The organism is Rhizobium sp. Nf11,1 (assembly GCF_050587665.1).
Taxonomy (GTDB): domain Bacteria; phylum Pseudomonadota; class Alphaproteobacteria; order Rhizobiales; family Rhizobiaceae; genus Rhizobium.
In genome coordinates this window covers 1-56254 of record NZ_JBOBHU010000002.1, presented here as the reverse complement: position 1 = coordinate 56254, position 56254 = coordinate 1, and the positions used below count along the sequence as shown (strand labels likewise).

The 56254-nt window shown below is 61.4% G+C and carries 47 protein-coding genes and 1 pseudogene (1 of these 48 cut by a window edge); 26 read left to right on the top strand and 22 right to left on the bottom strand.

Features of this window, described 5'->3' with window-relative positions; translation table 11 throughout:
* Nucleotides 1-775 carry the 3' portion of an ABC transporter ATP-binding protein gene (locus ACQ7C1_RS03155; RefSeq protein ID WP_085781813.1) on the top strand. Its footprint begins 23 nt before the window's first position, so 775 of the gene's 798 nt are visible here — the last part of the coding sequence; its start codon lies beyond the left edge, outside the window; its stop codon occupies nucleotides 773-775.
* Between the two features lie 46 nt (nucleotides 776-821).
* Nucleotides 822-1556 (top strand): 4'-phosphopantetheinyl transferase family protein, encoded by a 735-nt coding sequence (locus ACQ7C1_RS03150; protein ID WP_430957290.1) that lies wholly within the window; start codon nucleotides 822-824, stop codon nucleotides 1554-1556.
* On the opposite strand, the gene ACQ7C1_RS03145 is transcribed toward ACQ7C1_RS03150, so the two are convergent.
* Genes ACQ7C1_RS03145 through ACQ7C1_RS03135 form a run of 3 tightly spaced genes read right to left on the bottom strand, consistent with a single transcriptional unit; the run spans nucleotide 1514 to nucleotide 7095 of the window.
* Complete coding sequence (locus ACQ7C1_RS03145; protein WP_430957289.1) at nucleotides 1514-2872, bottom strand: lysine N(6)-hydroxylase/L-ornithine N(5)-oxygenase family protein; 1359 nt, start codon at nucleotides 2870-2872, stop codon at nucleotides 1514-1516. The genes ACQ7C1_RS03150 and ACQ7C1_RS03145 overlap by 43 nt on opposite strands.
* Entirely contained in the window at nucleotides 2869-6858 is a 3990-nt protein-coding gene (locus ACQ7C1_RS03140) for an amino acid adenylation domain-containing protein (protein WP_430957288.1), read from the bottom strand. Before ACQ7C1_RS03140 ends, ACQ7C1_RS03145 begins: the two co-directional genes overlap by 4 nt.
* 18 nt (nucleotides 6859-6876) lie before the next feature.
* Complete coding sequence (locus ACQ7C1_RS03135) at nucleotides 6877-7095, bottom strand: MbtH family protein (RefSeq protein WP_430957287.1); 219 nt, start codon at nucleotides 7093-7095, stop codon at nucleotides 6877-6879.
* A gap of 195 nt (nucleotides 7096-7290) precedes the next feature.
* Here ACQ7C1_RS03135 and ACQ7C1_RS03130 point away from each other — a divergent pair, with 195 nt between their 5' ends.
* The 3 genes from ACQ7C1_RS03130 to ACQ7C1_RS03120 are packed head-to-tail and all read left to right on the top strand — an operon-like array spanning nucleotide 7291 to nucleotide 10890.
* The gene (locus ACQ7C1_RS03130; protein WP_430957595.1) at nucleotides 7291-8280 is read left to right on the top strand and encodes a GNAT family N-acetyltransferase; all 990 of its coding nucleotides are present in this window, start codon (nucleotides 7291-7293) and stop codon (nucleotides 8278-8280) included.
* Nucleotides 8277-9695 carry an MATE family efflux transporter gene (locus ACQ7C1_RS03125; RefSeq protein WP_430957286.1) on the top strand — a complete coding sequence of 473 codons (1419 nt, stop codon included), beginning with the start codon at nucleotides 8277-8279 and terminating at the stop codon, nucleotides 9693-9695. Before ACQ7C1_RS03130 ends, ACQ7C1_RS03125 begins: the two co-directional genes overlap by 4 nt.
* Nucleotides 9696-9705: 10 nt before the next feature.
* A complete protein-coding gene (locus ACQ7C1_RS03120; protein WP_430957285.1) occupies nucleotides 9706-10890 on the top strand; it encodes a PLP-dependent transferase in 1185 nt (394 codons plus the stop codon).
* Here the strand turns inward: ACQ7C1_RS03120 and ACQ7C1_RS03115 are convergent.
* A complete protein-coding gene (locus ACQ7C1_RS03115) occupies nucleotides 10781-11437 on the bottom strand; it encodes a sigma-70 family RNA polymerase sigma factor (protein WP_430957284.1) in 657 nt (218 codons plus the stop codon). The genes ACQ7C1_RS03120 and ACQ7C1_RS03115 overlap by 110 nt on opposite strands.
* A 165-nt stretch (nucleotides 11438-11602) precedes the next feature.
* On the opposite strand from ACQ7C1_RS03115, the gene ACQ7C1_RS03110 reads away from it, so the two are divergent.
* The 3 genes from ACQ7C1_RS03110 to ACQ7C1_RS03100 are packed head-to-tail and all read left to right on the top strand — an operon-like array spanning nucleotide 11603 to nucleotide 14657.
* A complete protein-coding gene (locus tag ACQ7C1_RS03110) occupies nucleotides 11603-12094 on the top strand; it encodes a GNAT family N-acetyltransferase (RefSeq protein WP_430957283.1) in 492 nt (163 codons plus the stop codon).
* A 32-nt stretch (nucleotides 12095-12126) separates the two neighbouring features.
* Nucleotides 12127-12957 (top strand): iron-siderophore ABC transporter substrate-binding protein, encoded by an 831-nt coding sequence (locus tag ACQ7C1_RS03105; protein WP_430957282.1) that lies wholly within the window; start codon nucleotides 12127-12129, stop codon nucleotides 12955-12957.
* Nucleotides 12957-14657 carry an iron ABC transporter permease gene (locus ACQ7C1_RS03100; protein WP_430957281.1) on the top strand — a complete coding sequence of 567 codons (1701 nt, stop codon included), beginning with the start codon at nucleotides 12957-12959 and terminating at the stop codon, nucleotides 14655-14657. Before ACQ7C1_RS03105 ends, ACQ7C1_RS03100 begins: the two co-directional genes overlap by 1 nt.
* 10 nt (nucleotides 14658-14667) lie before the next feature.
* Here ACQ7C1_RS03100 and ACQ7C1_RS03095 read toward each other — a convergent pair whose 3' ends face one another.
* Nucleotides 14668-15417, bottom strand: coding sequence for an SDR family oxidoreductase (locus ACQ7C1_RS03095; protein WP_430957280.1), 750 nt, complete (start codon nucleotides 15415-15417; stop codon nucleotides 14668-14670).
* Nucleotides 15418-15513: 96 nt separating this feature from the next.
* Here ACQ7C1_RS03095 and ACQ7C1_RS03090 point away from each other — a divergent pair, with 96 nt between their 5' ends.
* Nucleotides 15514-16431, top strand: a complete 918-nt coding sequence (locus ACQ7C1_RS03090) for an AraC family transcriptional regulator (protein WP_430957279.1) — start codon at nucleotides 15514-15516, stop codon at nucleotides 16429-16431.
* 12 nt (nucleotides 16432-16443) lie between these two features.
* Here the strand turns inward: ACQ7C1_RS03090 and fhuF are convergent, their stop codons facing one another.
* Together fhuF and ACQ7C1_RS03080 are read right to left on the bottom strand one after the other, a co-directional pair.
* A complete protein-coding gene (gene fhuF, locus ACQ7C1_RS03085) occupies nucleotides 16444-17229 on the bottom strand; it encodes a siderophore-iron reductase FhuF (RefSeq protein WP_430957278.1) in 786 nt (261 codons plus the stop codon).
* Between the two features lie 4 nt (nucleotides 17230-17233).
* Nucleotides 17234-19414 (bottom strand): TonB-dependent siderophore receptor, encoded by a 2181-nt coding sequence (locus ACQ7C1_RS03080; protein WP_430957277.1) that lies wholly within the window; start codon nucleotides 19412-19414, stop codon nucleotides 17234-17236.
* A gap of 383 nt (nucleotides 19415-19797) precedes the next feature.
* On the opposite strand from ACQ7C1_RS03080, the gene ACQ7C1_RS03075 reads away from it, so the two are divergent.
* The 3 genes from ACQ7C1_RS03075 to ACQ7C1_RS03065 all read left to right on the top strand — a co-directional run bounded on the left by ACQ7C1_RS03075 (nucleotide 19798) and on the right by ACQ7C1_RS03065 (nucleotide 21486).
* Entirely contained in the window at nucleotides 19798-20472 is a 675-nt protein-coding gene (locus tag ACQ7C1_RS03075) for a L,D-transpeptidase (protein WP_430957276.1), read from the top strand.
* A 14-nt stretch (nucleotides 20473-20486) separates the two neighbouring features.
* Entirely contained in the window at nucleotides 20487-21023 is a 537-nt protein-coding gene (locus tag ACQ7C1_RS03070) for an OmpA family protein (protein ID WP_085781828.1), read from the top strand.
* Between the two features lie 319 nt (nucleotides 21024-21342).
* Nucleotides 21343-21486, top strand: coding sequence for a DUF4143 domain-containing protein (locus tag ACQ7C1_RS03065; RefSeq protein WP_430957594.1), 144 nt, complete (start codon nucleotides 21343-21345; stop codon nucleotides 21484-21486).
* 651 nt (nucleotides 21487-22137) lie between these two features.
* Here the strand turns inward: ACQ7C1_RS03065 and ACQ7C1_RS03060 are convergent.
* Complete coding sequence (locus ACQ7C1_RS03060; protein ID WP_430957275.1) at nucleotides 22138-22608, bottom strand: Hsp20 family protein; 471 nt, start codon at nucleotides 22606-22608, stop codon at nucleotides 22138-22140.
* Nucleotides 22609-22843: 235 nt separating this feature from the next.
* The gene (locus ACQ7C1_RS03055) at nucleotides 22844-25306 is read right to left on the bottom strand and encodes a glycoside hydrolase family 3 C-terminal domain-containing protein (protein WP_430957274.1); all 2463 of its coding nucleotides are present in this window, start codon (nucleotides 25304-25306) and stop codon (nucleotides 22844-22846) included.
* Between the two features lie 166 nt (nucleotides 25307-25472).
* Here ACQ7C1_RS03055 and ACQ7C1_RS03050 point away from each other — a divergent pair, with 166 nt between their 5' ends.
* Nucleotides 25473-26102, top strand: coding sequence for a TetR/AcrR family transcriptional regulator (locus tag ACQ7C1_RS03050; protein ID WP_430957273.1), 630 nt, complete (start codon nucleotides 25473-25475; stop codon nucleotides 26100-26102).
* Here the strand turns inward: ACQ7C1_RS03050 and ACQ7C1_RS03045 are convergent.
* Nucleotides 26060-26944 carry an alpha/beta hydrolase gene (locus ACQ7C1_RS03045; RefSeq protein ID WP_430957593.1) on the bottom strand — a complete coding sequence of 295 codons (885 nt, stop codon included), beginning with the start codon at nucleotides 26942-26944 and terminating at the stop codon, nucleotides 26060-26062. The genes ACQ7C1_RS03050 and ACQ7C1_RS03045 overlap by 43 nt on opposite strands.
* A gap of 133 nt (nucleotides 26945-27077) precedes the next feature.
* Here ACQ7C1_RS03045 and ACQ7C1_RS03040 point away from each other — a divergent pair, with 133 nt between their 5' ends.
* Nucleotides 27078-28001, top strand: a complete 924-nt coding sequence (locus tag ACQ7C1_RS03040; RefSeq protein WP_430957272.1) for a LysR family transcriptional regulator — start codon at nucleotides 27078-27080, stop codon at nucleotides 27999-28001.
* Nucleotides 28002-28067: 66 nt separating this feature from the next.
* Here the strand turns inward: ACQ7C1_RS03040 and ACQ7C1_RS03035 are convergent, their stop codons facing one another.
* The 4 genes from ACQ7C1_RS03035 to ACQ7C1_RS03020 form a co-directional block, all read right to left on the bottom strand.
* Entirely contained in the window at nucleotides 28068-28952 is an 885-nt protein-coding gene (locus ACQ7C1_RS03035; protein WP_430957592.1) for a DUF6030 family protein, read from the bottom strand.
* Between the two features lie 113 nt (nucleotides 28953-29065).
* Complete coding sequence (locus ACQ7C1_RS03030) at nucleotides 29066-29245, bottom strand: hypothetical protein (protein WP_430957271.1); 180 nt, start codon at nucleotides 29243-29245, stop codon at nucleotides 29066-29068.
* Complete coding sequence (locus ACQ7C1_RS03025) at nucleotides 29235-29957, bottom strand: response regulator (protein WP_430957270.1); 723 nt, start codon at nucleotides 29955-29957, stop codon at nucleotides 29235-29237. The genes ACQ7C1_RS03030 and ACQ7C1_RS03025 overlap by 11 nt, the downstream gene beginning before the upstream one ends.
* Before the next feature lie 13 nt (nucleotides 29958-29970).
* Complete coding sequence (locus ACQ7C1_RS03020) at nucleotides 29971-31209, bottom strand: ATP-binding protein (protein WP_430957591.1); 1239 nt, start codon at nucleotides 31207-31209, stop codon at nucleotides 29971-29973.
* A gap of 279 nt (nucleotides 31210-31488) precedes the next feature.
* On the opposite strand from ACQ7C1_RS03020, the gene ACQ7C1_RS03015 reads away from it, so the two are divergent.
* The 5 genes from ACQ7C1_RS03015 to ACQ7C1_RS02995 all read left to right on the top strand — a co-directional run bounded on the left by ACQ7C1_RS03015 (nucleotide 31489) and on the right by ACQ7C1_RS02995 (nucleotide 36852).
* Nucleotides 31489-32505 carry an ABC transporter substrate-binding protein gene (locus ACQ7C1_RS03015; RefSeq protein ID WP_085781836.1) on the top strand — a complete coding sequence of 339 codons (1017 nt, stop codon included), beginning with the start codon at nucleotides 31489-31491 and terminating at the stop codon, nucleotides 32503-32505.
* A 72-nt stretch (nucleotides 32506-32577) separates the two neighbouring features.
* Nucleotides 32578-34029, top strand: coding sequence for a sugar ABC transporter ATP-binding protein (locus ACQ7C1_RS03010; protein WP_430957269.1), 1452 nt, complete (start codon nucleotides 32578-32580; stop codon nucleotides 34027-34029).
* Nucleotides 34026-34976, top strand: a complete 951-nt coding sequence (locus tag ACQ7C1_RS03005) for an ABC transporter permease (protein WP_183698474.1) — start codon at nucleotides 34026-34028, stop codon at nucleotides 34974-34976. Before ACQ7C1_RS03010 ends, ACQ7C1_RS03005 begins: the two co-directional genes overlap by 4 nt.
* Nucleotides 34973-35923: an ABC transporter permease gene (locus tag ACQ7C1_RS03000; protein ID WP_430957268.1), complete on the top strand. Its 951-nt coding sequence runs from the start codon at nucleotides 34973-34975 to the stop codon at nucleotides 35921-35923. The genes ACQ7C1_RS03005 and ACQ7C1_RS03000 overlap by 4 nt, the downstream gene beginning before the upstream one ends.
* Before the next feature lie 14 nt (nucleotides 35924-35937).
* Entirely contained in the window at nucleotides 35938-36852 is a 915-nt protein-coding gene (locus ACQ7C1_RS02995; protein WP_430957267.1) for an SMP-30/gluconolactonase/LRE family protein, read from the top strand.
* A gap of 188 nt (nucleotides 36853-37040) precedes the next feature.
* Here the strand turns inward: ACQ7C1_RS02995 and ACQ7C1_RS02990 are convergent, their stop codons facing one another.
* The 5 genes from ACQ7C1_RS02990 to ACQ7C1_RS02970 all read right to left on the bottom strand — a co-directional run bounded on the left by ACQ7C1_RS02990 (nucleotide 37041) and on the right by ACQ7C1_RS02970 (nucleotide 43560).
* Nucleotides 37041-37256 carry a HAMP domain-containing protein gene (locus tag ACQ7C1_RS02990; RefSeq protein WP_183698477.1) on the bottom strand — a complete coding sequence of 72 codons (216 nt, stop codon included), beginning with the start codon at nucleotides 37254-37256 and terminating at the stop codon, nucleotides 37041-37043.
* Between the two features lie 144 nt (nucleotides 37257-37400).
* Entirely contained in the window at nucleotides 37401-37811 is a 411-nt protein-coding gene (locus tag ACQ7C1_RS02985) for a hypothetical protein (protein WP_430957266.1), read from the bottom strand.
* 169 nt (nucleotides 37812-37980) lie between these two features.
* On the bottom strand, nucleotides 37981-38703 hold the full coding sequence (locus tag ACQ7C1_RS02980) for an antitoxin Xre/MbcA/ParS toxin-binding domain-containing protein (protein WP_430957264.1): 723 nt from the start codon (nucleotides 38701-38703) through the stop codon (nucleotides 37981-37983).
* 93 nt (nucleotides 38704-38796) lie between these two features.
* Nucleotides 38797-41823: an alpha-mannosidase gene (locus ACQ7C1_RS02975; RefSeq protein WP_430957263.1), complete on the bottom strand. Its 3027-nt coding sequence runs from the start codon at nucleotides 41821-41823 to the stop codon at nucleotides 38797-38799.
* 723 nt (nucleotides 41824-42546) lie between these two features.
* Nucleotides 42547-43560: a DMT family transporter gene (locus ACQ7C1_RS02970; RefSeq protein WP_430957262.1), complete on the bottom strand. Its 1014-nt coding sequence runs from the start codon at nucleotides 43558-43560 to the stop codon at nucleotides 42547-42549.
* Nucleotides 43561-43625: 65 nt separating this feature from the next.
* Here ACQ7C1_RS02970 and ACQ7C1_RS02965 point away from each other — a divergent pair, with 65 nt between their 5' ends.
* The 4 genes and pseudogenes from ACQ7C1_RS02965 (at nucleotide 43626) to ACQ7C1_RS02950 (ending at nucleotide 52093) form a co-directional block, all read left to right on the top strand.
* Nucleotides 43626-44249: a CGNR zinc finger domain-containing protein gene (locus ACQ7C1_RS02965; protein WP_430957261.1), complete on the top strand. Its 624-nt coding sequence runs from the start codon at nucleotides 43626-43628 to the stop codon at nucleotides 44247-44249.
* A 729-nt stretch (nucleotides 44250-44978) separates the two neighbouring features.
* Nucleotides 44979-50928 (top strand): annotated as a pseudogene (locus ACQ7C1_RS02960) (AAA family ATPase).
* A gap of 51 nt (nucleotides 50929-50979) precedes the next feature.
* Nucleotides 50980-51606, top strand: a complete 627-nt coding sequence (locus ACQ7C1_RS02955; protein WP_430957260.1) for a response regulator transcription factor — start codon at nucleotides 50980-50982, stop codon at nucleotides 51604-51606.
* 271 nt (nucleotides 51607-51877) lie between these two features.
* A complete protein-coding gene (locus ACQ7C1_RS02950) occupies nucleotides 51878-52093 on the top strand; it encodes a hypothetical protein (protein WP_430957259.1) in 216 nt (71 codons plus the stop codon).
* Between the two features lie 135 nt (nucleotides 52094-52228).
* Here the strand turns inward: ACQ7C1_RS02950 and ACQ7C1_RS02945 are convergent, their stop codons facing one another.
* A complete protein-coding gene (locus ACQ7C1_RS02945; protein ID WP_430957258.1) occupies nucleotides 52229-52651 on the bottom strand; it encodes an S-adenosylmethionine:tRNA ribosyltransferase-isomerase in 423 nt (140 codons plus the stop codon).
* Entirely contained in the window at nucleotides 52648-52794 is a 147-nt protein-coding gene (locus ACQ7C1_RS02940) for a hypothetical protein (protein ID WP_430957257.1), read from the bottom strand. Before ACQ7C1_RS02940 ends, ACQ7C1_RS02945 begins: the two co-directional genes overlap by 4 nt.
* 208 nt (nucleotides 52795-53002) lie before the next feature.
* Here ACQ7C1_RS02940 and ACQ7C1_RS02935 point away from each other — a divergent pair, with 208 nt between their 5' ends.
* On the top strand, nucleotides 53003-53236 hold the full coding sequence (locus ACQ7C1_RS02935) for a hypothetical protein (protein WP_246721686.1): 234 nt from the start codon (nucleotides 53003-53005) through the stop codon (nucleotides 53234-53236).
* Nucleotides 53237-53323: 87 nt separating this feature from the next.
* On the top strand, nucleotides 53324-54346 hold the full coding sequence (locus ACQ7C1_RS02930) for a PAS domain S-box protein (protein ID WP_430957256.1): 1023 nt from the start codon (nucleotides 53324-53326) through the stop codon (nucleotides 54344-54346).
* A gap of 476 nt (nucleotides 54347-54822) precedes the next feature.
* Here ACQ7C1_RS02930 and ACQ7C1_RS02925 read toward each other — a convergent pair whose 3' ends face one another.
* Nucleotides 54823-55062 carry a DUF982 domain-containing protein gene (locus ACQ7C1_RS02925; RefSeq protein WP_097601403.1) on the bottom strand — a complete coding sequence of 80 codons (240 nt, stop codon included), beginning with the start codon at nucleotides 55060-55062 and terminating at the stop codon, nucleotides 54823-54825.
* A gap of 482 nt (nucleotides 55063-55544) precedes the next feature.
* Here ACQ7C1_RS02925 and ACQ7C1_RS02920 point away from each other — a divergent pair, with 482 nt between their 5' ends.
* Nucleotides 55545-55784, top strand: a complete 240-nt coding sequence (locus ACQ7C1_RS02920; protein ID WP_011426157.1) for a DUF2934 domain-containing protein — start codon at nucleotides 55545-55547, stop codon at nucleotides 55782-55784.
* Nucleotides 55785-56254: the final 470 nt, after the last annotated feature.

Sequence of the window (56254 nt, the reverse complement as noted above, 5' to 3'; positions counted from 1 at the left end):
TCATATCGACAAGCATTTCGATCGCGGCGGCGTGCGCGCCGAAGTCCTGAAGGACATCAACCTGACGATTTCTCAGGGCGAATTCGTCTCGATCATCGGCCATTCCGGTTGCGGCAAGTCCACCCTGCTCAATCTCATTGCCGGCTTGACTCCGGTTTCGGCAGGCGCCGTGCTTCTGGAAAATCAAGAGGTCAACGAGCCGGGCCCGGAACGCGCCGTCGTTTTTCAGAACCATTCGCTCCTGCCCTGGCTGACGGTCTATGAGAACGTGAATCTCGCCGTCTCCAAGGTCTTCAGCCGAACGAAGACCAAGGCCGAGCGACATGACTGGGTGATGGCCAATCTCGACCTCGTGCAGATGGCCCATGCCAGGGACAAGCGGCCCGCGGAGATATCCGGCGGCATGAAGCAGCGCGTCGGCATTGCCCGCGCGCTTTCAATGGAGCCGAAGATCCTGCTGCTCGACGAGCCGTTCGGGGCACTCGACGCATTGACCCGCGCCCATCTTCAGGATGCGGTGATGGAGATCCATAGCCGGCTCGGCAACACGATGGTGATGATCACCCATGATGTCGATGAAGCGGTGCTGCTGTCCGACCGCATCGTGATGATGACCAACGGCCCGGCGGCCCGCATCGGCGAAGTGCTCGACGTCACGATGCCCCGTCCCCGAAATCGCATCGAGCTCGCCTCCGACCGGACATATCTCAAATGCCGCGAGGCCGTGCTCAAATTCCTTTACGAACGCCACCGCTTCATCGAAGCCGCGGAGTAAATCCCGCGAAGATTGCCAATCGGGCCGCGTTACGCATACTGGCCCGATGCAGCAATCAGACAATCAACCGGCCGCCATCGATGTCGTGCTCTGGAAATATCCGAAGAACGACAGCGGCGAGAAGCGCTGGATGCAGTGGCTTTCACCGAATGAGCGGGAGCGCGCCGCGACCTATCGCTTCGAGCGCGACCGAACCTCGTTCATCGCCGGCCGCTGTCTGCTGCGGCAAGTACTGAGCGCGCATACCGAGACGCAACCTGACAAGGTGCTGTTGCAGGCGGATGCGTACGGCAGGCTGACGGTCGAGGGTCGCAACAGGCTGCAGTTCAGCCTTTCCAATGCCGACGGGCTGGTGGCCGTCGCCGTCACTTCAGAATGCGAGCGCGTCGGGATCGACTGCGAACGCGCGGACGCCGAAATCGAAGCGGCGGCGTTGGAGAGCTATTGCAGCCTGGACGAACGGCAGTGGCTCGATCAACTGCCTGCGGGCGAACGGCCGCGTGCAGCCGTTGCCCTTTGGGCGCTCAAGGAGAGCCATCTCAAGGCACTCGGGGTAGGCTTGCGTGAAGATCCCCGCAGCGTCGCCTTTTCCTGGCAGGACGGCATCCCTGTCATGGTTCAGAGCGGCGCACCGGACCGGCAATGGCATCACCGCCTGATCGAGAGCGGCAGCCAGCACGTCGCCGCGCTGGCCGTCCACTCACAATTTCGCGCCCCCAGCATTCATGTCCTGACGTTTCAGGATGACAGCATGCCGTCCGAATGGCCGGCCCGGAGCTGATGCGACATGGCAGAAGCTGCCTCCGTCGCCCAGACCAGCTGGGCATTGTCAGGCTCGGCATCGAAATGCTGCCGGCCGAGAAGCGTGTTGACGATCTTGGCGCTACGCCACGCCATGAGGCTGAGCTGCGAGTCGGCTATGCCGTGCGAGTATCGGCCGGCGTTCTGCGCAAACAGGCGGTTGGTCCTCGGGCCTGTCCACTGCATCGTGTAGTCGTCGTTCAGGCTGGGATAGCCGTTTCTGTCGAGGCTGATCCTTTCGCTTAGCGATCCGAGCGCATCCGGCAAACGGAACCTGTAGCCGGTTGCCAGCACCACCGCATCGGCATGCAGCACCTCGATCCCGCCATCGAAATGGTTGCGGACGATGAGCCGATAGGCATTGCCGTTCCGCTCCATCTGGATCACATCGCGGTTCGGCGACAAAGATGCATTCAGCGTGCTCTGCTCAAGGTAACGCAGCGCATAGAGGCGGCGGTAGATCGAGTGGATCGTCGAAATCGACAGGCCGTCACTGGTCAGGATCGAGTTCTTCAGCGCCGCCTGCTTCTGCTCGCTGCTGAGCTTCAGATAGGCCTGCACATATTCCGGCGAGAAGACCTGGTTCGAAAACGGCGTATCGTTGATGGGCTCGAAATTATGGCGCCGGCTGATCCAGATCAGTTCCGTCATCGAGCCAGGGTCCCCAAGCAGCGCTTCCACCACCTCGCCGCCGCTCTGGCCGCCGCCGACCACGACGATGCGGGCGGCACGAAGATCCTCGAGGCGAGATTTGGCCTCGCTATTGTGGAAGCAATCCGCACCCAAGAAGGGTTTTGCCCAGTCAGGCACGAAGGGCGAAGACCCGGTGCCGATCACCAGGTTGCGCGCTTCTTCCTGGCCGTTGTCGAAGCGCAGGACGAAGCGGTCGTCGCGGTGCTCGACGTCGCGAATTTCAGTCGAAAAGCGCAAACCGTCTACGCCGTTGGCAACCCAGGCGAGATAGCGTGCAAACTCCTGCCGCGGAACGGCCTCGTAATTGGCGTTCAGGAAGGCGTAGAGCCGCTTATGGGCGACCAGATAGGAGATGAAGGACCAGCGGCTGGTCGGCAGGACCGGGGTGACGAGGTCCTTAAGGAAGGACGATTGCAGCTCGACGCCGGGCATCATCATGCCGGGATGCCAGTCGAAGGCGCCGCGCCGCTCGAAGAAGCGGCTGCGGACCTCGGGCACGGATTCCAGCAGGCAGGCAAGGCTCAGATTGGAGGGACCGATGCCGATGCCGGCAAGATCGAGCGGCTCGTTCAGGGCATCTCTGCGGGTAAAAGCGACGGTCATGCGTTATCCTTCTCTGTTTCCTTGAGACGCAGGGCAAGTCTTGAGTGGAAGGCCGGAGACCCGATCATGTGCAGGTGGTTGGTGCCGGTGATGATCTCGGCCGCGTGCGCCCGCGGCGACAGGCGGCGCCAATCGATCAGGTTGAGGCCGCGATTGAGGCTGTCGTCGGCTGCCCAGGGATAGATCGGCACGTCATGGGGAACGAGCCGATGCTTGCGGAAGATCAGAGCATTGTCGATCAGCACCCAGAACGTATGTTCGCGGCTGCTGATATCGGGTCCGTCGGTCGGCAGCGGGTCCTTCTCGTCGCCGACGAAGCGCAGGAACTGCTCGTAGGTATCGGCGTCCATCGTCGAAAGCAGCCGGTCCCATTCCGGGCGCATCGCGGTCCTTTGCAGCCAAGCGTGCACGTCCCGGTGAAGCGCATCGCGTTCGCCGGGCCGGAAGCGCGGCTTGGCGCCGATCGCGAATTCCGATCCGAGATCGCAGACATCGACCATCGCCATCATCCGGACGTCGACCTCGTTGGCGAGAGTGCGGGCAGCCTCATAGGCCAGAAGCCCGCCCCAGGACCAGCCGAGAAAGTAGCAGGGCGCACCCTTGCTGTGCTTCCTGATATAGTCGACATAGCTCTCGATGATCTCGTCAACGGGCGCGCCGACTTCCTTCTTCTCGGACAGCGAGTGGCAAATGAAGCCAGTCGCCGGCTGGTCGGCGCCGAGATAATCGACGAGTTTCACGTATTCGCGGGTGCTGACGAGAAGCCCCGGGAAGCAATAGAGCCGCGGCTTGGCCCCTGAAGCGCGCAGCACGATCACCCCGGAGAGATCTCGCTCCTCCCCCTCTTCCATCACGCCGGCAAAGGCGCGGATGGTCGGGTTGTTGAAGATATCTGCGACGGTGAGCGGGATTTTCGGCCGTCGCTGCCGCAGCTGCGTGAGGATGCGGATCGCGCCCAGCGAATTGCCGCCGATGGCGAAGAAATTGTCCTCGACGCTGATCGCTTCCAGCTTGAGAACCTGGCGCCAGACATCCAGCACCTCTTCTTCGAGCGCGGTCGCCGGCTCGATGATGGCGCGCTTGACCGGCTGGGGTGCGGGCAGCGCGAAGCGGTCGAGCTTGCTGTTCGGATTGGTCGGCATCTTTTCCAGTTCGACCACGGCCGCCGGCACCATGTAGGACGGCAGGCTGCGTTCGAGGCCGGCGCGGACCGTCCCGACGTCAAGCCTCTCGTCCTTCTTCGGCACGACATAGGCAACCAGTGCCTTTTCGCCGGCATCGTCATCGCGCAGCACGACCAGGGCTTCGCCGACGACGGGCTGCTGGAGGAGTGCTGCTTCGATCTCGCCGAGTTCGATGCGATAACCGCGCAGCTTCACCTGATGATCGACGCGGCCAACGAACTCGACGGTTCCGTCCTCGCGCCAGCGCGTCAGGTCGCCGGAGCGATAGAGCCGGCCGCCTTCCTTGGAGAATGGGTCGGGAATGAAGCGGTCGGCCGTCGTATCCGGCTTGCCAATATAGCCGCGGGCGATGCCCTCGCCGCCGATATAGAGCTCGCCGGTCACGCCGATCGGGCACAGGTTGAGGTCGGGATCGAGCACATAGACGCGCCGGAGCCCGACGGCGCGGCCGAGCGGGGCATAGACGCCCTGGAACTTGGTGCCGGCCCTCACCTTCCAGACCATCGGCGTCATGATCGTTTCCGTCGGTCCGTAGCCGTTGATCAGCCATTCCGATTTCAGCGCCCGCGACAGAAGATCGAAGGTCGATTGCGCGAGCCCCTCGCCGCCGAAGGAATAGAGCCGCATCGGCGGGGCGCCGTCGGAAATGTCGGCCCATTCCGCCAGCTGCTGCAGATAGGTTGTCGGAATGCTGGCATTGTTGGCGCCATGCTTGCGCATCGCCGTCAGCGTCTCTTCCGGGGTCCAGAGCGGCTGGTCGGGAAGGATGATGCTGCCGCCCTCCATCAGCGGGTTCATCCACCGCTCATGGCCGCCGTCCGAGCTGAAGGGCAGGAAGGGCAGCTCGCGGGACTCCGAGCTTATGCCATAGACACGCGAGGTATTCTGCAGATGGTGCGTTAGTGGACCGTGCTCGACGGCCACACCTTTCGGCAATCCCGTCGAACCCGAGGTATACATGACATAGGCGAGCTGGTCCTTGTGCGTGGGAACATGGAGCGGCGTATCCGGCTCGCCGTCGAGATCGAGCTTGTCGAGTTCGAGAACTATGGCGTCGAGCTCTTCCGGCAGGCGATGGCGCAGCCAGCTATGGGTGAGGAAGATCTTCACCCCGCCGTCGCGCAGGATGTGATGGTTTCGCACCGGCGGATGATCTGGCTCGACCGGAATATAGGCGCCCCCGGCCTTCAGCGTGGCAAGGATGCCGACGATCGCCTCCGGAGAGCGCTTGATGAAGATCGCGACCGTCACTTCGGCGCGGACACCGAGCTGCCGCAGCCGATGCCCGAGGCGGTTCGTGCTCGCCTCCAACCAGCCATGGCTCCACTCCTCGTCGCCATAAACGATTGCCGTCTTCTCAGGCGTCCGGCGCGAATGGGCCGAAATCAGCTCGTGCACCGGCCGGTCGTCATTGACGACGTCATCCTCATAGGGCGCCGACAGCCAGTCGAGCTCGTTGCTGCCGACGAGTTCGATATCTCTAATCCTGAGATTTGGCTGCGCGACGATCTGCTCGAGCACCAGACGGAAATGCTTGGCGACACGGGCGATCAGGGCGCCATCATAGAGATCCTGAGCATAGTCGATCAGCCCGTACGCGGCGCCATCTGTACGAGCCTCGATCACGAGGGAAAGCTCGCTATCGGCGCGAGCGCCCAGCGGTTCCAGGTTCGTCGCCTGCCTCGGAACCGGATAGGGTTCGCGGAATTCGAACAGCGCCTTGACCACGGCTTCCTGTGCGGCCGCTTCGTCGACGACCAACTCCTGCGTGATGCGCTCCAGCGGCAACAGCCGGCGAAGCCCCTCCTCCGTCACTGAGGAGATCGCCGCAACGACATCGTCGAGAGAGTGCCGGGAGGTCAGCGAAAGCACGAGAGGAAGCACCTGTTCGGCGCGGCCGCGGCTGGCGAAATGCTCGGTGCGGGGGCGGGCGATCAGCAGCCCGGTCAGCAAAGCATAGTTGCCGCTGTAGCGCGCCAGCAGCGCGCAGAAGGCGGCGTGAAGCACGCGCTCGATCTGGTATCTCTTGCTCTCCGCATGCCGTTCGAGCTTGGCCCAGAGGTTGGGCTCGATCGCAAACCGATGCTCAGCACGCGCCACGCCGGCAAGCCCGCCGCTGTTGAAGCGGGTGGGAAAGGTCGAGGCCGCGTAGTCGAGACCGATCGTGTCGCGCCAATAGGCAAGCGCTTGGCGCGCTTCATCCGTCTCCAGCCATTCTTCCTCCCGCGTCCCGGCCGATATTTCCGCCGGCTGCACGTCGCCGGCGGGTTCACCATCGAGAATGCGCGCCAGCGAAGCGGCAAGAACGGATTTTTCGCAGTCGTCGCAGATGATCGGATGCAGCACGATCGTCAGCAGCGACTGCCCATCGGGCAGCAGGATGATCTGGATGCGCGCCCCCGGCCCTTCCAGGAGATCGAAGCGCCTGTCGCGGAAGGCTTTTCGCGCTGCCAAGGCTTCAGCCTCGGAAAGAGCCGCTCCTTCCTTGCCGAGGATTTCGATCGGCACGGCGTTCGATGCGCCGCGATATTGCTCGATGCGGCCGCCCGCCAGCCGGCGGAAACGAGTGGAAAGCGACGGGTTCTCAGCCACGAGCGCGCGGCAGGCGCCGGCGATCGTCTCGACGCCGGTCGCGGCGCCCAAGCGCAGCCCGATGACCTGATCGGGAAAGACCGTGTAATTGCCGATCTGCTCCAGCGACCAGATGCGCTTCTGCGCGATCGTCAGCGGAAAACTCTCGAAGACGGCATCCACAGCGTCGGTCGGGCGGGCATCGGCGAAATTGGTAATCTGCTTGTTCATCTTGCCATCCAGACGTTTTCAGAGACGCGCATCGGCTGCCATGGCCGAGCGTAGGGAGAGCGGGCGAGGGTCGGTCCAGATTTCACGGATATGGGCGAGGCACTCCTGGCGCGAACCGGCAAAACCCGCAGGCTGCCAGCTCACTGGAATCCGCTTGTCCTGCGGCCAGACCGAGTAGTGATGCTCGGTGTCGATGACGACGATCCAGAGATCGTCGCGGGGCTCAAGATTGTCCATTGGAAGCTCCTGCAGAGATTGACGTCATGCGCTAATGACGGATCCCCACTGCCGGAGTTTAGAAAAATTGCTGAGAATTTTTTTCTTCGTTTACCCCTAAATCCGCCCAAGGATGGATCGTCATTCTATCAAATCGCCGCAGGAGCGGGCTTCATGCTCGCAGCATCAAAAGCCCTGCCGATCAAGGAGAACATCATGGATTTCGACGCCGCCAAGCAAAGGCGGGCTCTACAGGCGCGCAGCTATGTCAGGCTCGCCCCCAATATCGTCCATCTCCACACCGTGCACGGGAATCACGAAGTCGCCCTCGAAGTCGAAGCCGGCATCGCCTCGCTGACCTTCTACGAGGGAAATCCCGTGCAATCGGCCGAGCTTCTCATGGCCGCCGCCGAAGCGGTGACGGCGCAAGACCGCTCGATCAAATCGGTCGCCTTCGAAGGCCAGCAGGCCAGCCTTCCCCGGCACATCTCAGGCACCGATGGACGGCTCGAATCCGCGATCCTCTGGCAATGGCCCTCCCCGTGGCTGCCGCAGATGTCCTATCCGCTGCCGCCCGTGCAGGAGATGACGGCGGGCCGCTACCATCCGCGCCGGCCTGCAAAGCCGAAAGGCACGGTCTACCAGCGCTTCATCCCGTGGCTGGAACGGGACATCAGCTTCAGGGTGGCCGATCCCGAGACCGATCTTGCGGCCTTTAACCGTTGGATGAACGACGAGCAGGTCAACACGATCTGGGAGGATGCGGGCTCGATCGAGAAGCACCGGGAGATCCTGGAGGAGAGGATCGCCGATCCGCATGTCCTGCCACTGATCGGCAGTTTCGCCGACATTCCCTTCGGCTATTTCGAGGTCTACTGGGCCAAGGAAAACCGGCTCGGTCCCTACTACGATGCCGACGATTACGATCGCGGATGGCATGTCGCGATCGGCGAGCCGGATTATCGCGGCAAGAAATGGATCAGCGCGTGGCTTCCCTCGCTGATGCATTTCATCTTCCTCGACGATCCCCGCACGAAACGCATCGTCGGCGAGCCGCGCGCCAGCCACGAGCAGCAGATCCGCAATCTCGACCGCTCGGGCTTCGCCAAGATCAAGCATTTCGATTTTCCACACAAGCGGGCGCTCCTCGTCATGCTGACCCGCGAGCGCTTCTTCGGCGATCATCTCTGGGTGCCCGCATCATGAACGACATGAGCGAGATGAGCGGCAGCCTGCGGAAACGGCGGCTTGCGCCGGAAGATCTTGCCAGCCCGCAGCTTTTCCGGCTGCTGCTGCGTCTCGGCCTGCCCGCTATGTTCGGCCTGTCGATCAATGCCGCCCATCACACGATCAACATGGCCTTCGTCGGCATGATCGGCGAAGACCAGATCGCCGCGATCATGATCGTGCTGCCGATCCTGATGCTCGTCGCAGCCTTCGGCGAGGGTATCGGCGTCGGCGTGGCAACCGAGGTCGGGCGGGCGCTCGGCGCCGGCAACCGGTCGAGGGCGAGTACGCTGGCCTCGGTCAGCCTGGCCGCCGGCATCGCCTTCGGCGCGGCAAGCGCGGCCGCCATCGTTACCTTCCCATCTTTCCTGCTGTTCGGCGCCACGCCAGCCATCCAGCCGCTTGCGCAGCATTACCTCCTCATCATCGCGGTCTCGATCCCGCTGACAATGGCGCAGATCATTCTCGATTTCCTGGCGATCGCCGAGGGCAATGCCCGCTTCAGCATGTGGACGCTGGTCGCCTGCTTTGCGCTGAACATCATTCTCGACCCGATCATGATCTTCGGCTTCGGCCTCGGGCTGCAAGGCGTGGCGATGGCGACCATCCTCTCGCAGCTCGTGGCGCTCTCAATCTACGGCGCCTATCATGCGAGACGGCTCGGGACGATCCGGCTGACGTTCTGCTGGCGGCTCGGCGATGTCAGGCATCTGAGGCCGGTCCTTGCCGTGGGCGCGCCGACGACACTGACGAGCCTCGCAACCGCTGGCGCAATCGCCGCGATGCTGTCGTTCGCCGGCACCTATCGTGGCGAGGACGGCATTGCCGGAGTCGGGATCGCCCTGCGGCTGCTTTCGGTCGGCGCACTTCCCGTCATGGGCATTTCGCTGGGCGCGCAGTCCATCCTGAGCTTCGCCTGGGGCCGCGGGGATATATCACGGGTGCTCTCGGCAACCCGCATGCTAACCGCCGTCACGAGCGCGGTCGGCGGCGCCTACGGGTTGACGGCGATCATCTTCTCCGGGCACCTTGCCTCGTTCTTCACCGACAATGCATCCGTGGCATCGATCGCAGGCCAGGCGATCGTCGCAACCCATCTCCCCTTCCTGCTGTTCGGCCTCCGGCAGACCGTGCTGATTCTCTTCCAAGCACAGGGCAGGCCGAAAGCCGCCCTTGCCGTAGGCTTGGCGCAATATGGTTATCTTCTCTTTCCGTTGCTTGCTTTCCTGCCGCCCTTCTTCGGTTTTTCAGGCCTGCTCGCAGCCATGTTTCTGGCCTCGTCGCTCACCGGCCTGCTGTCATGCTTCTGCCTGGCGAGATCACTCAGCGCGCTCCGGCAGAGCTCGGCCGGTGATCTGACCGCACTCCGTCCCTATCCCAGCTTTTGCCCCTGAGAGGATCATCATGAACCTGTCCTTCAGCCCACGCGACCTTGGCGACCAAGCGGCCGACGATCTCTTCACGCCCGTCGATCCCTCGGCCTTCAACGCCGTGTCGCCGCCGATCTTCCAGACCTCGCTCTTCACCTATGACAGTTACGAGGCGATGGAGGATGTCTTCGCCGGCCGGGCGCGCAACTTCATCTATTCGCGCGGCGACAATCCGACTGTCCGTGAATTCGAGCTCTTGGTCGCCCGCCTCGAAGGCGCGGAAGATGGGCGCGCCTTTTCAAGCGGAACGGCCGCCATCACCGCGACCATTCTCAGTCTCGTGGAAGCGGGCGACCGGGTCGTCGCCGTCCGCCACCTCTATAATGATGTCTACCGCCTGCTGGTGAAGCTGCTCGGCAGGCTCGGCGTCACGGTGGATTTCGTCGATCCTTCCGACCATGACGAGGTGCGCAAGGCGCTGCCGGGCGCCAAGCTGCTCTATCTCGAAAACCCCTCCTCTTTCATCTTCGAGCTTCAGGACATCGCAGCCCTGTCGGCCATGGCGAAAGAGGCCGGTGTGACGACCATTATCGACAATTCCTGGGCGACGCCGCTCTTCCAGAAGCCGATCCAGCACGGCGTCGATATCGTCATTCATGCCGCCTCGAAATATCTCGGCGGCCACAGCGATACGGTCGCCGGCGTCGTCGTCGGCTCGAAGGAGGCGATCGCCAGGATCAACTCGACCTCCTACCCCTATGTCGGCGCCAAGCTCTCGCCCTTCGAAGCCTGGCTGCTGCTGCGCGGCATTCGCACGCTGCGTGTGCGCCTCAAGGAGCATGAGCGCAGCGGGCTTCTGCTCGCCGATCGGCTGAAGCAGCATCCCGACATCGCGCGCGTTCGCCACCCGGCCTTTCAAGACCATCCCGGCCGGGCGACGCTGTCGGGTTATGCCGGGCTCTTCGCTTTCGACCTCACGCCCGACATAGATGTCGCGCGTTTCGTCAATGCGCTGCGCGAGATCCGCCTCGGCGTCAGCTGGGGAGGGCCGGAAACGCTTGTGGTCCCCGCCAAGGTGGCGCTGCAGATTCCCGACCGGATGACCACCTTCATCCGGTTCGGCGTGAGCGAGCAGACGATACGTTTCGCCGTTGGGCTGGAAGAGCCGGAATTGCTGTGGAACGATTTGCAGCAGGCTCTGCACGCCGCGCGGCGCTAGGATCCTGCCGATGTTCGTGATCGGCACGAGGGGAGTCGGTGATCGCCGAATGGCAATGCTGCTCCGCCGCCTTGATCATGAAATTAACAAGGGTCCGTGAGACGCCGAGTTCGGCCGCGATGTCCTTCTGCGGCACGCCGTTCAGGCGGTGACGGATGAAGGCGTCGTTGGTGCGCTTCGGCAGCGCCTCGAGCGAAGCCAGCACGTCACGCAGGGTCTCTGCTGCAACGAGCTGGTCAAGCACCGTTGGGACGGGAGCCGTGATCTCCTGGATTTGATCTATCGACCTGTGGTTGTTCGTCTGATGGCGCTGGCGGCGGCTCTCATCCAGTGCGAGATTATAGACCATCCGGAAGGCATAGCCGATGGGGCAGCGAATACCGTCGACATTGACCCCATAAGCTTTGATGACTCCGTCCTGAAATATGTCCTCGGAGTATGCCCTTGATTTGACAACGCTTTCGATCGTCTTCAGGAGCTTATCCTTGTTTTCGATCATTGCGTTGACAACCGCATTCCCGTTCACATCACGATGCGATGCTCGCATTGTCCTGTACCTTTTTACGAATGGAAAATCAGGCTCTGTCTTGGTGGTCGGTTCGGCCTTGGCGCTCCTTTTTCAAAGCGGATGTGCACGATGTGATTGCAGTGTCTATTTTAAGGTGATAACAAGAGTCAAGTTTAAATCCACAGGGCTGAAGGCGAGAAAAAAATGGGACGAACAGTTGAGATCCTGACCGGCAAGGCGGAACTCTGCCGATCGATCATGAGTGCCTTGCCCGACTGGTTTTCGGAGTCCGAGGTCATCGAAGCGAGCGCCCAGGCGATCGAGAAGTTGCCGGTGTTCGGCTATATCGAAGCGGATGTCGTCACCGCGCTGATGGCCTTGAAGCCGCACCTGCCTGATGCCGTCGAAATTGCGCTGATCGCGACGCGGCCGGAATATCACGGCCAGGGCGCAGGGCGACATCTCCTCGACGCTGCCGAAGGCTTCGCCCAGAAATCGGGCGCCCGGCTGCTGACGGTCAAGACGCTTGCGCCGCGCGGCCGCGACGAACCGCAATTCGAGGCGACGCGGCGCTTCTATGACCGGACCGGCTTCGTCAAGGCCGAGGTCTTTCCAAAACTCTGGCATGAGGATCATCCGTGCCTGTTCATGGTCAAGCCGTTAACGGACACGCAGCCAGGCAGGACCGCACTTTGAGACGACGAGACTTTCTTCTTGGCGCTCTGGCAATGACCGGCTCGCCCACCCTCGCGCGCGCCGGAGATGCCAACATCGTCTCGCTCGACTATGGTCTGGCGTCGACGATGCTGGCGCTCGGCAGCGTGCCACGTGCAATCGCCTCCCTGAGGAACTGGCCGGAATGGGTGGTCGAGCCGGCGATGCCCGCAGGTGTCGTCGATATCGGCACCACCGCCGAAATCAATCTCGAAGTCCTCACCAGCCTCAGACCATCGCTCATCCTCAGCACGCCGTTCCTGGCCGCGCTGGACGAAAAACTCTCCCGCATCGCACCGGTGGAGATATTCACCGTCTACGCCGAGAACGGCGATGCGCTCGACCGCTCCTATGCGGAAACGCTGCGTCTCGGCGCCATGATCGGCCGGCAGCGGCAAGCGGAGGCATTTCTCGCCCGCGCCGATACCACCTTCGCCCGGCTGCGCGACCGGACCAATAACTTGTCGGCGGCGCCGGTCGCCGTCATCAACTTCATCGACCAGAGGCATGCGCGCATCTATGGCGGTCCCGGGCTCTACGGCGGCGCCATGCGCCGCATCGGCCTCGAAAATGCCTGGAAGGGCGAAGCGAGCTACTGGGGATTTCAGACGATCGGCCTGGAGCAACTCGCCGAACTCGACCAAGAGGCCCATCTCGTCGTCGTTTCGCCCCTGCTTCCGCCCGATGTCCTGAGCCGGCTTTCCGAAAGTCCGCTGTGGACTAGCCTTCCCTTCGTCAGGCGGCAGCGGATCTCGGTCGTTCCAGGCGTCCTGATGTTTGGGATGGTCCAGGAAGCGCTGCGCTTTTCGACCCTGATGGTCGATGTTCTGGAGACTGCCGCCTGATGAAAGCGCGAACTTCCGGCTTTGGCGCGCCAGCGCTGGCGGCGCTGCTGCTGTTTTCGGGCCTGGGCCTGGCTCTCCTCGACCTGCTCCCGTCGTTGCCCCATCTGGAGACATCAGTCGGATACGATGCGCAGCACCTTCTCCTCCTCTATTCCACGCTGCCGCGCATGGCGACGGCCCTGATCACCGGCGCCGCGCTTGCGCTGTCGGGCACGATCCTGCAACAGGTGCTGCGCAATCCGCTCGCTTCACCAACGACGCTCGGCGTCTCGGCCGGGGCCAATCTGGCGCTGGTCTCCGTCATGCTCGCCTTCCCGTCGCTGACGGGATGGGGTCGCGACGCGGTCGCACTTGCCGGAAGCGCTGCTGCCGCCTTCGCCATCTTCTCGATCAGCGCCCGGCACGGCTTCTCGCCCTTTTCCCTCATCCTGTCGGGCATGATCACCGGCCTCTGGTGCGGCGCGGCGGCGGCCATTCTCGTTCTGATGAACGATCAATATCTCTCCGGGATCTTCATCTGGGGCGCCGGGTCTCTGTCGCAGCAAAGCTGGGCGATCCCGCTGTCGCTGCTGCCCAAGGTTGCCCTCCTCGCCGGCCTCGCCTTGCTCGCCGCGAGACCGCTGGCGCTGAGCCAGCTCGGAGATGCCGGCGCAGCGAGCCTAGGTCTGCCGATCAAATGGGCGCGCGGCTTTATCATAGCGATTGCGATTGCGCTGAGCGCCCTCGTCACCAGTGCCGTCGGCGTCATCGGCTTCATCGGGCTGGTCGCCCCGCAGATCGTCCGGCTAGCCGGCGCACGCCGGGTCGTCAGCCAGTTGATCTGGTCGCCCATAGCAGGCGCCGGCCTTCTTCTTCTGACCGATGAGGCGATCAAGCTCCTCGCTCCTGGCGATTTCGTGCCGACCGGGGCCGTCACCGCATTGCTCGGCGGACCGATCCTGATTGCTCTGCTTCCACGCCTTGCAACAGCCTCACGCACGCTCCCCGGCATGACCTCACCACGGCTCGCGATCGGCAGCAAAGGGTCCTCCCTCGTCCTGCTGTTCGCCTCGGTCGTCGCATTGGCGATCGCCGCGATCTTCTTCGGCCGGGCATCAGATGGCGCGTGGACATGGCTGCCCGCCGCCTCATGGAATGAAATCCTCCCCCTCCGCCTGCCGCGGGTCGGCGCCGCCTTCGGCGCAATGCTCGATGCCGGGATCGGCGTGCTGGCGGCAAGCGGCGATCCGCGCGGCCTGGCTCTGGTCCGCTGGATGTCTGGCTCGACCTATTTCGTCGACAACCGCGTTGCGGCAAGCGCCATGCTGATAGCGCTTGCCTGTCTCATCGCGGCCTTTCTCGCAAGCCGCTGGCTTGCGCTGCTGCAGCTCGGGCCGGAGACGGCGAGCGAACTCGGCCTCAGGATCGCTTCGGCGCGCGGCGTCCTCTTCGGGCTCTCGGCGATCATGACAGCTGCCGCCACGCTTGTCGTCGGCCCCTTGAGCTTCGTCGGCCTGATGGCGCCGCAGCTTGCCCACGGGCTCGGCCTTCGCCGCCCCTCGACCCAGCTCCTCGCGGCCGCCGTCATCGGCGCAACCCTGCTCGTCATCGCCGACTGGGCCGGCCGCATGATCGCCTTCCCCTATCAGGTTCCCGCCGGTTTGATCTCGGCGCTGGTCGGGGCGCCGATGCTGCTTTTCGTTCTGCGCCGGCGGCCTTGAGACACCGCCTTCATCCCGCCAATGCTTCCGCGTCGGCCCCTGCAGGGATGCGCAATGGAGAGGAAGGATCGGTCGCAGCACGCCATACCGCCTCGACGACGTCGACGGGCTGTGTCAGGGCGGTCTCCGACTGTTGCTCCCACGATGCGAACACCTCTGCGACGACCGACGAATAGGCTTGCGGGAAGCCGCCCTGTTGTTGAATCAGTGAGCGCGCCGTATCGCCGAACCGCGTCTGCGGCGCGCGCCCCGGGAGCACGATCCTCACACGCACATTGAAAGGCTCGAGCTCGAGCGCGGCAGATTCGGTGAACGCGTTCACTGCGGCCTTGCTGGCCGCATAGACCGAGATGAGCGGGAGCGGCTTGAGCGTCACGCTTGACGTGACGTTGACAACAATGCCTTCCTGCCGCTCCCGCATCTGCGGCAGAATTGCCTGCATCATCGCGATCGTTCCAAGCGTGTTCGTCTCGAAAATCTCGCGGGCGATCTCCATCGGCGTTCCCTCAACCGCGTTGAGCCAGCCGATGCCGGCATTGTTTACCAACACATCCACAGGACCAGCGGTCTCAACGGCAGCGCGGATGCTTTCAGGGCTCGTGACATCGAGCGCGACGATCTTGAGTTGGTCCGAAGGCGGCAGAAGGTCTTGGCGCGGCGTTCGCATGGTGGCGATCACCTTCCAGCCCTGCGCGAGAAAGAACCTGGCAATTTCCAGCCCAAACCCCGACGAGCATCCTGTAACAAGAACGGTCTTCATATCTGTCTCCTATCCATTCTGACAGCAACAGAGGTAGACGGCGACTACCGTACTGCATATCATGCGCCGTCCCTGTTTCGTTATCAGGAGTATCGATTGAGCGACCCGCTGGCTGATATGGTGACGCTGCTGCAGCCAGCGGCGCGCCATTCAAAGCTCGCCAGCGGCGCAGGGACGTGGCGCGTGGAGCGCCAGGAGACAGGTCAGCCCTTCTACTGCGTCGTTCTGGAGGGTTCTTCGCGGTTGAGCGCGGAGGACGAGCATATCACGCTCCGCCAAGGCGACTTCATCCTGATCCCGGCCGCCCATGCCTTCATGATGTCGAGCCTGGACGACGGATTATCGCCCGGCATCGATCCCCTCACCGTCACGATGCTTCCTGAAGAGACCCGTCACGGCGATCCCGAAGGGACTCCGAATGCACGCCTGCTTGTCGGCCACTTCGCTTTCGGCTCGCCTGACGCGGCGTTGCTGGTTTCCCTGCTGCCGCGGATCATTCATATCCGCGGCGACAGCAGACTGTCGGCGATCGTACAGCTCGTCACGGACGAAGCCCGCACCGAGCGGCCGGGAAAGAATATGATCCTGGCGCGGCTATTGGAAGTCTTGCTTGTCGAGGCGCTGCGCTCGAATGCCGGGGAGAAAGCGCCGCTCGGAATCCTGCGGGGTCTGAGCGATACACGTCTTGCCCTGGCCATCCGTCGGCTGCACGAAAATCCGGCCAGGGAATGGACGGTGGAGCAGCTTGCCCGAGAGGCGGCCCTGTCGCGGTCGGCGTTTTTCAACCGCTTCCGCCGCACTGTGGGTCTGGCGCCAATGGAGTATCTGATATCATGGCGCATGGCGCTCGCCAAAAATCTGCTGAGGCAACGCGATATCGGAATTCAGGAGATCGCCGAGCGCGTCGGCTATGGCTCCGCAAGCGCGTTCAGCACGGCATTCACGCGCTTTGTCGGATTGCCGCCGTCACGATATGCCGAGCAGGCAAAGACCATGTCAAACGCCGCCGCATAATTCTAATCGGCCTCAATGCCGTCCGTCCGGCAGCGGGCAGGCTTCGCCGCAGCCGCCGACGCCAGGCAGGTTATAACGCAGGCAGCAGACCTTGCGGCGGGCGAATTCCAACCCGCATTGCTGGCGCGCCATGCGGATCATGCCGAACATCGGATTGCGCCCGCCGCCCGGCCACTCAGCATCATTCAGCAGCGCCAGACCGCCTTCGACGAGGGCCGGCTCATGGCGGTGAGCGATCTCTTTCAGTATCCAGGAGAGATAGGCCGCTGCATTGTTCCAGAGAAGCTTCGGCGCCACGCCAGCATTGGCGGCAATCGCCGCGATGACGGGCTCGGCGTGGCCGAGCATCAGCCGGTGAAGCGCGGCAGCCGGATCGGTGGCAATCTCGGGACTGTCGGACATCACGAATGCTTCCGGCTCGCCCGTCTCAGCATTGCAAACGAGCGACAGCCGGTCGATTTCCAACGGCAGGGCGATGCGGTTGACGAACATGTGGACACTCGGGGCGATCGTCAGCATGCTGAAATAATAGAGCGTCCACATGGAGACGATCGCGCGGCGATCGCTGCCCGGAAACTTTTGAGCATAGCGGGCGATGATCCCGTCAAAGACGTCGGGGTCGCCAAGGTCCCTGCAGGGAATGACAATGCCGGCCGGCGGCGGAGAGGCGAGCAGCTTGCCGCGGCAATAGGCGAACGGGCCGTCGCCCACCAGGCCGTCGAGATCGACGGCCTGGTGGGCGACAGGATGATCGGCGATCGAAGGGCGTGAGGCCGCCCCGTTCATCTCTGCCGCCATGGTGCTACCACCGATACTTTAGGGTGCCGGTCATGTTGCGACCCTGGCCGAGATAGCAGAAGCCCTCGTTGCAGACCGTGTCGCGCTCATCGGCGATGTTGCGGATGGCGAAGGCCGCAGTCAGGCCTTCGTATTTCTTGTCGATTGCACCGAAATCATAAGCGGCGGACGCATCGACATAGAAACCTGAAGGGTTCTTCGATGTATTGGCGGTATCGGTCCAATTTTCGCTGACATAACGGACACCCGCGCCGACTGAGAGACCATGGAAGGGATTGGTTTCCTGGAACGTATAATTGGCCCAGAGGCTGGCGACGTGCGAGGGAGTCACGGCCGGCGTATTGCCTTCGTTGGTACCCGCGGTCACTTCAGAATGGTTGTAAGTGTAAGCCGCAATCAGGTCCCATCCATCGCCCACAGCCGCGCGAGCTTCAAGTTCGATACCCTTTCCCGTCACCTCGCCGAGCGAGTCATAGGCAAGCGTCAGTGGATCGACCAGCACCGGCTTGTTCTTTTCGACGATGTGATACGCAACCGCCGACAGGAGGATATCTGTGCCTGGCGGCTGATATTTGACGCCCAGTTCGTACTGTTCACCCTCGGTCGGCTCCAGAATCTTGCCTGAAGTCGAACGGTTAGTCACGGGATCAAATGACGTCGAATAGGAGACGAAAGGCGCAAGGCCGTTGTCGAAGAGATAAAGCGCCCCGGCCTGCCACGAAAAGGCGTTTTTATTGACGTCTTCCGAGTCGCTCATCCCGAAGGAAGGATAGGTCGTGTCACGCGTCTGGTTGACCCAGGTCTGGCGGCCACCAAGATTGAAGCGCCAGTTCCCGGCTTCGATCTGGTCCAAGGCGTAGACGCCGACCTGGCGCATGTCGGCATCGGCAACGATGAAGTTATAGGCCGGCGTCGCACCCGAGACGCCATAGGTCGGATTGGCAATATCGAAATCGAATGCCGGGTTGGCTGCATCGAAGCCGTAGCCCCAGTTCGACTGGAGATTGGTGTAGTCGAGCCCGAACAGCATCGTATGCGCAAGCGAGCCTGTATCGAACCTCGCCTCGAGCTGGTTGTCGACCTGGAAGACGTTCATCTCGTCCCGGATCGAACTTGCATTGCGGTGCGCGACGGTTCCGGTCCAGCTCGAAATGCCGAGATAGCGGGCGCGAAGGTCGAGGTGCGAGTAACGCAGGTTCTGCCGGAAGGTCAGGCCATTGTCGAAATCATGCTCGAACTGATAGCCGATCTGCTGCTGCTTGACCTTCTGATAGTCGTAGTCGGGATCGCTCTGCCGGATATCGAGAATCTCGCCGCCTTGAGTCGTGACCGCGCCGACATTGGCGTCGGTCTCGTCGGACTGCGCCAGACCATATATCGTCAAGGACGTACCTTCGTCGGGCTTCCAGGTGAAGGACGGCGCGAGGAAGTAGCGGTCGTCGGCAATGTCGAAATTGGTATCGCCGCGGCGGGCGAGGCCAACGATGCGATAGAGGAAATCGTCGTTGTCTTCGCTGATCGGCCCGCCGAAATCGAACATCCCCTGCACCCGATCCTTGGTGCCGTAGGTGATGCCGACTTCGCGGATCGGCTCTTCGGTCGGAAGCTTCGAGATCTTGTTCACGAGGCCGCCCGGCGATCCCGAACCGTAAAGAACGGAAACCGGTCCCTTGATCACCTCCACGCGCTGCAGCTGATAGGGATCGGTACGGAACATGCCGTAGTTGATGTAGGGCTGGCGCAGGCTGTCACGGTAGTCGCCGACCGTCGTAATATTGAAGCCGCGGATGAAAATCTGGTCGAAACGCGGATCGAATCCGTTGGGGCCTGTCGTCACGCCGGCCGTGTAACGCACCGCCTCGATAACCGTCTGGGCGCCGCGCTGCTCGATTTCCTTCTCTGTGGTGACCGAGATCGAGCGCGGGGTCTCGACCAGCGGCGTGCTGATCTTGGTCGCGCCGGCGCTGTTCTTGGCAGTGACCGACGTCCGGTCGGTCTTGCTATCAGAGGCTGCACCTTGAATGACGATTGGCTCCAGTGTCGTCGCGGTGTCACCTGCGGAGGCACTCTGGGCAGCAGCCGGCGATGCTGCAATGCCGATCAGGACCATCGCGGTCGTCGCACAAAGGCTATCTCTATAAATTCGCGATACATTATTAGAAACATTCAAAAAAACACGCGCCATTGCTTGGTCCCTACGTCACGGATGCGGGCGGAACCTATGGAGCGAAGTGGAGCCTGTCAACATAACATGATTAATTTAGTCACCTTTTATTCTATGATCTGCCTATCACGGCCATTCGCGAACAGGTTGCACCCAGCATCGACACTGGAAGGCTGGCACGGAACGCCTGCGATGCAGGCTCCCGCCGCGCCTCCTGTCCTTTGCGGATCCGTACGCAGTCGGCATAACATTCTCCCGCCCGGAGTAACGACCGAAGCAATACAGCATCAGGCGACCCTAGATTCTCTATCGATCTTGATAGGGAGAGGAGTTTTCTATTGAGGCAAATAAAAAATCTGGTTTACTGCCACTTCGCTTGTTGGCTTTCAGGGGGGATTTAGCCGATGGTGTGGACACGCAGGAGTATTATGCTCGGTGGATTGGCGTTGCTTGGGACCGGCGCCGTCAGCAAACCGGCAGCCGCCGCGGCAGCTTCTTATTTCGACGGCACAGCCGTCGATAACGGCGTGACATTCCGCAGCACCAATTTCGCGAAAATCGACAAGCGCTGGCATCGCCAGGTCGTCAAGTATTTTAGCAGTGAGCCGATCGGTACCGTTGTCGTCGATACAAGGCACCATTTTCTCTACCTGATCATGGAGAACAAGACCGCCATACGCTATGGCGTCGGGGTCGGTCGCGAAGGTTTCAAATGGTTTGGCCGCGCCACCATCGACGCCAAATCGCTCTGGCCGCGCTGGACGCCGCCGCCGGAGATGCGCAAGCGCCATCCCGAACTGCCGGAATTCGTCTCGGGTGGCTCACCGAAGAACCCGCTCGGCCCTCGCGCCATGTATCTGCATCGCGACGGCGTCGACACCGGCTATCGGTTCCACGGCACGCTGGAGCCATGGAGCATCGGCAGGGACGCCTCCAGCGGCTGTATCCGCATGTTCAACGAAGACGCCATCGATCTTTACCAGCGCTGCCCCATTGGCACGGCCGTACAGGTTCTGCCGCATATTGCCGACCAGGCTGAGGGCGCCACTCAGGTTAGCGAAACAACTCCGGTCGAATGAGGAATATCACCCCTATGTCTGCTATGATCGGATACACCAAGCGCCTTGCCGGCGCAGCCATGCTCTTGGCGCTCGCCGCCTGCTCCACCACCGAGGTCGCCTCCCTGGAAGAACCGGCCGCGGTGCCGATGACCGGCCAGACCAACGACCCCGCCCCCGGTTTCGAGAACGTTGCGGCTGGTAGCGAGGAGGATTTCATTCTCAATGTCGGCCGACGGATCTACTTCAAGCAGGACTCCGCCGCGCTCGATACCGTCGCCATGGCAACCTTGGACAACCAGGCCGCCTGGCTCAACAGGAACCCAACGTGGCTGCTCAAGCTGCAGGGATTTGCCGACGATTCCGGCTCCGCCTCCAATATGCAGACGCTGTCGCAGAAGCGCGCCGATGCGGCGATGGCCTATCTCGCCTCGAAGGGCGTAGACCCCAAGCGCATGTGGGCCAAGGGCTACGGAAACGACCGCGAAGTCCGCGACTGCACGGAGCGCTCCTGCAAGGTGCAGAACCGGCGCGTCGTCACCAATCTGCGCACCCAGCCGGATGCGGTTTGATCGCAGATGAACTTTCCGGGACGGGCCGAACAAAGGTTGCTTAGTACATGTATAGCACGCCCCGTCGGGATGGTGATGAGGCCGCGATGGACGGGCCGCCGATCACGAAGCGTCTAGTTCGAGGCATCGAGGACGAAATCTGCATGGGCGGTCCAGCTTGCCATCCTGCCGCCAGACCTTGCCACGCCATGGACCTGGAAGTTCTCATTGAACACCGGCGTATTTCGATCTTCATCCGCGCCGGAACGCCTGTAATTTGACGGTCGTGCGGTTAGACTAGCCGTGGAATAGATTAAAATTAGCCGGGCCTAGACTTTAAATTTGCCGAGAACTGGCGTCTTGGTCAGACCGGCGCTTTTCCTTCTCCCACTACCGGACGAGAGACCAAGATGAAGTCGATGTCATCGTCGAGGATCGGCGCGGCCGGGTTGTTGGGATTGAAGTAAAGCGTCGGCAACGGTGAAGGCTGACGATTTTCGCGGGCTGCGCCAGTTACAAAAGGCGGTCGGCGAGCGTTTCGTGCGAGGGCTCGTCTTACACGACCACGACCGAGTGACCCCATTCGGAGAAAAGCTACAAGCCGCCCCGCTATCACTTCTATGGACAATGTGAGCTGCGATCGAAAAGCGCCGGGCGGGTCAGGGGCTGGGCCATTCGTGCCAGTTTGAAGAATGTCGCTCGTCCCAGTTCGATCCGTGATCGCCAGGAGCACCAACACGTCAAGCCCTCACATCGCTAGCGCAACGGCGGCAAAGATGACCGTTTGAAAAGTCATGACATGACCAATTGAAAGCAATGAGGTCGTCACAAATCACTGCAGAGACGGACCGTAAGGAGCGGGCGCGAAACGCAACGATCTCGTCGCGGGTGAGAGTTCGAGGAAGAGCAAACTCGGTCCGCATCATTTGTGCACAAGGGCCGGCCACATGGCGCCGGCCCCAGTCGACGCGGAAACCCTGTTCAGGATCGCGCTTCAGAAACGGCGTGCGTGCTGCCGAGCTTGCCCAGCGACCTCGAAAACACAGGTTTTGTCGAATTTTTCGCGCTACTTCCGCGACGTTTCCTGATCTCCACGATAAACGGCTTAATTCGGGACTTCATGGAGAGGCTCTCCTTAAGCCACCTGACGCTCGGCTTCGATCTGAAGAGGCGCCTGCTGAAAGGAGCCGTCTCCGATAGCGATCTTGCGCGGCTTCATGGCTTCGGGCACTTCACGCTTCAGCGCAATCGAAAGAATACCGTTCCTCAGCGAGGCGTTCTCGACCCTGACGTGATCGGCCAGCTCGAAGCGGCGTTCAAATGCGCGCCCGGCGATGCCGCGATGCAGATATTCGCCTTCTTTCCCATCGGGCTTTTGCCCCTTCACCAGAAGGACGTTCCGCTCCTGGGTGATGTCGAGGTCACCTTCGGCGAAGCCGGCCACCGCCATCTGTATGCGATAGTCGTCTTCGCCCGTCTTGACGATGTCATAGGGCGGCCAGGTCTCGATCGCCTGCAGGCGCTGCGCATTGTTCAGGAGATTGAAGACACGGTCGAATCCGATGCTGGACCGGTAAAGGGGGGCGAAATCAAGTTCGTTTCTCATAGCCATATCCTCCGTAAAGCAACATGGGTTGGAGACGCGTCGGAAACCTGCGTCTCTCCTCTGATCATCGGCCCGCTTTTGCGCTGCCGACGACGATGATCTGGTTCCGCATGATTTTCCATTCAAGAGGAGAATCTAAAAAATTTCGGCCTGCTTTACCCGGCAGTCCGGCGCGCCTCTTGCTCACTGTTTTCATTCAGCTCAACCAATGGCGCCTGGCCGTTCGACATCGGAATCATGAGGTCGGCGGCAGCACGTAGCCGGCCGGTGACGGCAGGTGGAGCACGAATCTTGTATCGGCGGCGTTCGCCGCCAGGACGAGGTGATAACCACCCGGTTCGGCCCGGAAGGCGCCGGCCTCGATATCGAAATAGGCCAGATCGCGCGGCAGAACCTTCATAACGGCTGTGCCTGTTTCGCCGGGTTGCAGCGAGAGCTTTGCGAAGGCGCGCAGTTCCTTGTCCGGCCGTTCCACTTTGGCTAACGGCGAGCGTACATAGAGCTGGACCAGTTCCGAGCCTGGCCGGTCGCCTGTATTGGTGACGTCAATGCTGACGGTTATGCCTTCAGGATCCATTTCTCCCGCGGAGAGTCGCGGTTCGCCCCAACGGAAGCGGCTATAGCTAAGGCCGAAGCCGAAGGGGAAGAGAGGTTCGACGGCGCTGATATCGTGATGGCGGTAGCCGACGAAGACGCCTTCGGCATAGTGCACATGCCCATTCTTGCCGGGATAAACGGCAGGATCGCCCGTGATGGCGGAATTGTCGGCAAGCGCCTTCGGGAAGGTCTGCGGCAGGCGGCCGCCCGGCTCGGCTTCGCCGAACAACACGTCGGCAACGGCATTGCCGAGTTCCTGTCCGGGATACCACATCTGCAGCACGGCGCGGACCTTGCCGAGCCAGGGCATCTCGATGGGACCGCCGGTCTGCAGCACAACGACGGTGTTGACGTTGGCGGCGGCGACCTTCTCGATCAGTTCCTCCTGCCGCCCCGGTAGCCGCATATCGGGCAGATCCAGCCCTTCCGTGTCCCACTCGCCGTCGCGACCGACGAAGAGCAGCGCGACATCGGCATTGCGGGCCGTTTCGACGGCGACTTCGATGTCGGCCTCGCCGAGCGGCTTTTCGACGCCGAAGCGGACGGCGATGAGGTTGATGCCCTCCTCGTTCGCCGTGGATGGCTCATATTCGACGGCAATTTCGTAAGGCCTGCCCGCTTCGAGCGTCACCGCGCCGCGCTGTTCGTCGTTGGCAGTGCCGAAATAATTCTCGCCGCGCACCCAGCCGTCATGGCCGTCGACGATCAACCGGCCGTCGACGAAGAGCCGCGCCAGTCCGGCATTGGTCATGCCGAAGACATGTTGGCCGCTCTCCTCAGGCGCATATTGCATCACCATCCGGGCGGAGAAATCGGCGGGGTCGAGTTCGCCCGACGGCAGTTCGAACCAGAAGAATTCGCCCTTGTCGACGGTCTCGACGTGAAGTGGAGTGCCCTTGCAGCCGCGCCCCTTGAAATATTCGACGGTGATCTTTCCCTTGAACACGTCGATCAGGCGGTTATGGCGGCAGCCGACGGCGTGGCTGATGCTGTTGGCATTGGAAAGAGCGGCGCGAATGCCTTCGAGCGGGCTCACCGTATAATGCGCGGCGATCTGCGCGCTGCCCCCACCCATGACGCGGGCGCTCGCCGCATTCGGTCCGATGACGGCGATCCGATCGAGCGAGGTCTTGGCAAGCGGCAGGATGCCGTCATTCTTGAGGAGCACCGCGCCTTCGGCACCGAGGCGCCGGATCAGCGCCCGGTCTTCCGGCAGGTCGACCGCCCGTTCGGTGAGATCGGGCTTGTTCTCGAATGCGCCGACGCGCTCGAGCAGCAGCAGCATGCGCCGCGCCGCCGCCCGCACGGTGGCGGCTTCCACCTTGCCTTCGCGCACGGCCGCAACCAGCTTCTCGCCGCGGTCGCGCGCCGGGCCCGGCATTTCGAGATCGAGGCCGGCATTGATCGTCTCGGCCGTGGAATGCGAGCCGAACCAGTCGGACATGACGATGCCGTCGAAGCCCCATTCCTCGCGCAGCACCTTGGTCAGCAACCATTGATGCTCGCTCGTATAGGTGCCGTTGAGGCGGTTATAGGAGGACATGACCGCCATGACGCCGGCGCGGCGCACCGCCTGCTCAAAGGGCGGAAGATATATTTCGCGCAGCGTCCGCTCGTCGATATCGGACGACATGGTCTGCCGCTCGATCTCGGATTCATTGCCGGCGAAGTGTTTTATGGTCGCCGCGATCCCCTCGCTCTGCACGCCCTCTATATAGGCGACCGCGAGTTCTGATGTCAGCATCGGATCCTCGGAGTAACATTCGAAATTGCGGCCGTTGAGGCCGGAGCGATGAATATTCACTGTCGGCGCGAGCAGCACGGCCGCTCCCTTGCTCTTTGCCTGGCGCGCAATGGCAACCCCCATCTGCCTGACGAGATCGGGATTCCAGCTGGCGCCGAGCGCAATGGCGACAGGAAAGCAGGTCGCCTTGACGCCGGCGACCAGCGAGCCCGCGCCGCGAGCGCCGTTTGGCCCGTCCGTCACCTTGATCTTCGGCACGCCAAGCCGCTCGACGGGCACGGTCGTCCAGAAATCGGAGCCCGACAGCAAGGAGACCTGTTCTTCGAGCGTCATCTCGTCGAGAATGGAATCGATCATGCAAACCTCCCGTTCAAAGACTGCGAGCACCGTCTGTTAAACCTACCGATTACTCGGTATTTTTAATATGTCAAGCTGACGGAGCTGATGTAAGAAGAAGAGGATATATCGGCCGGAGCATTGCGGATCGGCGCATCGCCGTTAAAAGAGGCCGACGGGAGAAATAATGGCAGAACGGAAGACGGGACAGGACGAGAAAAGACGGCGTCGATCCCCCAAAGGAGAGGAGCGCCGCGCGGAAATCCTGGCCGCGGCGATGCGGCGCTTTGCCGAAGATGGCTATCAGAATGCCGCGATCGGCGATATCGCCCGGGACGTCGGCCTGTCGCTGCCCGGCCTGCTGCACCATTTCCCCACCAAGGTCGATTTGCTGCTCGCGATCCTCGCCAAGCGCGATCTAGATAGCGCCGATTTCATCGGGCACTATCGCTCCGATGTCCGCGGCCTGCTCAAGGGCATGGTCGATATCTTCCGCCGCAATGCCGAAATGATCGAGGTCGTCAGAGCCTTCGCGATTCTGAATGCCGAAAGCCTGATGAAGGATCACCCCGCCAAGGCGTGGTTTCTCGCTCGCACTGCGGAGATGCAGAAGGACATCGCCGCGACTTTCGAGCGGGCGATCGCCGATGGCTCGATCGACAAGAGGATCGACAGCAAGGTGATCGCGGCCGAACTAATCGCCGTGATGGATGGCCTGCAGATGCTCTGGCTGCGCGACCCCGATCGCTTCGATATGGTCGGCGGTCTGGAAGACTATCTCGACCGCCTGCTGGCGAGCCTCGGTCTGGAGGGATGAACTCTCTTTTCATCGAAGCGCGTGAGCCAGATCATGATGCGGCTGACGGCTTCGTGGTACCTTTGGCCGACCAGCAAACCCGTATGCGTCGTGCCCCGGAGACCGAGATACTCGCCGCCGATGTGCCGTGCCATCGCCTGCCCTCGCCGGTCGGCGGCTGCGTCGGTGACAGCTGAGATGACCAGGCTGGGGCAGGTGATCTTGCTGCCGTCGATGGAAATCCCCTCGGCTCCGAAATGGAAGGAAAAGACACCGAAGGCTCTGGCGGATTCCATCGACAGGTACTTCCGCTGGAAGGCGATATCGTCGGGCGTCTCGTCAGGGCTGGACTGCTCGTCACGCGCCGGCGCGGGAATAACGACGCCAGGTATCTCAGGCGCAAGATCCTGGTAGGGCACCTCGTCATGCACCTGCCTGGAGATGCTGGAATCGATCAATACCAGCCCGGCAATGCCAACGCTTTCCGCCAGCTTCTGGCTGAGGATTCCGCCCATGCTGAAACCGATCACAACAGGAGGAACAGCACATTCCCCAGCGATTGCGGAAATCGCCTCACGAATATCTTCAAGATAGTTCTCGAATTCCACCTTCGTGAAATCCACCGACCTGCTTTTGTAGTGACCTCGCAGATTGATGCAGTAAGAATCCCACCCCGCCGCCATGAAGTGGGGAATGTACTTGCTCCACATCCAGCTGCCGGTGAAGGCGCCATGGACAAAGAGCAGAGGCGGTCGATCGGCCTCATCCGAGCGATCGTTCCCGCGAAAGATTTCCAGGAAAAGGTCGTTCTCGCCAATATATATGCCCGTGTGCTCCGGCAACTCTCTCGCGTAGTCCCGCATGCCATCCACTCCCTTTATCTTGGCAGGCCTATCCGTTCCCGCTGTCGAACAAAGGATATTTGTTACGCAATATTGATCAACTGCCACGGGTGGCCTTACATAAAGGACAAAATGTCTCTAATCGGATCTTGCCGTGGATAGTCTCGCGAACCTCTTCGCCTTCGTTCATGCAGCCGAACAGCAGAGTTATGTCGCAGCCGCGCGCGTTGCCGGCGTTTCGCCGTCGGCGATCGGCAAGGCCGTGGCGCGTCTTGAAAGCCGGCTCGGTGTGCGGCTCTTCAACCGGACGACGCGCAGCATCAGCCTGACGGACGCAGGGGCGGTCCTTTACGAGCGCTACAAGCGCATCATCGACGATATGCAGGACGCAGAGGCAACCGTCCTGCATAGCCGGGAACGCCCAACGGGCCGCCTGCGCGTCAGCGTTCCGCACATCGTCGGACACCATCTGCTGATGCCTTTACTGCCGGCCTTTGCCGAGTGCTTCCCGGAAATCGAACTGGATGTGGATTTCGAAGACAGGGTCATAGACCTGGTTCAAGAGGGTCTGGATGTCGTGGTGCGGAGCGGCGAGCTTGCCGATACGCGGCTGATCGCCCGCCACCTTGGCGATCAGCATTTCGTCGTGTGCGGCAGCCCCGACTATTTCGATCGCCATGGACAACCGGAGACACCTGCCGATCTCTCCCGGCATGCCTGTATTCATTTCAAATACCCATCCAGCGGCCGTATCGCGTCATGGGCCTTCAAGACGCCGCACGAGCGGCTGCTTCTGCCGCGAAGCCTGACGTTCAACAATACGGACGCGGGGCTGCGGGCAGCGCAGGATGGTCTTGGCCTTGCCCACCTGCCCGTCTATGTCGCGGCATCGCATATGCGAGCGGGAAGCCTGATCCCCGTCCTCACCTCCTTCATGGTGCCCTTCGGCTCGCTCTCGCTGGTCTGGCCGTCCAATCGCCAGCTTTCGCCCAAAGTCCGCGCTTTCGTGGATTTCGTCGTCGAGAATTGCGCCGCCCGAGCCGACGCTTTTCGACCGGCAGCCAGCCTGTCGCGCTGATCCGCTGTCGCGCCATATCCGAGGCGGGTACACTTTCCCTACTCACAACGCTGGGGGCTTTGATGCTCAGCCGCAGTTCCGGCTTGGTTTTGAATCGGAGCCGGCACTTGCTCCGCCATTGAGTGCCATCGGCTGATCTGAACGCGCCATTGCGATCGATGCGGATGATGTCCGCGGGATGCGCGGATCCGTCATGGCGAGCCAGCGGTCTGCCGAAAAATACGCCCTGGTTCTTGCCTGCGAACCTGGAGCTGCCTTGAGGCCTAGAGCAAAACTAAATCTGTTCTCGCTGCCGGCTTCGCGCGTGAAGCTGAGATAAGAGCCGAATCGTTCGGCCTCGACTTCGCGAAGTCTTTGGATCGACGCAAGCGCATCTTCAAAATCTCGCCAGCATGCCTGCTTCACAATGATCTCGAAAATGCGCAGCACTTCAGGGGCGAGAAGTCCCTCAGCATCAATCTTCGGTCCGACGATCTTGGCGCGGATCTCAACAATATTACCCGTCTCATCTCCACGAATCCTGAGGAAGGTCGAGCTCAGTGGCCTCACCTCGTCCCGTTCGTAGATGCGCTGAAAATAACATTCATAATCGCGATTGCGCATCGATGCGGCTTTCCATTCGCTCACCTCTATGCCGGCCTCTCGAAGAGCGCTGCAAATATTGGCGCCCGAGACCAGCCACATGCGCAGAAACTGGCTTGCCAGGTCGAGCTTTGGGACCTCCATCAGATGCCGCGATATGGATATCGTCGGACGAAGAAAAAAAGCAGCCGGATCAGAGTGGACGGTTGGGCGTGGCGAAGGGGCAGCCTTGTTGAGCGCTCCCTTTTCCAAGTCCTCGGTCGGAGATTCGGATTGGCGGATGTCAAGGTAAGAAACCGCAATCGTTGCGACAAGCAGGGCGAGTAGCAACAGCGCTGCCCGACGTAACGGGCGGCGGTTGCTCAGCAACGGGAACTTCCAGCGCTTGGATGGGCTGTCGCGAGAAGAACCGGCTGCTGAGAACAATTTATTCACTGCGTTGCCTCGCAAGCTTGCGACCAGCGGTGTCGGTCGGCGCCTGGTCAATCCCCGTGGCCAAACCTTTTGAGGCGAGCGACGATGTGAAAGCGGTACAGCCGGCTCACCTTCGAAACCGCGATTTTGATGTCGAGTGTATCGAGCGTCAAGCGGCAGCCTTGAAACGGCTGCGCCCAAAAGAAAAGCTCGCCTATGTCGCCGATCCTTCGGGAATTACTTTCCATCAAGCCATTCCTGCAGCTCCGCCTCAGCGCGTTCGAGAGCGCTGTAATTCAGAAGTTTACGCAGGAAAGCAATCGTGACGGCGCGGGCGCGGAGATTGAAGCGGCCGTCCTCGTGGTCGTCGCCAGCCGTCTGATAGACGTCGAGCTTGTCGTAGAGCTGCTGCAGGCGGTTTTGCACGCTGCGCAGCGACAGGCTCCGGCGTCTGGCGATGGCCCGGTCAGTCAGACCGAGGGCTATATCAACGAGGATCTCGTATTCGGAATCGGTGAAGCCGTTGGTCTGGCCGAGGCTCTTCTGCTGCAGACCACGCACCTCGCGGTCGATGACACACTGGCTCTCGATGAAGATCGAGCGCAGCGCAAGCTTCAATCGCTCGTCAGAGGCGGATTTCAGCACATAGCCATAGGCGGCGCCATCCGGCACGATGCGCGAGACGCCGCGCACATAAGCCTCATCCGAATAATTCGACCAGAACAGGATGCGGGTTTCCGGCCGCTCCTTCCAGATCGTGCGCGCCGCCTCGATGCCGTTGCGGCTCGCCATCTGCAGGTCCATGACGATATGCGCCGACTTGTGGTCGCGGGCGAGCTTCTCACCGGTGGTTCCGTTCTCCGCCTCGATCACCGTGTCGCATTCCGGCAGGGCGGCGTTAACAGCCTCATGCAGGTAGGACCGGTGCAGCGGGTCGTCCTCGACGATCAGAACCTTCATCTTTTCTTTCTCCTCAGTCCGGCTCGCCCGCCTGGCCGCTGGGCGCCAGCGGCAGCACGACGCGCACCGCGGTCCCGCGATTATTATGGCCGGGGCCAGTCGTGAAGCGCGCCGAGATCAGCCGCGCGCGGGTCTTCATATTGTCAATGCCGCCGCCGATCCGTCCCCGCGTCTTGGCAAGCCCGGTTCCGTCGTCGGAGATTTCGATCGCCAGCTGTTCGTCGTCGGCTTCGAGCCGCACCATGATCGCCAGTGGGGCGGCATGGCGCACGGCATTGTTGATCGCCTCCTGCGCTATGCGAAACAAGGCGACGCTGACGGTCGGCTCCAGCCTTTCGAGCGCCCCATTCGTCTCGTCGACGAGGCCCCATTCGATGCCCGACCCGGTGTCGCGGGTCGATCGGTCGAGATGATGCTCGATCGCCTGAGCGAGGCCGAAGAGCTGGAGCACGGAGGGTTTTGCCTGCTCGATGATCTGCCGCAGATCCTGCATGCAATGCTGCAGCGATCGCGAAACGGGTTCGAGCGCCTCGGGCGTCACCTCGCCGTTGCGCGACAGCCGGTCGATTCGCCGGGCAAGCCGCGTCAGGTCGGCAAGCGTCTGGTCGTGAAGGTCCATGCCGATTCGCTGGCGTTCCTGCTCCAGGGCTTCGGTCAGCTTCAGCGCGCCCTGACGCAGCCCCTCCTCGCGGGCGCGTGCCTCCGCCTCCACGATCGCCGAGCGTTGCGCCTGCTCGGCCGCCTGCAGCGCAAAGAAATAGGGCGTCAGCAGATCGGCGATGATGCGGGCGCGTTCGACGTCCTCCATCGTATAGACGCCCGCCCTGTGAGACGAACAGGAGAGGGCCGCGATGATCGTGCCCTGCACCTTCATCGGCACATGCAACCGGCTCCTCAGCGATTGTTCGACGATCGGCCGCTTGAACGCGCCCTCGAAATGGAAACGCGGGTCTGTCATGGCATCGTCCGTGAGCAGAAAATCGACCTCACCTCGCAGGAGCGAACGGATGGGGCTGTTGACGACAGGCGCGCCGGCGATCTCGCCCCAGGCGGTCTCGATGCCCGTTTCATAGGCCGTGTGATAGTTGCCGCCTTCGAGCAGCACGCAGACGTCGAGATGGTCGTGGGGGATGATGTGGGCGACCTCGGCAGCGACCGACCGGATGGCCGAGCGGAAGTCGAGCTGGCCCGCGAGCAGCCGGGAAATGCCGAGATAGTGGTCGAACAGGGCTGCCGGTGCGAGATGCAGCATTGTCAGTTCCTCCCCCGTCACGACAGGCTCCTCAACCCGGCGTGATCGTTTCCCAGTAAGCGCCCGCAAATGGGCCGCCGTCTTGCGTAAACCCGCAGCTTGTTGCGCAAAACCCGCAAACGAGTTGCCGCCTTGCCCCTGTACAGGCAGGCCGATCTCCCGCATCCTGCCCTTACTGAGAGGAGGAAGCTCAGTGCAAGAACAATTTTCACTCGGGTCTGGTTTGGCCGGCAGGAGTGAAGCGATCCGCCGACCGGCGCGATCATGAGGGAGGAAGACATGACAATCCGTAAGATGCTTCTGGCATCGGCCGCTATTGCTTGCGCCGCCATGCCCGTATCCGCCTTTGCCGACACGTCGGCCAAGAAGATCGCTCTTTCCAACAATTATGCCGGGAACTCCTGGCGCCAGGCGATGCTGACGAGCTGGAGCAAGGTGACGGGCGAAGCCGTAAAATCAGGCGTCGTTGCCGCGGCCGATCCTTTCACCACTGCCGAGAACCAGGCGACGGAACAGGCGGCGCAGATCCAAAACATGATCCTGCAGGGCTATGACGCGATCGTGCTGAACGCCGCCTCGCCGACGGCGCTGAACGGCGCGGTCAAGGAAGCCTGCGACGCCGGCATTACCGTCGTTTCCTTCGACGGCATCGTGACCGAACCGTGCGCCTGGCGCATCGCTGTCAATTTCAAGGAAATGGGCCGCAGCGAGGTGGAATATCTGTCGAAGAAACTCCCGCAGGGCGGCAATCTGCTCGAGATTCGCGGCCTTGCCGGCGTTTTCGTCGATGACGAGATCTCGGCCGGCATCCACGAAGGCGTCAAGCAGTTCCCGCAGTTCAAGATTGTCGGCTCCGTTCACGGAGACTGGGCCCAGGACGTGGCGCAGAAGGCCGTCGCCGGCATCCTGCCGAGCCTGCCTGACATCGTCGGCGTTGTGACGCAGGGCGGCGACGGTTATGGGGCCGCACAAGCGATCGCCGCGACCGACCGGAAGATGCCGATCATCATCATGGGCAACCGCGAAGATGAGCTGAAGTGGTGGAAGGAACAGAAGGACGCCAAGGGCTACGAGACGATGTCGGTGTCCATCGCGCCTGGCGTCTCCACCCTCGCCTTCTGGGTCGCCCAGCAGATCCTCGACGGCAAGCAGGTCAAGAAGGATCTCGTCGTGCCGTTCCTGCGCATCGACCAGGACAATCTCGAAACGAACCTCGCCAATACCCAGGCCGGCGGCGTCGCCAATGTGGAATACACGCAGGCAGACGCGATCAAGGTCATCGAGTCGGCAAAGTAACTCTCCCGGCGATTGCCGCGCGCGCCGAAAATGGCCGCGCGGCAGTCCTTCCGAGCAGATGTGGCGGGCAGCATGGATGAGGTTTTGAAGGCGGTGATCGCCGTCGATGGCGCCAAGGTGAGTTTCGGCGCGGTCAGGGCGCTTGACGGCGTCACGCTCCGCGTCATGTCGGGCGAGTGCGTCGGGCTGGTCGGGCACAATGGAGCCGGCAAATCCACGATTGTCAGCGTCATCAATGGCGGCCTCACCCCCCATGAGGGAAGTGTGTCGAGTGATGGCGAGCGGCTGGAGCGTTACGGCATCAACGCGGCACGAGCCCGCGGCGTGCGCTGCGTTTTCCAGGAGCTTTCGCTCTGCCCCAACCTCTCCATCGTCGAGAACACGCGCATCACGCACCGCGATCTAGGCGGCTTCGGCTGGCGCAGGCGCGCCGCAGAAATCATCGAAAAGAGCCTCGATGCGGTCTTCCCCGGCCACGGCATCGACAGCGGTCGGGCAGTGGGAGACCTTTCGATCGCCGAGCGACAGATGGTCGAGATCGCGATGGCCTTTTCCGACGCCGGCACCCCGCCGCGGCTGGTGATCCTCGATGAACCGACCTCCTCGCTCGACGCGAGCCTCGCCCGCCAGATGCTCGACCATGTCCGCCGCTTCGTCGCGGCCGGTGGCTCCGTCATTTTTATCTCGCATATCCTCCACGAGGTCCTCGAAACCTCCGACCGCATCGTTGTCATGAAGGACGGCCGCGTCGTTGCCGAACGCCCCGCCCACGGCTTCGACCATCATGGTCTGGTCGAGGCCATGGGCAGCGTTGCGAAGGAGGAGACGGGGCAGCGCCCGGCGCGCCAGCAATCCGCCGCTCCGCTCGTTCTCTCCCATCAGACGGCGGGCCGTCCCTTTTCGGCCCGCAAGGGCGAGATCATCGGATTGGCAGGTCTTGCCGGCCACGGTCAGACCGAGCTTCTGCTTGCCCTGCACGCCGCCAAGTCCGGCAACTGGCTGCCCGAGCGCGATCCGCTTGTCACCTTCGTCGCCGGCGACCGACGCCTCAACGGCATCTTCGAACTCTGGAGCATCCTGCGCAACTTTTCCGTCGCCTCGCTCAGTGACCTGTCGCGGCGTGGCCTCATTGCCGCTGATAAAGAGGAGGCCAAGGGCGCCGACTGGAGGCGGCGGATCGAAATCCGTACGCCCGACATGGCCAACCGCATTTTGTCGCTTTCCGGCGGCAATCAGCAGAAGGTGCTCTTTGCCCGCGCCCTTGCTACGCGCGCGCCGGTCGTCCTCATGGATGATCCGATGCGTGGCGTCGATGTCGGAACCAAGCAGGAGGTCTACGCCATCATCCGCGACGAAGCTTCGCGCGGCCGCACCTTCATCTGGTATTCGACTGAAATGGACGAAGTGCGTCTCTGCGACCGCGTCTACGTCTTTCGCGAAGGCCGCATCACTGCCGAACTTGCCGGCGACGCCGTCAACGAGACGAACATCATCGCCGCATCCTTCGAGGGGGTCGCCGCATGATGGTCCGGCTGTCATCCGACGCCTTGCGTCTTGCCATTCCCGCCCTTTCGCTGACACTGCTGCTCGCCGCCGTATTCTGGCTGCAGCCGCGCGCCATGAGCTATGTCGGCCTCAACCTGCTGTTCAATCTCGCTGTGCCGATCGCGCTTGCGACGATCGCCCAGATGCTTGTGATGACGGTGAACGATCTCGATCTGTCGATGGGCACCTTCGTCAGCTTCGTCGCCTGTGTGAGCGCGACCTTTCTGCGCGACGACCCGGCGACCGGCATCCTGATCCTTGCGGGAGCGATCGCGGCCTATGCGGCCCTCGGCGTCATCATCTACCTGCGCGACCTGCCGTCCATTGTCGTCACGCTCGGCATGAGCTTCGTCTGGGGTGGACTTGCCGTATTGCTGCTGCCGGCGCCCGGCGGGCAGGCGCCGGATTGGGTGCGCTCTCTGATGACCGTCAAGCCGCCGCTGGCGCCGATGGCGATCGTCGCCAGCATCATCATAGCCGCCGTCGCCCATCTTCTGGTCATGCGGTCTTCGCTCGGCGTGCTGATCCGCGGCATCGGCGGCAACCAGCGCTCGGTCGAGCGGGCCGGCTGGTCGATTGTCGGGGCGCGGGCCATCGCCTATGGGCTTGCCGGCTTCTTCGCGGTGCTTGCCGGCATCGCCCTCGTCGGCCTCACCACCTCGGCCGATGCCAATATCGCGCTGCGTTATACGCTGCTGTCGATCGCCGGCGTGATCCTCGGCGGCGGCGAGTTCATCGGCGGCCGCGTCTCCCCTGTCGGCGCCGTTATCGGCGCGCTGACGCTGACGCTCGCCGGCTCGTTCCTCTCCTTCCTGCGCATCTCGCCCGATTGGCAGATCGGAGCCCAGGGCGCGATCCTGATCATCGTGCTCGCACTTCGCCTCATGCTGAACCGGCTGGAAAAACGGGAGAAACGCCGCCGATGACGCCCTTGCTCAGCCTTTTCGGCAAACCCTGGATCTGGTCATGGCTTGCCGCCTTCATCGTCTGGTTCCTGACAATCATGGTGACCCTTGGCGCCAGTACGCTAGGCCTGTCGCAGGCGGCACTCACCTTCGCCGCCTTCTCGGCGATCGTCGGCATCGGCCAGATGTTCGTCATCACGCTCGGTCCCGGCAATATCGATCTGTCGGTTCCCGCCACCATGACACTTGCCGGTACGGTGGCGCTGAAACTGATGAATGTCGAAAACGGCTTGATCCTGCCTGGGCTTCTTGTCGCCATCCTCATCGGCCTCGTCGTCGGCCTCGGCAACTATGCGCTCATCAAGGCGCTGCGCATTCCGCCGATCATCGCCACGCTTTCCATGAGCTTCATCGTGCAGTCCGCGGCGATCTGGACGAACCGTGGCTTGCGCATCAAGCCGCCCAGCGTGCTTGCCGAATTCACCACCACGAACACGCTTGGCATACCGAACGTGGCGATCGTCGCGTTCCTCATCTCGCTACTCGCTTGGTTCCTGCTCGAGAAGACGATCTACGGGCGCTGGATCTCGGCGATCGGCCAGAGCATGCCCGCCTCACGCATGGCCGGCATTCCGGTCGACGGCACGCGCTTGGTCACCTACCTCTTCTGCGCCGTGCTCGCATCCGTCGCGGGCTATCTGCTCGCCTGCTTCTCCGGCGGCGCAGCACTCAATATGGGCTCGGAATATCTGCTGACCTCGATCGCCGTCGTTGTGATCGGCGGCACAGCGGTTGCCGGCGGCGATTCCAACGTGCCGGGCATCTGGGGCGCGTCGCTCTTCATGTTCCTGGTCGTCTCCATGCTCAACACCTATGGGCTCGGCGCGGGCATCCGCCTCATCATGACCGGCCTCATCATCATCAGCGTGATCATGCTCGCCGGCGGTCGCCGGGCCGGCATGCGATAATCAGGAAGACCACCATGGCCGAGGCCAGCATCTACGAAATCCACGACCCGCGCTTCCGGCAGTTGATCGTCACCAGCGCCGGTCTCGACGAACTCTATTCAGGCTGCCGCTGGGCAGAGGGTCCTGTCTGGTTCAACGATGCGAACCAGCTTCTGTGGAGCGACATTCCAAACCAGCGCATGCTGCGATGGACGCCCGAGGGCGGCGTCTCCATCTACCGGCAGCCATCCAACTTCACCAACGGCCACACGCGCGATCGCCAGGGCAGACTCGTCTCCTGCGAACATGGTGGGCGCCGCGTCACGCGCACCGAGGTCGACGGCTCTATCACCGTGCTCGCCGACCGTTTCGAGGGCGCGCGGCTCAATTCGCCGAACGACGTTGTGGTGAAATCGGACGGCACGATCTGGTTTACCGATCCGACCTACGGCATCATGTCGAACTATGAAGGCTATCAGGCTGAGCCCGAGCAGGCGACGCGCAACGTCTACCGGCTCGACCCGGCGACCGGCCAGCTAACCGCCGTCATCACGGATTTCATCCAGCCGAACGGCCTTGCTTTCTCCCCTGACGAGACGATCCTCTACGTCGCGGATTCGTCAGCAAGCCACGACGAAAGCCTGCCACGCCACATCCGCGCGTTCGATGTAGTCGACGGCAGCAGCCTTGCGAACGGCCGCGTCTTCTGCCTCATCGACAACGGCATCCCGGACGGAATCCGGACTGACGTGCAGGGGAACCTTTGGTCCAGTGCCGGTGATGGCGTGCACTGCTTCGATCCGGCAGGCAAGCTGATCGGCAAGATCCGCGTCCCTCAGACCGTCGCCAACCTGACCTTCGGCGGCCCCGGACGCAACCGTCTGTTCATAGCCGCAACGCGCTCACTCTATTCCCTCTATGTTGCCACGACCGGCGCCCAAAGACCGTAAGCCGGTGAATGCCAGGTTCGGGGGCGGCGGGTTCATTAACGCCCAATGCGAACTGATTGAGATCCTCGTAGCCGTATTCCGCGGCGGCGCGACGCGTGAAGTCGCCGGCGACCGCTGCCGTGATGATCACATCGACGTTCCTCTGCATTTCAATGACCTTCGCGCGGCGGCGTCGTTCTGCTTGAAGCTTAGACGGCGCGGGCTATCCGGCCGATTTCGTCACGCCGGTTGGCGAATGGGATGTCGGCATCGAGATTGCCTTCTGCTAGACCGCTCATGCTTGCGGTGATCTCGCCGATCGGTTTTGCGATCACGCGGGCGGCAAAAACAGCGGCGCCGATCAACGTGATAATGGTCAACGGACCGACACCGATTGACGTATAGGACGAGGGCAGCGGAGGCATCGGCCTCTTCCTCAGCCTTGGTCGCCATCGCCTTGGCCGAGTCCGCACCTTCGATTGGGATAGCGAGCGCAGGATGTGGATATGACAGCTGGCTCGCTCTGTGTCGCATCCGCCGACTGCGGAACGTCTTCTCGACGACCGGGATTATTCCCTTGATATGACGGTGACCTGCAGCGCATCGAGGATGAGGCCGAGCGCCGACAGGCGGGGCAGATCCAATGCGGGGCTATCCGCCTCGAGGCCGGCGGTGGCGCGGTCATAAACGGCATCGAATTGCTTGTTGGTGATCCGCGACATGTAGAGAATGCCGTCGAAATCGGTGCGATCGTAGATGTCTTGGCTGAGCCGGCGTCCGCTCGCCTGCGCCCGTGTCCGAACGGCATCCGTCGAGACACCGAGCAGGTTTGCGCCTTCGTAGCGCAGGTCGAGTAGAAAAAGCTGGCCCGGGTTTCGGGCGGCGGCGACCGAATAGCGGTCGAACTCCTCCTGGAATATCACTCGCTCGGCCCTACCTTGAAAGCGGTCGCGAACAATCGTTTCCGCGACGGCGGTCATCGGGTCCTGAGCGAGGTAGAGCAGCCGGAACTTGTCCTTGAGGCTCGAAACCGCGACTTGCCGAAACCCATGCCGAGCGGCGTTCCGGCATGGGCGCGCGCGATGATCCTGACATAGTCGGTGGCATCAGCCCGGACGGCGAGGCGCTGAAGGATAGTTTTGTCGAGTCTCATTGCACGGCGAAATAGGTCTGAGCCGCGTCGATGACCTCGCCAGCGCGATCCTGTTTCAGGAGGTCGATGGGCCTGCGCCCGCCCCACATGGGGTTCGGCTGGCAAAGCCACAGCCATGCCACCCGCTGATTGGACACGAGAGCGGCGACCGTTGCTATGCCCCTTGCGGGACGCCCGTCGATGAATTGTTCGATCGGATAGACGTGCTTTCTCGTTCCCTTCAACAGTGCGATCACCTCGCCGGCATGCTGCCAGCGATTGAGCGTGGAGCGTGCAATTCCAAAATCGCGCTGGAGTTCGCTGGCGCCGGCAACCGGCCCGGCCCAATCCTCAAGCCTGCGGGCGACCGCAAGCTCGCCCAGCAACCGCGCGCCCTCCTCGGCCGTAACGATCTTCCCCAGTCCTTCGCCGGCGGAAGGCTCCACGGTTTTCGGAATCTCGAGCACGATCTTGCCGCCGGCAGGCGCATCGCCGAACGTCTCCACCAGGCCACGAATACGGCGGGCAAGTTCGCCCTGGCGCTTGCTAAGCTCGCGCCTTACGCTGACGGGAAGATCGACGATGGCCGCAGCCGCCGCGCCCGCAATACTGGCAGACAGAGCCACCGAGCCGGACTCGAATGCGGCGTCGGCTTTCAGCACGTCGGCAACTTTGGCGGCGACGCGGTCGGCGACCCTTGCCTGACGGGCACGATGCAGCCGGACCTCAGAACCAGCCATGAGACTATCTCCATTCTTAGATGAACTGATATAGTATCAAATGACCAATTTGTCTAGTTTGTCCCGCACATACCGCGGCTCGCGGATGGTTGATCAGCCCTTTCGCAGCCTCCAGGTCCGAATCTCGAAGGGCATGATGTCGGCGGGGCCTTTACGCTCCATAGGCTCTTCGAGAATGTTGAGCGGCTGCGACGCCGCCCATCCGGAAGGCAGGGCGAGGGAAAGTCGGCCACGCCGGCCGGCCGGTTCATAAAGGCGCAGGATCAGGCCTTCGCCCTCCTCCGCCGGCTTCAGGCCCGAAAATGCGACCGGAGTGCCCTCGACGTCAAGCGGCGCGAAATTGCCGGCGGAAAGGCCTTTTGCCTCGGCCGTCACCAGCGGCTGGTTGAGATCGAGCGCCTCGTCGAGGACGCCGCCTTCATGCCAGGCGCCCTCATGCGGCATCAGCGCGTAGGTGAAGCTCTGCTCGCCTTCGTCGGCGAGCGGATCGGGATAAATCGGCCCGCGCACCAGGCTCATGCCGATCACATTGGCGCGGGCGCTGTGGCCGTATTTGGCATTGTTGAGGAGTGCCACGCCGAAGCCGGGCTCGCTGAGATCGACGAAGCGATGGGCGGCGGCCTCAAACATCGCCTGCTCCCAGGAGGTATTCGTGTGTGTCGCCCGCTCGACCACGCCGAAGGCGCATTCGAAGGTCGCCTTGCGAGCCTGCACGTCGACCGGGTTCAGCGTGCGCAGCAGGGTGCGGCGGTCGTGCCAGTCGATGGTCGTTTCGATGTCGAGCCGTTTAGCGTTGGCGGTCAGCACATAAGTCTGCGTGACGCTCGAATTGCGGTAGCGGTGGACGACGCGGATCGCCGCGCGGTGCGGGCCGCTTTCGACGAGGCCGATGCTTTCGGGCGCTTCGAGCCGGACGCCCTTTTCGGCATAATCGGCGTCGACATCCCAGGCATCCCAGTTGCGCGGCTTATCGGCCGGATAGACCCAGAGCTGGTTGGCGGAGCCATCGACCGCTTCGCGGCCGCTCGCCTTGTGGATGAGGCTGGCAACGGCTCCATCGTTGCCGATGACCACCGAGAGATGATCGTTTTCCAGGCGATCGGAGCCGGCCTTCAGCCCACCCGCCGGCTTCAGCGCCTGCCTGTCGAAGACTGCGACCGATAAGGGAGCGACGATATCGGCGGCCGAAAGTACCGTGCCGTCGGCAAGCGTGGCGCTCACCGGCCGCGGCGCAAGCGAGGGATTGACGAAAATGAGGGCATCAGCGACCCCGCCCTTCGGCAAATTGGCCGAAAGGGTCTGCAAAGCCTTGGCCTGCTCGGCCTTGGCGTGGTCGATGACGCCGCCGAGTTCCTGCTCCGCATCCTGATAGACTTCGCGGATGCTCGAACCCGGCAGGATGTCGTGGAACTCGTTCTTCAACACCACGCGCCAATCCGCCTCGAGGCTTTTCGGCTTTTCTGCCCCGAGCATATGGGCGAGCGAAGCGAGGGTCTCGGCGGTGATCAGCGCGCGTTCGGCCTGGCGGTGCTTGCGCTTGACCCCGCTTTGTGTCGTCAGCGTCGCGCGATGCAGTTCGAGATAGATTTCGCCGTCCCAGACGGGGAGCTTCTTCTCCGATGCGCTGCGATGCGCCTGCTCGTAGAAGCCCTTGACCGTGCCCCAGCGCGCTTGCGGAATGGCGGGAAAGTCGCGCAGCTGCACTTCGCGCTCCACCATTTCAGGCGTCACCCCGCCGCCGCCGTCGCCATAGCCGACGGCGAGAAGCGAGGCGTGATGCTGCGCCTTGCCGCGGAAATTCTTCCACGTCGGCAGGTAGCAATCGGGTTGCACGAAGCCGTTGTAGCCCTGCATCGGATTGTCGAAGGTGTGGGTCAGCACCTGGCTGCCGTCGAGGCCCTTCCACCAGAAGAGATCGGAGGGGATGTGGTTGGTCTCGCTCCAATTGACCTTGATGGTGAAGAAGCTGTCGATGCCGCCCTGCCTCAAGATCTGCGGCAGCGCGCCGGAGAAGCCGAAGCAATCCGGCAGCCAGCAGACCGTGTGGCGCGCGCCGAAGGTTTTTTCGAAATAACGCTGACCGTAGAGCACCTGGCGCACGAGGCTTTCGCCGGTCGGCATGTTGGTATCGGGCTCGACCCACATGCCGCCGACGGTTTCCCACTTTCCTTCCGCGACCTTCTTCTTGATGCGCTCTAGAAGCTCGGGATCCTCCTCTTCCATCTGCGCGTAATAATGGGCGGTCGACTGGTTGAAGCGGAAATCCTCGGAGCGTTCCATCAGCGAAAGCGCCGTATTGAAGGTGCGCCGCATCTTCCGCCGCGTCTCGCGGTAGGGCCAGAGCCAGGCGAGATCGATGTGCGCGTGGCCCGTCAGCACCAGTTCTCCATTCGGGGGGAAGCGCTGCTGCAGCTCCTTCAACCGCACCGTCAGGACCTCGAAGGCAGCGGCGGCCGAAGCGCTCTGCTCGTCGGTGAGGCCGGCCGGATCGGAAACAAGCTCCGGCAGTTCCCAGATCTTCTGCTGCATGACGGCGACCGACGTGCGGGAAATGTAGGCCGCTGTATCCGACGGCCAGTCGAGGCTGCGCAAGGCCTGCTCCGCGGCGCCGACCAGATGCGGCACGACCTCATGCTCGCCGAGCACGCCGACCGCCTCGGCGATCTGCTTCAGGAGAAGATGCAGGCGGTGAACGGGACCGTCGAGCCAGATCAGACGGGCTTTGTTGAGCCGCGGCGCCCGGTTCGGCTCGCCGAAAGGAAAGCGGGCGACGCTTTCCGCCGCGATCGAAAAGCGTCGGTCCTTCACCGGGAATTCCTGGTGATAGGGATCGAGGCCGAATGTTTCGCTTTCAGCGTCGGGATAGCTGAGCGTAATCAGGCTCTCACCGCCGAGATCGAGCTGCAGGCGGATATCTTCGAGCGGCCAGCTCCGCGGCGCTTCAGCACTCGCAGCAAAATGCACCACGCCCTGACGATGCGGCCAGTCCTGCTGATGGGCGATCGGCTCGCCCTCGAAGGTCCAGCCATCGATCGGGCTGCTATACCGGTCCCGCCAATGCGCGAGCTCGGCGATACGGACCTTCAGACTATCGAGGCGTTGGGCGATGGTGAGCGGCATGGCTTATCCTGTTGAAAAATCGGCGGCGCGCGATCGGGAATCCTGGCTTTGGGAGACGAAGATGATGCGATAGGGATCGCGAATGCCGGCCCCCTCCTCCCAGCGGGATCCTGCCGATGCTTAGATTAAGTAACTTTGATTTGGCGTCAAGCCGCAAAACATCTTCCTGAGATCGCCTAGCTGCTGGTCCAGCGGAACTCTTTGACTGGGGCGGTGTTCAGGAGCCGGAATGTCTGCCCGTCCGATCAGACGAAGCTAGATCAGACATGGTGAGGGAGTCTCCCGCCTAAGCTGGTGCACCCGACGAGACCCCCAGCAATATTCAATCTCGACGTCAGAGAGCTGCGGAAACATGCTCACCATCAGTTGGCGCAGGCGCAATGTCCACCACGCGATCATGCGCAGGAACGCATCGAGCCATGAAATCGGTTGGAATGTGACTCGGAGGTCAGTGCACGATATCCCAGCTCGCCAGTGAAGGATTCAACATCTTTCCACTCCTATAATCTAGGACGCGGCGGCCCGACGCATTTTGATTGAAAACTGGCTGCCCGGACGCAACGCCAGTGGAGCTCGCGTCCGGGTCAGAGGCCTGCTTTGAGGCGTTGGGGCTCTCGCCGTGTCACGACAATATTCATGATAAGTTGTACATGGGGATTGAATCGTGGAATCAAGCTCGGCCCCGGAATGCCTTGGCCCCGCCATAGCATTCTGACAGATTACTCAGCGAATCCGGCGGGCTGCTTCTCTTTGCCGCCTATCGCATCGAAGTTCGACGGCGACTTCTAAGGCGCACCTCTCGTCCGCCTCTGCATCATCGTGTCGGCTGCTTCTCGACGAATCTTGGTATCCATAGAGACAAATGGCCGCTGCCAGCAGCATGAGTATCATTCCCAACATCCCCGCCGCAGACAAGGCCTCGCCAGCGATCATAGCGCCGACGGCTACAGCAACGATGGGCGACACAAACGCAAAGCTGCCCGCCCGGGCGGGCCCGATGTCACGAATAAGCTGAAGATAGATGCTGTAACCGATCAGCGATCCGAAGAGGACGAGGAACAGCCAACTCGCGACTGCCTGCCAGTTCCACAGTGTCTGCAGACTTGCGGTTGCTTCGGGCTCGAAAACCAGTGAACTCAAAAACAGGCCTCCACCTCCGATGAGTGTCGTGCAGCCGGATATGAAGGTGCTGCCGTAACGGGCGATTAGCGGCCTGGCCAAGACAGATCCCCAGGCCGACGATACTGCACTCCAGCTGATCGCAAGAAGTCCAACAATGCCGGCGGTGCCGGAGAGGCTGGTAAATTCGAGTGTGGGTGAAAACAGGAATGACAGGCCGATCATGCCGATGATCATCGCAAAAGCTCGGGCGCCACTCCATCGTTCCTCCCCCAGCAATATTCCGAATCCGAGCAGAGCCAAGGGCGTAAGCGACATTTCGATCACGGCAGCTGTCCCGGATGCAACGAGCTGCATACCCCAAAACAGCGGACCGTAGCAGAGTGTGATCATCAACAGGCTTGCAATGACAAGCCTGATCAAATCTTCACCGGCCGCAAACGATATGCGACAGGACCGCAGCGACCAGCCTGAGAGCAGAAGGCCGGCGCAAAGAAACCTTGTCGCCGCGAACATCATCGGCGGCACGGTTTCGATACCGGTCTTGACGGCGATCCACGTCAGACCCCAGACGAGGCAAAGAATAAGGAACTTGATCACGTTCTTGCGAGGAGACATAGAGAGGCCCTTGCTCTGTAACGAATAAACTTTATTTATATCGTTACAATCTGGCGACCTGCTTTTTGTTCCGCACCATGGCCTCATCAATATTCGACATGCGTCTGAGCGGCGGCCATCCTGCCCTTGAACTGGTAAACACCCTCGACAGCCGCCGCGGCCGTTGGGGGCCCGATTTCCTGCGGTCGTTCGATGACGTGCTGGCGTTCGTTGAAAGGCTTCAGCTCATCGATGCAAGGGGATTGGCAAGTTTGAGGGAACGCGCGGCGGTCGATTCCGGCAAGGCAGAAGACGCCCTGGCGCGTTTGATAGAGCTGCGAGAAGCCATATACTCCCTGTTCCTTGCCGAGGATACCGATACACCTTATCCCCACCGAGCATTGAGCACAGTGGCAGAAATCGCCAGAGTTGGCCGCGCAAGACAGACCCTGATAAAGGCTAATCAGAACTTCGTCTGGACATTCCCCTTTAACGATCCGGCCGATATTGTTCACCTATTCGCGGTCAGTGCTACCGATCTATTGACCAGCCGGAGCGATCGCCGTCGCGTGCGTGAGTGCAAGGGCGATAATTGCGGCTGGCTCTTCCTTGATCGTTCAAAGGGTGGCCGGCGGCGATGGTGCTCGGAGGCAAGTTGCGGGGTACACAGCCGAGTGAAGCGTTTTCGCGCACACGGCGACGACCGTTGATGATGGCGGTGAGTTCATCAGTATAGGAAGCCTTGAGCGCCCCGGAGATCGGCAGATTGACGGAGGCGCGAGTGATAAGAATTGAGCTAGCACCAGGAATATGCTGCGGCGACTTCCCCCAACGCGTTCGAGCATATTGAGCTCCCGTTCGGCCGGCCGACGGCGGTATCCTTGGTTCCATGGCGGTAGGCAGGCAAACGCCTTCTCACCGCCACTCTCCGGTTCCACGGCGTCGGGCCGGCGACCGCGAAGAAGATGTCAAACTCGGGATCGAGACGGTGCTGCTCTCAAGGCAGGCGCGATCTGATACTTCCGGCATAATTGGTCTGGTTTAGGAAATCGTGCGAAAAGGCTAAACAAGTATACTTTGGCATAATGGCGAGGGTGCTCCAGGCAGAGTTACTGTTGCAACGGCCCTAAAAGAAACGCCCTCCCATCACGGGCCGACTTGCCGCGCCGGCGTTTTGCTTGACCGCGAGACCTTCACCCCTGCCGGCGCGGCGCCTCTTAAAGCATGAAACCGCATTGCCGTAGCTTTGCTCTTCGCGGAATTGCCTTAGCGACATGCACTTGAACCTCACTCGGAGGAAGATCAGCAGAGATGCGACCGCCTCAATAATCCGGAGCATAGGTTCGTTGACATGAGAGGAAAGTCGGTGAAGCTTGATTGGATCTGCGATGCCTGCACCTCAGGTGGTATGCGGGCAGCATCGAAGCGAGCGGTGTGCCATGGACGACACGGTCAAAGATGCGCAGAATACCAGGAAGAACATGTTCGGACGGAAGCGCGCTCTCGCTTCCATCGGCCAGCAGACTTCGACTGACCTTCGGTACCACCAGCCACAATCCTCCTGGAGTGACGGCGATCGCATCTTTACACGAGAGCTGATCCGGAGCGGCAACGGCGCATCAAAAGCCGTTCTGAAGGTGCAGCTTGCAGCCGAACATCCCAATCGAACCAGCCTCGACAGACTGGCCCACGAGTATCGCCTGAAAGACGAACTCGACCGGGAGTGGGCAGCCAAACCGCTGGATTTCACCACGGAAAATGGTCGTGGCGTGCTCGTCCTCGAAGATTGCGGCGGCGTGCCCCTCCCGCAGTTGATGGGACGGCACAGCCATGGCATGGCAGGCGAACTCACTGTCTTTCTGCGCCTTGCCAGAGGCATTGCGGCGGCAGTCGGCAAGGCTCACGGATGCGGCCTCATTCACAGGGACATCAAGCCGGCGAATATACTGGCGGACGAGGCGGATGGACGGGTTCGTCTCACGGGCTTCGGAGTGGCATCGCATCTTTCTCGTGAGCGCCAGGCCGCCGAGCCCCCTGAGGTCATTGCTGGCAGCCTCGCATATATGTCGCCCGAACAGACCGGCCGCATGAACCGATCGGTTGACTCGCGTAGTGACCTCTACGCCGTCGGCATCACGCTCTACGAAATGATCACCGGCCAGTTGCCGTTCACTACTTCGGAGCCGATGGAATGGGTGCACTGCCACGTTGCCAGGCGGCCGGTGCCGCCGTCCGAGCGTGTAAGAGAGCTACCAGGCGTTATCTCGGCAATCGTGATGAAGCTCCTCGCCAAGAACGCAGAGGAACGCTACCAGACGGCCGCCGGGCTAGAGGCTGATCTGCGACGTGCCCTCGTCGAGAGCGAGAAGTATGGACGGATCGCAGATTTTCCGCTCGGGACGCGCGATATGCCGGACAGACTGGTGATCCCCGAGCGGCCCTACGGTCGCGAACGCGAGATCGCCGCCCTGACCTCCGCATTCGACCGCGCCGTGGCGGGCGCTGGTCCGACGCTGGTGCTGGTTTCGGGTCATGCCGGCGTGGGCAAATCAATGGTCGTGAATGAGCTCCACCGCGCGCTCGTGCCGTCACGTGGGCTGTTTGCTTCCGGCAAATTCGACCAGAACCAGCGTCACATTCCTTATGCGAGCCTAGCGCAGGCCCTGCAAGGCCTCGTCCGGGTGCTGCTGGGCAAGAGTGAAGCGGAACTCGCGCCATGGCGCGCTGCTTTAACCGCAGAGCTGGGCGCGGGCGGTCGGCTGCTGGTAACGCTCATTCCGGAACTTGAATCTCTCATCGGCCGGCTTCCGGCGGTTGCGGATCTGCCGCCTCAGGATGCCAAACGCCGCTTCCATTTGAACATCAGGCGCCTGCTGCGCGTGTTTGCCACAGCAGAACATCCGCTTACGCTGTTTCTGGACGATCTCCAATGGTTGGACGCAGCAACGCTCGATCTGCTTGAAGATTTGTGCACCCAGCAGGATATGCGTCACCTGCTGCTCATTGGCGCCTATCGCGACAACGAAGTATCGTCCACCCATCCGCTGATCCGCCGGCTGACAGCGATCCGGGAGGCCGGTGGCCAAGTGCATGAAATCGTACTGACACCGCTCAGGCTGGAAAATCTGACCCGGATGCTGGCCGACGCTCTTCATTGCGGAAGCAAGCGTGTCCAGCCGCTTGCGCGGCTAGTGCACAAGAAGAGCGGAGGCAATCCCTTCTTCGCGCTCCAGTTCCTGAGCACGTTGCCGGACGAAGGCCTGCTCGAATTCAATCAGGAACAGGCGCACTGGGATTGGGATCTCGATCGCATAAGAGCGAAAGGCTATACCGATAACGTCGTGGATCTTATGCTAAGCAAGCTGCGGCGCCTGCCCGATACCACACAGGCTGCCCTGAACATGCTGGCGTGTCTCGGCAGTCACGCGGCGGTTGATACCCTGGCTCTGATCAGGAGCGAAAATCACGACGCGGTTCATGCAGCCTTTTGGGCCGCGGCGCGGGCCGGACTCGTGCTGCTTGAAGAGGGGTCATCTTACCGCTTCCTGCATGATCGTGTTCAGGAGGCCGCGTATGGGCTGATCCCTGAAGATGAGCGGGCGGCAGCACATCTTTTCATTGGCCGCCTCCTGCTGAAGCATAGACCGCCGCAGGCACTCGAGGAGAATATTTTCGAGATTGTCGGCCAACTCAACTGCGGCGGCGCGCTCATCGCGCCCGGTGAAGAGCGCGAGCGTCTCGCGGACTTGAACCTTCTTGCCACTCGCCGCGCCAAGGCGTCGGCTGCATACGAATCGGCGCTGGCTTATGCCGGCACGGGTGCGGCCTACCTGCCACACGATGCCTGGGAGCGCCGATACGAACTCGCTTTCGCCCTCGAACTCCACAGGGCCGAATGCGAATTCTTGACGGGGGCACCGGCGGAGGCGCAGGCCCGCCTCGCGGAATTGGCAAGCCGAGCCACCAGCCTCGCCGATCTGGCCCGCGTCACGCGCCTGCGCGTCGACCTTTTCATGAGCCTGGGTCGGAGCGATCAGGCCATCATATTCGGCCTCGATTACCTGCGCCGGGTCGGCATTTCGTGGTCGTCCCACCCGACCAGGAGCCAAGTGCGCCAGGAATACGCGCGGCTTTGGCGACAACTCGGGGGCCGCCCTATCGAAGCGCTGCTTAACTCGCCCCCTATGGCGGACTCCTGTCGCGCTCGCGACCATGGACGTTCTGACTTCACTTGTTACTCCGGCCCTGTTTACCAACGAGAATCTGCGCTGCCTCGTTATCGGGCGAATGGGCAACATCAGCCTCAAGCACGGCAACAGCGACACATCGCCTTATGCCTTCACTGCTGTGGGCACGGTGCTCGGGCCCTATTTTGGCAACTATGAAGCCGGTTTTCGGTTCGGTCTGCTCGGACTGGACCTGACGGAACAGCCTGGAATGGAACGCCTGAAGGCACGAGTCTACCTCGCCTTCGGTAACCTTGCGAAATCATCGTCGCGTCATGTCCGCACCGGCCGTGCGCTTGCGCAGCGCGTATTCGAAACGGCGCAGCAGGTCGGCGATCTCACCTACGCCGTCTTAAGCCGGAACAACCTTGTGACCTATCTTCTGGCCGCTGGCGAGCCCCTCTCGCAGGTTCAGCGCGATGCGGAAGCCGGCCTGGACTTCGCGCGTCAGGCCGGCTTCGGCGTCGCCGTCGGTTTCATCAGCGGGCAGCTCCAACTCATCCGAACGCTTCGCGGGCTGACGCCGATCTTCGGATGCTTCAACGATGAAGGGTTCGACGAGCAGCAATTCGAACTTAAGACCGACGGCAAGCCGGGCAGTTGCCTGTACTGGATCCGCAAGCTACAGGCATGTGTATTTGCCGGGGATACCCTCACAGCACTTTCGGCAGCGGCGAAAGCAGAAAGCCTCCTCTGGATGACTCCGGCCATTTTCGAGCGGGCGGAATATCACTTTTACACCGGCCTTTCATTGGCCTCTGCTTTGCAAGGATCGACGACTGAAACAGCTCTTTATCGCAAGGCCCTACGCGCTCATCGCCGGCAGCTCGACACTTGGGCCGCGCACAGCCCGGAGAATTTCGCAAGCCGCGCAACATTGCTCGGCGCAGAGATCGCCCGCTTGGGAAGCCGTGAGTTGCAAGCCGAGCGCCTCTATGAACAGGCGATCCAGTTGGCGCGTGCGCATGCGCTCCCACACGACGAAGCGATCGCGTATGAGCGCGCCTCCGCCTTTTACCGGGCGCGCGGCTTTGATCAGATTGCTCGCCTGTATCTTGAAAGCGCCCGTCGCTGTTATCTCAGTTGGGGAGCCGACGGCAAGGTCCGGCAGCTCGAAGAAGCCTATCCCCAACTGCGGGATGGGCAAACGGCACCGGCTGCAACAAGCACGATCGAAGCGCCGCTCGAGCATCTCGACCTCGCCACCGTTATCAAGGTGTCGCAAGCAGTCTCCAGCGAAATCGTCGTCGAGAAGCTGATCGATACGGTGTTGCGAATGGCCGTCGAGCAGGCGGGAGCCGAACGTGGCCTTCTGATCCTGTCGCGCGGCGGTGAACCGCGGATTGCCGCTGAGGCGACGATCCGCGGCGAAGCGGTCCTCATCGAGTTGCGTAATGAGGCCGTCGCCGGCGTGATGCCGGAATCAGTTCTCAATTACGTCCTGCGTATGCGGGAAATCGTCAGCCTCGACGATGCGTCGGCTGAAAACGCCTTTGCGGCCGATCCCTATATCCGCCATCGTGCGGCCAGATCCATTCTCTGTTTGCCGCTGATCAATCACGCGAAGCTGATCGGTGCGCTGTATCTGGAAAACACTCTGGCGGGCCGTGTCTTCGCGCGGGGGCGCATTCCGGTGTTGAAGCTCATCGCCTCGCAAGCCGCCAGCACGCTCGAAATCACCGGACTTTACCACGACCTGGCAGAGCGTGAAGCGCGAATAGGCCGGCTTGTCGAAGCGAACATCATCGGAATTTTTATCCGGGACATCGAAGGTCGGATAATCGAGGCCAACGAGGCGTTCCTGCAAATGGTGGGCTACAGCCGTGCCGAACTCTTGGCGGGTCAGCTCCTCGATAAAGAGCTGACACCGCCGGAATGGCGCGAGCGTGACGCCGAGGCCGAGGCCGAGCTCAAAGTGACCGGCAGCGTCCGCCCCTTTGAAAAGGTGTACCAGCGAAAGGACGGCGGTCACGTACCCGTGATGATCGGTGAGGCAAGTTTCGAGGGGGCCGGGAGCCAGGCCGTGGCCTTCGTGCTCGACCTGTCCGAGAGCAAGCGAGCAGAGGAGAGGCTGCGAGCAAGCGAAACTCGTTTTCGGACCTTCGTCGACCATGCCACCGATGCCTTTTTCCTCCATACCGACGATCTGACCGTCATAGACGTCAACCGCCAAGCCTGTGAAAGCCTCGGTTACAGCCGGGAGGAATTGATTGGCATGCACCCGCGCGACTTTGACGGAGCTATCGACGAAAAGGCGCTTGCGACATTGGTGGATCGCGTCGACGCAGGACATCCAATGACTTTCGAAACACTCCACCGGCGGAAGGACGGAACAACTTTTCCGGTCGAGGTTCGCGTCGGTAAATTCCGACAGGAAGAGCAATGGTTTCGTCTTTCGCTGGCGCGTGACATCACCGACCGCAGGCAGGCCGAGGATGCCATTCAGCTTGCGCGAGCAGAACTTGCCCATGTAAGCAGGCTGACCACTATGGGGGAACTTGTAGCCTCCATCGCCCACGAGGTCAGACAGCCGCTCACCGGGCTGGTCAGCAGCGGCAATGCCTGCCTTCGCTATCTCGACGCGGATCCCCGTGACATCGTCTCCGCCCGTCGCGCGATCGAGCGCATGATCAGCGACGCTTTTCGTGCATCCGAGGTCATCGACCGGATTCGCGCAATGGCGAAGAAATCACCCGAACGCAGGGATCGGCTGAACATCAACGATATCGTGTCCGAAACGATAGCCCTGGTATCCACGGACCTCGAACGCAGTGCGGTGTCGCTTCGTACAAACCTCTCCGACGGCTTGCCCCCGATCGTAGGGGACCAGGTGCAAATCCAGCAGGTGATCCTGAACCTTATCATGAACGCCAACGACGCGATGGCAGCGATGCCAAAAGGAGCGCGCGAACTCATCGTAAGCACTGAAAAGGCAGCACCCAATGCCGTTTTGGTGGCAGTCCGCGATAGCGGCCCTATCCTCGACCCGGCGAAGATCGGCGATATATTCGAGGCGTTCTTCAGTACCAAACCCAAGGGTATGGGCATGGGCCTGACGATCAGCCGTTCGATCATAGAGGCTCACAAAGGCCAACTCTGGGCCACGCCAAACGCGCCCCACGGTGCCATTTTTCAGTTTACATTACCAACCGAGGAGAAATAATTGATCCATGTCCGGGGCGCCGCCTGACCGGCGCAAAACTTGGGGACATGGATGAAGGAGATTGTCTACATCATTGATGACGACGCATCCGTCCGCGAGGGCCTCGGCGATCTCCTGCGCTCGGTTGGACTTGAGGTACTGACATTCGCGTCCAGCCAGGATTTTTTGGATAGTAAGCGCCCCGACGTTCCGGGCTGCATCATTCTCGATGTAAGGCTGCCGGGGCGGAGCGGCCTGGAATTTCAGAGCATGCTCACTTCCCTTGGAATTGAGCTTCCGGTCATTTTTATCAGTGCCCACAGCGACATTCCGATCTCTGTGCGGGCGATGAAAGCCGGCGCTATCGAATTCCTGACAAAGCCGCTGCGCGAGCAGGAATTGCTCGATGCCGCCTATGCCGGGATCGAGCGCGATTGCGCTCGCAGGCAGGAAGTCGCGCTCATTGCCGAGCTTCGGTCCCGCTATGATTCGTTGACGCCGCGCGAGCGCGAGATCATGAACCTGGTGGTCGCGGGCAGCGTCAACAAGCAAATCGCTGCTCAAGTGGGCCTGAGCGAAGTGACCGTCAAGGTTCATCGCGGCCACGTCATGCAAAAGATGCAGGCGAGATCTCTCGTTGACCTGGTCCGGATGGCGGACAGCCTCGGATTGACGACGAAGCCAGCGTGGGTCAAGTAGGCTCACGTATCTAGACCAAAGTATCGGGCGTCTGCCACCGGTGGATAGTCGGGGCGCCAATTCGGCTGGTCGCTTATCTCATTCGGCAATACGTTCCGAAGGCCGTCGGCTCTATCCTCTTTCCAGCTGAAAAAACATACAGCGACAGGACGGACGTTATCGCGTCTCGTTGCAAGAATCTGCGTCGGGTCCGCGCCTCCCTACCATTGGACGGACGTGATCGATGTTGATGCAACGCGAGTAACCGAAAGACCGAGGAAAGGTATCATCCATGCAAAACCAGAGATATGCCCTGCAGAAGAACCTCAACATCTACTGGACGATAATCGATACGGTTTCAGACCGGAAAGCTCTCGTCCACGGCTTCGTTATGGACATGCTTACCGCCGATGAGGGCGAAGAACTGGTCAACATGCTGAACCGTGCAGAATCCCACGCTATCCTCGCGCCTGCCCACGGGGAGCACCGCGATCGAAGACGACAATAACTGTTCGATCGCCATCTAGCCTACCGCTCGTCCTATAGACTGTGACGAGAAGACGATAGAAGGCGCTGACACTCTAGAGGGCATCAGCGGTGGTCGGAATAAAACCCCAAAAGCATGTGCAGCTATGCTCGACGATCATTGGCCTGAGGGAGAAGGTTCGCGCCGATAAAGCAGTTGGTTGCCGATTGAGCAGCATAGAACCGCCGAATTCATGCGCACGATAGCGGCATCCCGCGAGATCTGCGGAGGCGCTGGCGAGCAGGCCGTCGTCAGCAAAGGCGCGCAACAGCTAGAAATGGAGCCGAAGGCAATCGCCATGAAGCGGACTGGAGCGGAAGCTGACAGCCAGCCGGCTAAGCGGATCTCGATCGCCTTTCCGCATTGGAGATGCGTGCCGTGTAGGCTGGCAGGCAAGGTCGCGGCGTCGTTGGCGACAACCAGATCGCCAGGATCGAATAACGTCCCTAGGTGAGCCCGCGGCAGGTCGCGCATCGTGCCGTCCGCCCCAACGGCGAACAGCCTGGCCGATTGCCGATCGAGGCGATCAGCGGCGATCACGACCGGGCTCCAGCGGTAAGCGCAGCGTGAGCCGACAACGCCTCGATCATCGTTTCGAGGATCTCGGCAGCGGCCAGTTCCGGGTCTTTCAAGCTCGAAGGATCGGCGTCCGGGAGCGCCAACGCGTGCAGCCGGGTGTCCATATCGACCTGTGCGCCTCGCTGACGGCCTCGACGGTGACACTGCGGGGCATTTTGGTTCTGAGATATCGGGAGAGGGAATTGCCCGCAAGGCTGCGGGGCTTTTTCGTTAACTAATTAGCAACCAGATTGCATCTTGCGGTTGGTATGCTCGTTTGCTCAGGGGTATATATTAATCTCCTAAATTGCATCACAGATGGACCGGTGTTCAATGATGGACAAAATCTCTGTCTATACGACAACTCCGTGCACGGTTCATAGCTGGTTAATCCACACTCCGAACAAGACCTTCGATTCTCTCAGGCAAGCTATAGAATATGCGAGTGAGCACGCTGACCAGCTCGACGCCCTAGAGGTCTTTGTTCACGGCAACAACAAATCTTATGACATTATTTCTGGTGATGAGCTTGCATTGCTGATCGCGCGGGTTTGCAGCCGCGCTTGAGGATTCATTTCGACCGAACGGCAATGCGATATGCTATAATCTTCGACCGTGAGAGATGGCTTTATCAAACATCAAACAGGGGCGAAGATGGGTTTGGGTGATCGAGAAAAACCGGCTACCGCCGAGCCTGCATCGCCTGCTTATGATGCGGCGGCCTTTCTTGCGGCCATTATCGAATCGTCAGACGATGCCATTGTCAGCAAGAGCTTGTCCGGCATTGTCACGACATGGAACAAAGGCGCCGAGAGAATTTTCGGATATACCGCAGACGAGGCAATAGGAAAGCCCATCACCCTTGTTATCCCGGATAATCGCCTCGATGAAGAGCCCGCCATACTTAGCAGAATCCAAGCCGGTGAACGCGTCGATCACTTTGAAACCGTAAGACGCCGCAAAGACGGCGAACTCATCGACATTTCTTTGACGATCTCCCCGATCAGAGACGGCAATGGCAAAATTATCGGAGCATCCAAGATTGCCCGCGACGTCTCGGAGCGGAGACGGGCAGCCGAACACCGAGAACTGCTCCTCCGGGAAATGCATCACCGCGTAAAAAACCTGTTCGCGATCATCAGCAGCATTATCACTCTCGGTGCCCGGACCGCATCAAGCTCGGACGATCTCGCCGCCAGCACCCAAGAGAGGCTCATGGCTCTGGCCCGAGCGCACGAGATAACGCTGCCAAGTCTAACCGAACAGGCCGTCGAGGTTCAGTCAGCCACGCTGTTTCAGCTTCTCTCGAATGTCCTTGCACCTTATGGTAACCGGCAATGGACGCTGAGCGGCGGGGACGTCGAGGTAGGTCCAGCGAAGATCAGCTCTCTGGCGCTGTTGTTTCACGAGTTCGCGACGAACGCGGCTAAGTACGGCGCGCTCTCTGTCAGCGAGGGTACCGTCCAGATCGCCACTGCAATTTCGCCCGACACAATCGAATTGGTTTGGCTTGAAGCGAACGGACCGTCGATTACGAACCCCACTCAAGCTCCTTCTGGCTTTGGAAGCGTCCTGGAGCAAAGGATAGCACGGAGCCTTAAAATTGATATCCAGCGATCATGGACGCCAGGGGGACTATCCATTCAGCTTTTGCTTCCGCGCCTCGCGATCATGTAATGTGTGGACCGATGCTTGGGCCATGACCAATACTGAATGCCCGTGTCCTAAATTATGTATTTGTCAATAGCATAGTTTATTGCCAAAAAGATAATATTAGGCAAGCTATTTGCGCGACGCACAAGTGGCGCATCAAAACACCCCCTACGTTTCTGCCCCGCGCGCGCGGGGCTTTCTCTCCCACGACCATGCGCTAGTCGTGAACTTTGTTGCGTTACTGCGTTTACAGCTATCTGGATCCGATCTTTCCGTACGCACGCCTTGGCCCCCGCTTCGACGGGGCCCTCTTTTGTCTGGCATCGTACGGGAACAGTAGAGAAAGAATTAGGTTAGCTCACTGGACCGCGCGAGGAAGGTTCTCGCGACGTGCCGTGCGAAGGTAATTCCCAGTTCTCTCGGAGGTGCTTCGCACGGCCGAATGCCGCATGATGGCCGATGGCGGCATTATCCAGTTTCTCACTTCAAACGAAGCGACCTCAAGTTTGTTGAAGGATACCGGCCTCCTTTGCCGCAGCCTCAAACGCAGATCGCGCTTCCGTATCGGGAACAACGCCATGCGCCGCGTCCAGGCATACCTTCCACGCTGTCGCATAGCTCGCGTTTTTCTTGTCGGGCCAGTATTTCTTCAAGAATGCGACCGCCTCTCTAGCGTTCCTGATGACGTGAACACGATCATCTATCTTCAATTGGACGTTCGCGTCCCAGATGCTGATCATGGCGTCCTCCGTGGGCAGGCTTCCTACAACGTATATTAGGAAAGTCTGTTCCAAACGGACGATCCTACCGAAAATTTTAAGGGCGTCATGATCCCTTCTGTCCCACATCACAACTGGCCTCGTCTCGGCGGGGCCTTTGGTCAGCCGTCGCTATTTTCGGGTCGCCCACGCCATTGCCACCGCGCCGAACTTTGTAAGGATGAAGGTGTGCGCCGACGCCCCTATTTCGAGAATACCTGACCCTCCAAGACCCATCAGCTTCCACCTATCCCCCTTCTTTTGTCCGCCAGCGTACGGGAACTGCAGGCAGAGAACTAGATTAGCTCACCGGATCGCGGGAGGAGGGTCACTGCGCAGCGACCAGGCGAGAGTCTGTTTACACGTTTCGGGCCTTCCTCGATCGCTGAGGGCAGCCAAGCGCCGCGCGCCTGTTCTGCCGGACAGAATTGCCGAATAACGCCTTTCACGAACGGAATCGATGGATGAGCGACAGACGCCATGAGTGGATCAGCAAACGGGCCTATGCGATCTGGGAAGAACAGGGCCGCCCTGACGGCCGGGACGGCGAACATTGGCGCCAGGCAGTCGCCGAGCGGGACGCGCTGGAACGCACGCAGGCCTCCGTCGACGGACGCGAGGTGCTGGTGAAGTTCCGTCCGAAGCCGCAACGGCCGGAACTGCCACGCGACGGCTGGCTCACCCCGCCCGCCAAGGCCGGCTGATCCAACGCCCAGCGGCTTGCCTCACCGGTCTCAGATACATTGATCAGCCGCTTTGTTGGCAGCGGAATGCCTTCCTCTTTGCAATCCGCCCACCTAAGAGTCGGGTCGTGCAGCAATTGCCAGTGAAGTGCTCTCCAAGCATGTCTCCGTGCGGCCCGACACTTTCGATGTTTCTCAGGCGTTGTTTTTCGCCAGTGACGCAATGATGGCATCGAGCCTTCGGGTGGTCTCCTTCGAAGTCTCACGGTGCTCTTCGCGAAGATCCTTGATACTGGATTCCAGGCGATGGACACGGCCGTCGAGATCGGAGTGGCGGACGTACTCGTCGCGGATCCTGTTCAGTCGTCCCGCCCCCTCGCCTCCAGAGTCATCGGCGCCATCAGGAGGCGCCAAACAGTCAGCGGGTCGGCGCGACAGTTACCCTCGGCACGGAAGCAACTGCGGCCGACATCGTGACGGCGGTCAGCAGC

What these genes read in the sequence shown, in the direction of transcription:
- ACQ7C1_RS03080 (WP_430957277.1), bottom strand. Translation starts at nt 19,414, where the DNA reads ATGGCGCGTGTTTTTTTGAATGTTTCTAATAATGTATCGCGAATTTAT.
- ACQ7C1_RS02980 (WP_430957264.1), bottom strand. Translation starts at nt 38,703, where the DNA reads ATGGCTGGTTCTGAGGTCCGGCTGCATCGTGCCCGTCAGGCAAGGGTC.
- ACQ7C1_RS03010 (WP_430957269.1), top strand. Translation starts at nt 32,578, where the DNA reads ATGGATGAGGTTTTGAAGGCGGTGATCGCCGTCGATGGCGCCAAGGTG.
- ACQ7C1_RS03135 (WP_430957287.1), bottom strand. Translation starts at nt 7,095, where the DNA reads ATGGACAATCTTGAGCCCCGCGACGATCTCTGGATCGTCGTCATCGAC.
- ACQ7C1_RS03050 (WP_430957273.1), top strand. Translation starts at nt 25,473, where the DNA reads ATGGCAGAACGGAAGACGGGACAGGACGAGAAAAGACGGCGTCGATCC.
- fhuF (WP_430957278.1), bottom strand. Translation starts at nt 17,229, where the DNA reads ATGGCGGCAGAGATGAACGGGGCGGCCTCACGCCCTTCGATCGCCGAT.
- ACQ7C1_RS02970 (WP_430957262.1), bottom strand. Translation starts at nt 43,560, where the DNA reads ATGTCTCCTCGCAAGAACGTGATCAAGTTCCTTATTCTTTGCCTCGTC.
- ACQ7C1_RS03000 (WP_430957268.1), top strand. Translation starts at nt 34,973, where the DNA reads ATGACGCCCTTGCTCAGCCTTTTCGGCAAACCCTGGATCTGGTCATGG.
- ACQ7C1_RS02975 (WP_430957263.1), bottom strand. Translation starts at nt 41,823, where the DNA reads ATGCCGCTCACCATCGCCCAACGCCTCGATAGTCTGAAGGTCCGTATC.
- ACQ7C1_RS03115 (WP_430957284.1), bottom strand. Translation starts at nt 11,437, where the DNA reads ATGCGAGCATCGCATCGTGATGTGAACGGGAATGCGGTTGTCAACGCA.
- ACQ7C1_RS02950 (WP_430957259.1), top strand. Translation starts at nt 51,878, where the DNA reads ATGCAAAACCAGAGATATGCCCTGCAGAAGAACCTCAACATCTACTGG.
- ACQ7C1_RS03025 (WP_430957270.1), bottom strand. Translation starts at nt 29,957, where the DNA reads ATGAAGGTTCTGATCGTCGAGGACGACCCGCTGCACCGGTCCTACCTG.
- ACQ7C1_RS02940 (WP_430957257.1), bottom strand. Translation starts at nt 52,794, where the DNA reads ATGGACACCCGGCTGCACGCGTTGGCGCTCCCGGACGCCGATCCTTCG.
- ACQ7C1_RS02930 (WP_430957256.1), top strand. Translation starts at nt 53,324, where the DNA reads ATGGGTTTGGGTGATCGAGAAAAACCGGCTACCGCCGAGCCTGCATCG.
- ACQ7C1_RS03020 (WP_430957591.1), bottom strand. Translation starts at nt 31,209, where the DNA reads ATGCTGCATCTCGCACCGGCAGCCCTGTTCGACCACTATCTCGGCATT.
- ACQ7C1_RS02995 (WP_430957267.1), top strand. Translation starts at nt 35,938, where the DNA reads ATGGCCGAGGCCAGCATCTACGAAATCCACGACCCGCGCTTCCGGCAG.
- ACQ7C1_RS03145 (WP_430957289.1), bottom strand. Translation starts at nt 2,872, where the DNA reads ATGACCGTCGCTTTTACCCGCAGAGATGCCCTGAACGAGCCGCTCGAT.
- ACQ7C1_RS03140 (WP_430957288.1), bottom strand. Translation starts at nt 6,858, where the DNA reads ATGAACAAGCAGATTACCAATTTCGCCGATGCCCGCCCGACCGACGCT.
- ACQ7C1_RS03015 (WP_085781836.1), top strand. Translation starts at nt 31,489, where the DNA reads ATGACAATCCGTAAGATGCTTCTGGCATCGGCCGCTATTGCTTGCGCC.
- ACQ7C1_RS03130 (WP_430957595.1), top strand. Translation starts at nt 7,291, where the DNA reads ATGGATTTCGACGCCGCCAAGCAAAGGCGGGCTCTACAGGCGCGCAGC.
- ACQ7C1_RS03005 (WP_183698474.1), top strand. Translation starts at nt 34,026, where the DNA reads ATGATGGTCCGGCTGTCATCCGACGCCTTGCGTCTTGCCATTCCCGCC.
- ACQ7C1_RS02985 (WP_430957266.1), bottom strand. Translation starts at nt 37,811, where the DNA reads ATGACCGCCGTCGCGGAAACGATTGTTCGCGACCGCTTTCAAGGTAGG.
- ACQ7C1_RS02920 (WP_011426157.1), top strand. Translation starts at nt 55,545, where the DNA reads ATGAGCGACAGACGCCATGAGTGGATCAGCAAACGGGCCTATGCGATC.
- ACQ7C1_RS03125 (WP_430957286.1), top strand. Translation starts at nt 8,277, where the DNA reads ATGAACGACATGAGCGAGATGAGCGGCAGCCTGCGGAAACGGCGGCTT.
- ACQ7C1_RS03070 (WP_085781828.1), top strand. Translation starts at nt 20,487, where the DNA reads ATGTCTGCTATGATCGGATACACCAAGCGCCTTGCCGGCGCAGCCATG.
- ACQ7C1_RS03045 (WP_430957593.1), bottom strand. Translation starts at nt 26,944, where the DNA reads ATGCGGGACTACGCGAGAGAGTTGCCGGAGCACACGGGCATATATATT.
- ACQ7C1_RS03055 (WP_430957274.1), bottom strand. Translation starts at nt 25,306, where the DNA reads ATGATCGATTCCATTCTCGACGAGATGACGCTCGAAGAACAGGTCTCC.
- ACQ7C1_RS03060 (WP_430957275.1), bottom strand. Translation starts at nt 22,608, where the DNA reads ATGAGAAACGAACTTGATTTCGCCCCCCTTTACCGGTCCAGCATCGGA.
- ACQ7C1_RS03075 (WP_430957276.1), top strand. Translation starts at nt 19,798, where the DNA reads ATGGTGTGGACACGCAGGAGTATTATGCTCGGTGGATTGGCGTTGCTT.
- ACQ7C1_RS02955 (WP_430957260.1), top strand. Translation starts at nt 50,980, where the DNA reads ATGAAGGAGATTGTCTACATCATTGATGACGACGCATCCGTCCGCGAG.
- ACQ7C1_RS03120 (WP_430957285.1), top strand. Translation starts at nt 9,706, where the DNA reads ATGAACCTGTCCTTCAGCCCACGCGACCTTGGCGACCAAGCGGCCGAC.
- ACQ7C1_RS03110 (WP_430957283.1), top strand. Translation starts at nt 11,603, where the DNA reads ATGGGACGAACAGTTGAGATCCTGACCGGCAAGGCGGAACTCTGCCGA.
- ACQ7C1_RS03105 (WP_430957282.1), top strand. Translation starts at nt 12,127, where the DNA reads ATGACCGGCTCGCCCACCCTCGCGCGCGCCGGAGATGCCAACATCGTC.
- ACQ7C1_RS02990 (WP_183698477.1), bottom strand. Translation starts at nt 37,256, where the DNA reads ATGCCTCCGCTGCCCTCGTCCTATACGTCAATCGGTGTCGGTCCGTTG.
- ACQ7C1_RS02935 (WP_246721686.1), top strand. Translation starts at nt 53,003, where the DNA reads ATGATGGACAAAATCTCTGTCTATACGACAACTCCGTGCACGGTTCAT.
- ACQ7C1_RS02925 (WP_097601403.1), bottom strand. Translation starts at nt 55,062, where the DNA reads ATGATCAGCATCTGGGACGCGAACGTCCAATTGAAGATAGATGATCGT.
- ACQ7C1_RS03030 (WP_430957271.1), bottom strand. Translation starts at nt 29,245, where the DNA reads ATGGAAAGTAATTCCCGAAGGATCGGCGACATAGGCGAGCTTTTCTTT.
- ACQ7C1_RS03150 (WP_430957290.1), top strand. Translation starts at nt 822, where the DNA reads ATGCAGCAATCAGACAATCAACCGGCCGCCATCGATGTCGTGCTCTGG.
- ACQ7C1_RS03100 (WP_430957281.1), top strand. Translation starts at nt 12,957, where the DNA reads ATGAAAGCGCGAACTTCCGGCTTTGGCGCGCCAGCGCTGGCGGCGCTG.
- ACQ7C1_RS03095 (WP_430957280.1), bottom strand. Translation starts at nt 15,417, where the DNA reads ATGAAGACCGTTCTTGTTACAGGATGCTCGTCGGGGTTTGGGCTGGAA.